This is a genomic window from Halosimplex halophilum (assembly GCF_004698125.1).
Lineage (GTDB): Archaea > Halobacteriota > Halobacteria > Halobacteriales > Haloarculaceae > Halosimplex > Halosimplex halophilum.
In genome coordinates this window covers 108,731-166,401 of sequence record NZ_SRHV01000006.1, presented here as the reverse complement: position 1 = coordinate 166,401, position 57,671 = coordinate 108,731, and the positions used below count along the sequence as shown (strand labels likewise).

At 70.1% G+C, this 57,671-nt stretch carries 43 protein-coding genes (2 of these 43 running past the window's edge); 25 read left to right on the top strand and 18 right to left on the bottom strand.

What is annotated here, in order from left to right; translation table 11 throughout:
* Positions 1-942, top strand: the 3' portion of a protein-coding gene (locus tag E3328_RS21025) for a mannonate dehydratase (RefSeq protein WP_135366615.1). It extends 105 nt beyond the left edge of the window; only the last 942 of its 1,047 coding nucleotides appear in the window; the start codon falls outside the window, past its left edge; its stop codon occupies positions 940-942.
* A 21-nt stretch (positions 943-963) separates the two neighbouring features.
* Here the strand turns inward: E3328_RS21025 and E3328_RS21020 are convergent, their stop codons facing one another.
* The gene (locus tag E3328_RS21020; protein ID WP_135366614.1) at positions 964-2,292 is read right to left on the bottom strand and encodes a glycerate kinase type-2 family protein; all 1,329 of its coding nucleotides are present in this window, start codon (positions 2,290-2,292) and stop codon (positions 964-966) included.
* A gap of 109 nt (positions 2,293-2,401) precedes the next feature.
* On the opposite strand from E3328_RS21020, the gene E3328_RS21015 reads away from it, so the two are divergent.
* Genes E3328_RS21015 through E3328_RS21000 form a run of 4 tightly spaced genes read left to right on the top strand, consistent with a single transcriptional unit; the run spans position 2,402 to position 7,265 of the window.
* Positions 2,402-3,490 (top strand): alpha/beta hydrolase family protein, encoded by a 1,089-nt coding sequence (locus E3328_RS21015; RefSeq protein WP_135366613.1) that lies wholly within the window; start codon positions 2,402-2,404, stop codon positions 3,488-3,490.
* A 60-nt stretch (positions 3,491-3,550) separates the two neighbouring features.
* The gene (gene dgoD / locus E3328_RS21010) at positions 3,551-4,723 is read left to right on the top strand and encodes a galactonate dehydratase (protein WP_135366612.1); all 1,173 of its coding nucleotides are present in this window, start codon (positions 3,551-3,553) and stop codon (positions 4,721-4,723) included.
* A gap of 45 nt (positions 4,724-4,768) precedes the next feature.
* Positions 4,769-5,695: a pectinesterase family protein gene (locus tag E3328_RS21005; RefSeq protein ID WP_135366611.1), complete on the top strand. Its 927-nt coding sequence runs from the start codon at positions 4,769-4,771 to the stop codon at positions 5,693-5,695.
* Between the two features lie 37 nt (positions 5,696-5,732).
* Complete coding sequence (locus E3328_RS21000; protein WP_135366610.1) at positions 5,733-7,265, top strand: glycoside hydrolase family 28 protein; 1,533 nt, start codon at positions 5,733-5,735, stop codon at positions 7,263-7,265.
* A gap of 101 nt (positions 7,266-7,366) precedes the next feature.
* Here the strand turns inward: E3328_RS21000 and E3328_RS20995 are convergent, their stop codons facing one another.
* Complete coding sequence (locus E3328_RS20995) at positions 7,367-9,589, bottom strand: DUF1349 domain-containing protein (RefSeq protein ID WP_135366609.1); 2,223 nt, start codon at positions 9,587-9,589, stop codon at positions 7,367-7,369.
* Positions 9,590-10,369: 780 nt separating this feature from the next.
* Between E3328_RS20995 and E3328_RS20990 the strand changes: the two genes are divergently transcribed.
* Positions 10,370-11,416 (top strand): Gfo/Idh/MocA family protein, encoded by a 1,047-nt coding sequence (locus E3328_RS20990; protein ID WP_135366608.1) that lies wholly within the window; start codon positions 10,370-10,372, stop codon positions 11,414-11,416.
* A gap of 144 nt (positions 11,417-11,560) precedes the next feature.
* Positions 11,561-14,200 (top strand): DUF7282 domain-containing protein, encoded by a 2,640-nt coding sequence (locus E3328_RS20985; RefSeq protein WP_135366607.1) that lies wholly within the window; start codon positions 11,561-11,563, stop codon positions 14,198-14,200.
* A 211-nt stretch (positions 14,201-14,411) separates the two neighbouring features.
* Here the strand turns inward: E3328_RS20985 and E3328_RS20980 are convergent, their stop codons facing one another.
* Positions 14,412-15,848, bottom strand: a complete 1,437-nt coding sequence (locus tag E3328_RS20980; RefSeq protein WP_246023080.1) for a pectate lyase — start codon at positions 15,846-15,848, stop codon at positions 14,412-14,414.
* Between the two features lie 193 nt (positions 15,849-16,041).
* Here E3328_RS20980 and E3328_RS20975 point away from each other — a divergent pair, with 193 nt between their 5' ends.
* From E3328_RS20975 to E3328_RS20955, 5 genes are all read left to right on the top strand, one after another.
* Positions 16,042-17,973: an ABC transporter substrate-binding protein gene (locus E3328_RS20975; RefSeq protein ID WP_246023079.1), complete on the top strand. Its 1,932-nt coding sequence runs from the start codon at positions 16,042-16,044 to the stop codon at positions 17,971-17,973.
* Positions 17,974-18,103: 130 nt separating this feature from the next.
* On the top strand, positions 18,104-18,298 hold the full coding sequence (locus tag E3328_RS20970) for a hypothetical protein (RefSeq protein WP_135366606.1): 195 nt from the start codon (positions 18,104-18,106) through the stop codon (positions 18,296-18,298).
* Between the two features lie 192 nt (positions 18,299-18,490).
* Complete coding sequence (locus E3328_RS20965) at positions 18,491-19,495, top strand: ABC transporter permease (protein WP_209452256.1); 1,005 nt, start codon at positions 18,491-18,493, stop codon at positions 19,493-19,495.
* A 45-nt stretch (positions 19,496-19,540) separates the two neighbouring features.
* Complete coding sequence (locus E3328_RS20960) at positions 19,541-20,710, top strand: ABC transporter permease (protein ID WP_135366605.1); 1,170 nt, start codon at positions 19,541-19,543, stop codon at positions 20,708-20,710.
* A gap of 1 nt (position 20,711) precedes the next feature.
* The gene (locus tag E3328_RS20955; RefSeq protein ID WP_135366604.1) at positions 20,712-22,940 is read left to right on the top strand and encodes an ABC transporter ATP-binding protein; all 2,229 of its coding nucleotides are present in this window, start codon (positions 20,712-20,714) and stop codon (positions 22,938-22,940) included.
* Between the two features lie 81 nt (positions 22,941-23,021).
* On the opposite strand, the gene E3328_RS20950 is transcribed toward E3328_RS20955, so the two are convergent.
* Positions 23,022-23,897, bottom strand: a complete 876-nt coding sequence (locus E3328_RS20950; RefSeq protein ID WP_135366603.1) for a DUF4352 domain-containing protein — start codon at positions 23,895-23,897, stop codon at positions 23,022-23,024.
* An 84-nt stretch (positions 23,898-23,981) separates the two neighbouring features.
* Between E3328_RS20950 and E3328_RS20945 the strand changes: the two genes are divergently transcribed.
* The 3 genes from E3328_RS20945 to E3328_RS20935 all read left to right on the top strand — a co-directional run bounded on the left by E3328_RS20945 (position 23,982) and on the right by E3328_RS20935 (position 26,710).
* The gene (locus tag E3328_RS20945; RefSeq protein ID WP_135366602.1) at positions 23,982-25,115 is read left to right on the top strand and encodes an enolase C-terminal domain-like protein; all 1,134 of its coding nucleotides are present in this window, start codon (positions 23,982-23,984) and stop codon (positions 25,113-25,115) included.
* On the top strand, positions 25,112-26,197 hold the full coding sequence (locus E3328_RS20940; RefSeq protein WP_135366601.1) for a lactonase family protein: 1,086 nt from the start codon (positions 25,112-25,114) through the stop codon (positions 26,195-26,197). Before E3328_RS20945 ends, E3328_RS20940 begins: the two co-directional genes overlap by 4 nt.
* 78 nt (positions 26,198-26,275) lie before the next feature.
* The gene (locus tag E3328_RS20935; protein WP_135366600.1) at positions 26,276-26,710 is read left to right on the top strand and encodes a PPC domain-containing DNA-binding protein; all 435 of its coding nucleotides are present in this window, start codon (positions 26,276-26,278) and stop codon (positions 26,708-26,710) included.
* A gap of 18 nt (positions 26,711-26,728) precedes the next feature.
* On the opposite strand, the gene E3328_RS20930 is transcribed toward E3328_RS20935, so the two are convergent.
* From E3328_RS20930 to E3328_RS20920, 3 genes are all read right to left on the bottom strand, one after another.
* The gene (locus E3328_RS20930) at positions 26,729-26,992 is read right to left on the bottom strand and encodes a hypothetical protein (protein ID WP_135366599.1); all 264 of its coding nucleotides are present in this window, start codon (positions 26,990-26,992) and stop codon (positions 26,729-26,731) included.
* 454 nt (positions 26,993-27,446) lie between these two features.
* Positions 27,447-28,286 (bottom strand): NAD-dependent epimerase/dehydratase family protein, encoded by an 840-nt coding sequence (locus tag E3328_RS20925; protein WP_135366598.1) that lies wholly within the window; start codon positions 28,284-28,286, stop codon positions 27,447-27,449.
* A gap of 91 nt (positions 28,287-28,377) precedes the next feature.
* Positions 28,378-29,511, bottom strand: coding sequence for a mandelate racemase/muconate lactonizing enzyme family protein (locus tag E3328_RS20920; RefSeq protein ID WP_135366674.1), 1,134 nt, complete (start codon positions 29,509-29,511; stop codon positions 28,378-28,380).
* Positions 29,512-29,691: 180 nt separating this feature from the next.
* On the opposite strand from E3328_RS20920, the gene E3328_RS20915 reads away from it, so the two are divergent.
* Positions 29,692-30,624 (top strand): dihydrodipicolinate synthase family protein, encoded by a 933-nt coding sequence (locus E3328_RS20915; protein WP_135366597.1) that lies wholly within the window; start codon positions 29,692-29,694, stop codon positions 30,622-30,624.
* 63 nt (positions 30,625-30,687) lie between these two features.
* Positions 30,688-31,626 carry a dihydrodipicolinate synthase family protein gene (locus tag E3328_RS20910; protein WP_135366596.1) on the top strand — a complete coding sequence of 313 codons (939 nt, stop codon included), beginning with the start codon at positions 30,688-30,690 and terminating at the stop codon, positions 31,624-31,626.
* Positions 31,627-31,784: 158 nt separating this feature from the next.
* On the opposite strand, the gene E3328_RS20905 is transcribed toward E3328_RS20910, so the two are convergent.
* Positions 31,785-33,032 (bottom strand): mandelate racemase/muconate lactonizing enzyme family protein, encoded by a 1,248-nt coding sequence (locus tag E3328_RS20905; protein ID WP_135366595.1) that lies wholly within the window; start codon positions 33,030-33,032, stop codon positions 31,785-31,787.
* Between the two features lie 676 nt (positions 33,033-33,708).
* Here E3328_RS20905 and E3328_RS20900 point away from each other — a divergent pair.
* The 4 genes from E3328_RS20900 (at position 33,709) to E3328_RS20885 (ending at position 39,325) form a co-directional block, all read left to right on the top strand.
* Positions 33,709-34,023: a HalOD1 output domain-containing protein gene (locus E3328_RS20900; protein ID WP_135366594.1), complete on the top strand. Its 315-nt coding sequence runs from the start codon at positions 33,709-33,711 to the stop codon at positions 34,021-34,023.
* A 100-nt stretch (positions 34,024-34,123) separates the two neighbouring features.
* Positions 34,124-34,843 (top strand): ThuA domain-containing protein, encoded by a 720-nt coding sequence (locus E3328_RS20895; protein ID WP_135366593.1) that lies wholly within the window; start codon positions 34,124-34,126, stop codon positions 34,841-34,843.
* 191 nt (positions 34,844-35,034) lie between these two features.
* Positions 35,035-37,191: a hypothetical protein gene (locus tag E3328_RS22655; RefSeq protein ID WP_135366592.1), complete on the top strand. Its 2,157-nt coding sequence runs from the start codon at positions 35,035-35,037 to the stop codon at positions 37,189-37,191.
* Positions 37,192-37,375: 184 nt separating this feature from the next.
* Entirely contained in the window at positions 37,376-39,325 is a 1,950-nt protein-coding gene (locus E3328_RS20885) for a DUF8034 domain-containing protein (RefSeq protein ID WP_135366591.1), read from the top strand.
* Between the two features lie 18 nt (positions 39,326-39,343).
* Here the strand turns inward: E3328_RS20885 and E3328_RS20880 are convergent, their stop codons facing one another.
* From E3328_RS20880 to E3328_RS20870, 3 genes are all read right to left on the bottom strand, one after another.
* Positions 39,344-40,117 (bottom strand): IclR family transcriptional regulator, encoded by a 774-nt coding sequence (locus E3328_RS20880; protein ID WP_135366590.1) that lies wholly within the window; start codon positions 40,115-40,117, stop codon positions 39,344-39,346.
* 56 nt (positions 40,118-40,173) lie between these two features.
* On the bottom strand, positions 40,174-41,202 hold the full coding sequence (locus E3328_RS20875) for an SGNH/GDSL hydrolase family protein (RefSeq protein ID WP_135366589.1): 1,029 nt from the start codon (positions 41,200-41,202) through the stop codon (positions 40,174-40,176).
* 117 nt (positions 41,203-41,319) lie between these two features.
* Positions 41,320-42,744 carry a family 4 glycosyl hydrolase gene (locus E3328_RS20870; RefSeq protein WP_135366588.1) on the bottom strand — a complete coding sequence of 475 codons (1,425 nt, stop codon included), beginning with the start codon at positions 42,742-42,744 and terminating at the stop codon, positions 41,320-41,322.
* 144 nt (positions 42,745-42,888) lie between these two features.
* Here E3328_RS20870 and E3328_RS20865 point away from each other — a divergent pair, with 144 nt between their 5' ends.
* Positions 42,889-43,704 (top strand): hypothetical protein, encoded by an 816-nt coding sequence (locus E3328_RS20865; RefSeq protein ID WP_135366587.1) that lies wholly within the window; start codon positions 42,889-42,891, stop codon positions 43,702-43,704.
* A 535-nt stretch (positions 43,705-44,239) separates the two neighbouring features.
* On the opposite strand, the gene E3328_RS20860 is transcribed toward E3328_RS20865, so the two are convergent.
* Positions 44,240-45,457, bottom strand: coding sequence for an MFS transporter (locus E3328_RS20860; RefSeq protein WP_135366586.1), 1,218 nt, complete (start codon positions 45,455-45,457; stop codon positions 44,240-44,242).
* A 301-nt stretch (positions 45,458-45,758) separates the two neighbouring features.
* Between E3328_RS20860 and E3328_RS20855 the strand changes: the two genes are divergently transcribed.
* Positions 45,759-47,918, top strand: a complete 2,160-nt coding sequence (locus tag E3328_RS20855) for a dipeptide ABC transporter ATP-binding protein (protein ID WP_135366585.1) — start codon at positions 45,759-45,761, stop codon at positions 47,916-47,918.
* 50 nt (positions 47,919-47,968) lie between these two features.
* On the opposite strand, the gene E3328_RS20850 is transcribed toward E3328_RS20855, so the two are convergent.
* Complete coding sequence (locus tag E3328_RS20850) at positions 47,969-48,784, bottom strand: class I SAM-dependent methyltransferase (protein WP_135366584.1); 816 nt, start codon at positions 48,782-48,784, stop codon at positions 47,969-47,971.
* Between the two features lie 91 nt (positions 48,785-48,875).
* On the opposite strand from E3328_RS20850, the gene E3328_RS20845 reads away from it, so the two are divergent.
* On the top strand, positions 48,876-49,730 hold the full coding sequence (locus tag E3328_RS20845; protein ID WP_135366583.1) for an HpcH/HpaI aldolase/citrate lyase family protein: 855 nt from the start codon (positions 48,876-48,878) through the stop codon (positions 49,728-49,730).
* A 44-nt stretch (positions 49,731-49,774) separates the two neighbouring features.
* Here the strand turns inward: E3328_RS20845 and E3328_RS20840 are convergent, their stop codons facing one another.
* Together E3328_RS20840 and E3328_RS20835 are read right to left on the bottom strand one after the other, a co-directional pair.
* On the bottom strand, positions 49,775-50,536 hold the full coding sequence (locus E3328_RS20840; RefSeq protein WP_135366582.1) for an MBL fold metallo-hydrolase: 762 nt from the start codon (positions 50,534-50,536) through the stop codon (positions 49,775-49,777).
* A gap of 2 nt (positions 50,537-50,538) precedes the next feature.
* Positions 50,539-51,345 carry an oxygen-binding di-iron domain-containing protein gene (locus E3328_RS20835; protein WP_135366581.1) on the bottom strand — a complete coding sequence of 269 codons (807 nt, stop codon included), beginning with the start codon at positions 51,343-51,345 and terminating at the stop codon, positions 50,539-50,541.
* Between the two features lie 129 nt (positions 51,346-51,474).
* On the opposite strand from E3328_RS20835, the gene E3328_RS20830 reads away from it, so the two are divergent.
* Positions 51,475-53,676 (top strand): acetate--CoA ligase family protein, encoded by a 2,202-nt coding sequence (locus tag E3328_RS20830; protein ID WP_135366580.1) that lies wholly within the window; start codon positions 51,475-51,477, stop codon positions 53,674-53,676.
* A 79-nt stretch (positions 53,677-53,755) separates the two neighbouring features.
* Here the strand turns inward: E3328_RS20830 and E3328_RS20825 are convergent, their stop codons facing one another.
* The 3 genes in view from E3328_RS20825 to E3328_RS20815 are tightly spaced (each overlapping or abutting the next) and all read right to left on the bottom strand, a layout consistent with a single transcriptional unit that may run on beyond the window.
* Positions 53,756-55,858, bottom strand: a complete 2,103-nt coding sequence (locus E3328_RS20825; RefSeq protein WP_135366579.1) for a dipeptide ABC transporter ATP-binding protein — start codon at positions 55,856-55,858, stop codon at positions 53,756-53,758.
* Positions 55,855-56,775: an ABC transporter permease gene (locus tag E3328_RS20820; protein ID WP_135366578.1), complete on the bottom strand. Its 921-nt coding sequence runs from the start codon at positions 56,773-56,775 to the stop codon at positions 55,855-55,857. Before E3328_RS20820 ends, E3328_RS20825 begins: the two co-directional genes overlap by 4 nt.
* Positions 56,775-57,671, bottom strand: the 3' portion of a protein-coding gene (locus tag E3328_RS20815) for an ABC transporter permease (protein WP_135366577.1). It continues 87 nt past the right edge of the window; the window shows 897 of its 984 coding nt (coding positions 88-984); its start codon lies beyond the right edge, outside the window — the gene reads right to left on this strand; its stop codon occupies positions 56,775-56,777. The genes E3328_RS20820 and E3328_RS20815 overlap by 1 nt, the downstream gene beginning before the upstream one ends.

Genomic DNA, 57,671 nt, shown 5'->3' with positions numbered 1-57,671 from the left:
GACCACGCCGACACCGAGGAGGAACCCGACGAGTTCAACGACCGCGAGGCAGCCCAGACCATCGCGGTCGGGCCCGATTCCATTCCGTCGGTCGCCGAGCTCGACGCCGCCCGCGAGCGAGTCGAGGACGCGGGCCTGCGCCTGACCGGGATCCAGTCGCTGCCGTACTCGCTGTACGGCGACATCATGTTCGACCGCGAGGGGAGCGACGAGGCGCTCGATTCGATCACGACGCTGGTCCGTAACCTCGGCGAGGCCGACATCCCGATCCTGGGCTACCAGTGGAACCCCCGCGGCGTCGTGCCGATGCGGACAGAGCCCGTCGAGCTGCGGGGCGGCGCGACCGGGACCGCCTTCGACCTCGACGAGATCGACGACCCGGACGGCCTCGCGCCTGGCATCGACCGCGAGTACACCGAGGCGGAGTTCTGGGACAACTACGAGCGCTTTCTCGAAACCGTCCTCCCGGTCGCCGAGGAGGCCGGCGTCGACCTGGCGCTGCACCCGGTCGACCCGCCCGTGCTGGAGTCGCTCGGCGGCATCCCTCGACTCTTTCGCAACGTCGAGAACTTCGAGAAGGCGATGGAGCTGGTCCCGAGCGACAACCACGGCCTCAAGCTCTGCCTGGGGTGTTTCTCGCAGATGGGCGAGGACGTACCCGAGGTCATCCGCCGGTTCGGCGAGCGCGACGACATCGTGTTCGTCCACTTCCGCGACGTGGTCGGCTCCGTCCCGCGGTTCCACGAGACGTTCGTCGACGAGGGCAACTTCGAGACCGCCGAGGCCGTCCGCGCGCTCGTCGACGTGGGTTTCGACGGCGTCCTCATCCCCGACCACGTCCCCGAGATGGTCGACGACACCGACTGGCGCCACCGCGCCCGCGGGTTCACCGTCGGCTACCTGCGCGGCGTCGTCGACACCGTCGCCAGCGAAGGCCGATAGACGGTGGTTCTCACTCGGAGGTCACGACGACCGCTCGCCGACCACCACGGCGACCACGTCGTTGACGTTCGTCCCGGTCGGGCCGGTCTCGATGGTCGCGCCGACCTGGGCGAGGTAGGTCCCGGCGTCGTTGACGGAGAGGTGTTCCCGAGCGCGCTCGCGGTCGCCGTCGCCGACCGTGGAGCCGTCGACGACCGCGCCGGCGGCTTCGGAACTCCCGTCCTCGCCGTCGGTGTCGACCGCCGCGAGGACGGCGTCCTCCCGTTCGAGCGCCGCCGAGAGCGCGAGTTCCTGGTTCGGCCCGCCGCTCCCGCCGTCGCCGGTGATCGAGACCGTACACTCCCCGCCGGCCAGCAGGACCGCCGGCGGCTCGACGGGGGTGCCCGTCGCGCCCGCCTCCGCCCCTATCGACACGAGGGATTTCCCGACCTCGCTCGCCTCGCCGCGCAGCCGCGAGGTGAGCACCAGCGGCTCGTACCCCGCAGCCTCGGCGGCCTCGGCCGCGCCCTCCAGCGCGGTCATGTTGTCGGCGATCAGGTGGTGGGTGACCCGGTCGAACGCCGGGTCGGACGGTCCCGGGGTCTCCCCCCCGGTCTCCGCCTGCAGGTATTCGCGGACGGCCTCGGGGGCGGTCACGTCGTACCGGTCGAGGACGCCGAGCGCGTCGTCGAACGTCGTCTCGTCGGGGACGGTGGGACCGCTGCCGATCGTCGACAGGTCGTTGCCGACCACGTCCGAGAGCACGAGCCCGCAGACGGTCGCCGGCGCCGCCTCGCGGGCGAGCCGACCGCCCTTGACTGCCGAGAGGTGTTTGCGGACGGCGTTGATCCCGCCGATCGGGACGCCGCTCGACAGCAGCGCCTCCGTCGTCTCCTGCAGGTCCGCGACCGTCAGCGACCCCGCCGGCGCGGCCAGCAGCGCGCTCGCCCCGCCGGTCAGCACGAACAGGACGAGCGTCCCCTCGTCGGCGGCCCGGACGGTCTCGATCAGGTCGGTCGTCGCCTCGACGCCCCGCTCGCTCGGATACGGGTGGTCCCCGACCGCCGCGCGGACGCGCTCGGTCTCGACCGGGTGTTTCGTGACGACGACGCCGTCGGTGATCCTGTCGCCCAGGACCGATTCGAGCGCGCGAGCGACGCCACCGGCCGCCTTCCCGGCGCCGACGACGACCACGTCGTCGTACTCGTCCAGATCGTAGCTCGACCCCCCGACCGTGAGCGTCCCCCCGTCGAGCCCGACCGCCGACCGCGTCGCGGTCTCCGGGGCGGCCGCGTCGATCGCCGCCTCGATGCAGTCCAGCGCCGTCTCGCGGTCGGGCCCGGTGGCGATCCGGTCCCTGTTCGAGATCATGCCCGTACCCTCGACCGGGGCGCCCAAAACATCTTCTACCGCCGATCCCGTCCGAGCCCTCGCGCCACCGATCGGGTTTATCTCCCCTCGCCGGCCATCGAGAGGTATCATGGACGAGAGCGAGGACGAGGACGGCGACGGGCACCTCTATCCCGAGGGGTGGACCGAGCGGCTGTTCCGGGACCACGAGCGCCGCCACGCGTACGACGGCGAGACCGGCGACGCGTTCCGGGCCTGGCAGTCCGAGTTCCGGGCGGACCTGCGGTCGGTCCTCGGGCTTCCGACGATCGAGGCGGCCGGCGTCCCGCCGCTCTCGCCGGAACGCGTCGAGCGGGTGGACGGTGAGTCGCACGCGGACGGCGGGACACACCGGCGCGAGGAGTGGCGGCTGCGGACCGAGTCGAACTTCCGACTCCCCGTCTCGGTGCTCCTCCCCCACGACAGCGACCCCCCGTATCCCGTGGCGATCACTCTTCATGGACACGGCGAGGGCGGCCGCGCCGTCGCCACCGGCCGGCCGGGGACGGCCGAACAGCGCCGACAGGTCCGCGAGGAGGAGCGCGACATGGCCGTCCAAGCCGTCGAACGGGGGTACGCCGCGATCGCGCCGACGACCCGCGGACTCGGCGACCTCGCCAACCGCGAGGACGAGGAACTGGGGTATCGCACCTGTCACACCCTGCAACTGCACGCGCAGCTGTTCGGGCGGTCGCTGGCCGGCGACCGCGTCTGGGACGTGACCCGCCTCCTCGACTTCGTGGAGTCCCGGGACCGCTTCGACGAGGACCGCGTCGTGCTGACGGGCCACTCCGGCGGCGGCGCGACCGCGCTGTTCGCGGCGGCCGTCGACGAGCGCGTCGACGCGGCGGCGGTGTCGTCGTACTTCTGTTCGTTCGAGGCGTCCATCGCCTCGATCGACCACTGCGAGTGCAACTACGTCCCCGGCCTCGTCGGCCTCGGCGAACAGTGGGATATCGCCGGCCTCGTCGCGCCTCGCCCGTTCGTCGCGGTCAACGGCGTCGACGACCACATCTTTCCGATCGAGGGCGCCCGCCGGGCGTTCGATCGGCTGGAATCGATCTACGGGGCGGCCGACGCGTCGGACCGCTGTGCCCTCTACGAGGGTCAGGGAGGCCATCGCTACTACGTCGAGGGGGTCTGGCCGTTCGTCGAGGGCGTCGGTCGAGACGCGGGGTGAGCATCGGAGCCGCGGAACCGTGACATAGATTCATGGGTCTGTGCCGTGGAGAGGGGGACGATGCGGATCACCGACTACCAACTCTACGAGGTGCCGCCGCGCTGGCAACTGTTGAAACTGGAGACGAGGGACGGGCGCGTCGGCTGGGGCGAACCGTACACCAAGTGGCACTACGAGGGGACGGCGCCCTCCGCGACGCCGGCCGCGGTCGACCAGATGATGGAGAAGTACGTCCTCGGGGCGGACCCGGCCCCCATCGAGGACCGCTGGCAGGCGATGTACCGGAGCAGCTTCTACCGCGGCGGGCCGATCCACATGAGCGCCATCGCCGGTATCGACCAGGCGCTGTGGGACCTCAAGGGCAAGGAGTTCGGCGCGCCGGTGTACGAACTCCTCGGCGGCCCGGCCCGGGAGCGCGTCCGCGCCTATCAGCACGTTCGGGCCCACCGCGACGACGTCGAGGACCCCGCGGCGGCCGCCGCTCGGGCGGCCGAACGGGAGGTCGCCGCCGGGTTCCGGGCGCTGAAGCTCGTCCCCACGGGCGGGCTCGAACCCATCGACACGCCGGCCAGCGTCGAGGCCGCCGCCGACATCGTGGGCGCCGTGCGCGAGGCCGTGGGCCCCGACGTGGATGTCGCCGTGGACTTCCACGGCCGCGCGTCGAAGGCGATGGCGCGCCAGCTCGCCGCGGCGCTGGAGCCCCACGACCCGATGTTCGTCGAGGAGCCCGTCACGCCCGACCACGACCACGCCCTGCCCCGGATCGCCGAGTCGACGCGGCTGCCCATCGCGACCGGCGAGCGCCTCTACACCCGCTCGGACTTCCGGCCGCTGCTGGAGGCCGACGCCGTCGACGTTGTCCAGCCCGACGTGTCCAACGCCGGCGGCATCACCGAGACGAAGAAGATCGCCGACATGGCCGAGACCTACGACGTGTCCGTCGCGCCCCACTGCCCGATGGGGCCGGTCTGTACGGCCGCCTCGCTCCAGGTCGACGCCGCCGTCCCCAACGCCCTGGTCCAGGAGCAGATCCTCCACTCGACCGACGGCGCCTTCCGCTACGTCGACAACCCCGGGATCTTCGACGTACGGGAGGGGTTCATCGACGTGCCGGAGGGTCCGGGCCTGGGCGTCGAGATCGACGAGGCGACCGTGGCCGAGTTCGACGGCCGGGACCTGTCCTTTTCCCGCCCGCTCGGCCGCCGCGCCGACGGGAGCGTCGGCGAGCGCTGACCTGCGCAACTACTTTGGCGTGGCGACCGTCTGAGCGGGTACGTCATGCCCGACCACGACTACGACTTCGTCGTCGCCAGCGACGGGAACGGGACGTTCGAGACGGTACAGGCCGCGGTCGACGCCGTCCCGGACTTCCGGGACGCCGAGACGCGGATACTCGTCCGGGCGGGGCGCTACGAGGAGAAACTCGTCGTCCCGACCTCGAAGACGAACGTGACGCTCGTCGGCGAGGGCCCCGAGGAGACGGTCCTCACGCACGACGACTACAACGGCAAGGAGAACCGGTTCGGCGAGCCGATGGGGACGACCGAGTCGTCGAGCTGTTTCCTGTTCGGCGACGACTTCACCGCCCGCGACCTCGCGTTCGAGAACAGCGCGGGACGGGTCGGGCAGGCGGTCGCGACCCGCGTCGACGGCGACCGCGCCGTCTTCGAGAACTGTCGGTTCCTCGGCAATCAGGACACGCTCTACGTCCACGGCGAAGACAGCCGGCAGTACTACCGCGACTGCTACGTCGAGGGGACGGTCGACTTCGTCTTCGGCTGGGCGACGGCCGTCTTCGACGGCTGCGAGGTCGTCTGCAAGGGCGAGAGCGGCTACGTCACCGCCGCCTCGACGCCCGCCGCCGACGACTTCGGCCTCGTCTTCCGCGACTGCGACGTGTGCGGCGACGACGACGCCGAGTCGTTCTACCTCGGCCGCCCGTGGCGCCCTCACGCCCGGACGGTCTTCCTGCACTCGTATCTCGGCCCCCACGTCGAACCCGCCGGCTGGCACAACTGGGACGACCCCGACAAGGAGGAGACGGCGTTCTACGCCGAGTACGGCAACGACGGGCCGGGGTACCGGCCGGACGACCGGGTCGCGTGGTCCCACCAGCTGTCCGGGAGCGAAGCCGACGAGTACACGCTCGCGACCGTCTTCGGCGACTGGGACCCCGGGGAGCGGCTCGCGTCCGCCGGAGAGTGAGGGAAGATTTATAGCTGGCCTCGGTGATCGTGAGAGTATGACAGACAGCGACGGGACACGCGACGTGAGAGACTTCGGTGCGTCCGGCACCGGCGACGAGCGGGACACGGCCGCCCTGCAGTCCGCGCTCGACGACTGCGCCGACGCGGGCGGGACCGTCGTCGTCCCGCCCGGCGAGTACCTGACCGGACCGCTGACCGTCGGGGGCGACACGACCCTCGAACTGCAGGCGGGCGCGACGCTGCGGTTCGTCCGCGACCACGAGGCGTTCCCCGCCCGGGAGGGCCGCTGGGAGGGGTGGGAACAGACCGGCTTTCACCCCTGTCTGCTCGTCGAGGCGGCCGAGAACGTCGAGATCACCGGCCGCGGCACCGTCGACGGCCAGGGCGACTACTGGTGGCAGTTCTACGGCGTCGACGACGACGAGCTGCCGGAGTCGCTCGCGGCCCGTCTCGACGAGTTCCACGCGGCCAACGACAAGGCCGACGACGTGAGCAGCTTCACGCTCCGGCCGCCCCTGTTCCAGATCGACCGCTCGAAGAACGTCTCCGTCTCGGGGGTCACGCTCCGGAACTCGCCGTTCTGGAACACCCACGTCGTCTACTCGGACAACGTCACGTTCCACGACGTGAACATCGAGAATCCCCACGATGCCCCGAACGGCGACGGGATGGACATCGACTCCTCGCGGTACGTCCGGGTCAGCGACTGCTACCTCAACGCCGGCGACGACGCCATCTGCATCAAGTCAGGCAAGGACGAGGAGGGCCGAGAAGTGGGTCGGCCCGCCTCACAGATCACCGTGACGAACTGCACGGTCGAGGCGGGCCACGGCGGCGTCGTCATCGGCTCGGAGATGTCCGGCGACGTGCGCGACGTGACCGTCAGCAACTGCACGTTCACCGACACCGACCGCGGCATCCGCATCAAGACCCAGCGCGGCCGGGGCGGCGTCGTCGAGGACCTGCGCTTCGACACCATCGTCATGCGGCGGGTCGCCTGCCCCTTTACCATCAACGGCTACTACTTCATGGACATCGACAGCGACCCGATCCCCGTCGACGAGTCGACGCCGATGGTCCGCAACGTCGCCTACTCGAACATCACCGCCCGGAACGTCGAGACGGCGGGCTTCTTCGCCGGCCTCCCCGAGCAGCGCTTCGAGAACGTCTCCTTCTCGAACGTCGAGATCGACGCGACTCGCCCGCTGGACTCGACGGACCTCTCGCCGGCGATGGCCGACGGCTTCGACCAGCGCCACGGCCTGTTCTGCAAGTCCATCGAGGACATCTCCTTCTCGAACGTCCGGATCCGGACGGCCGAGGCGCCGGCGCTCGCCTTCGAGGAGACCGGGCGCGTCTCCATCGACGGCCTCCACGTCGACCCCGACCAGGAGACGCCCGTCGTCGAACTCCGCGACGTGGACGAGACGCTCGTGAGCGGCTGCGAGTGGGCCGGCGAGGGACCGTTCCTGCGAGTCCGCGGCGACGACGCCGGCCGACTCTCCCTCGCGGGCAACCACGGCGACCTGGCCGAGGGCGTCGAACGGCCCGACGGCGACTGGGTCTGAACTGTCGCCCTTTTTCGGCCCGCTCCACGGTGAGCGGTGGCTATGGCGCTGATACGGGGGAGAAAGGCAGAGGAACCGGGCGGAGAGAGACGGACGGAGCGTTAGGGCTCGACGGCGACGGCCTGCTCGCGCAGCCAGGCCTTCAGGCCGGTCGTCGGGGCGTCGAGCGAGCGGGTGTTCTCCTCGAGCTCGGGGTAGCCGCCCACGTCGTCCTGGTGGTCGATGACGCCGCCCTCGCCGTTGCGGACGGCCTCGACGATCCGCTGGTCGGTCTCGGTGCGGTCGGCCGGCCGGGCGCCGGCGTTGTCGAGGTTGTGCGAGCGCACCTCCGAGGAGGAGACGGCTTCGAGCGCCTCCGGCCACAGCGGTTCGGAGTCCAGCTGCGAGATGCCCTCGCCGATCATCGGCACGTCGGCGTCGTCGCGCTGGACGTTGTCCTCGGCGTAGACGCTGCCCTCGCCGAAGACGTTGGGCTGCTCGGTCTGGGGGTCCTCGAAGACGTTGCCGACGATGCTGTGGTTCGTCTCGGGGTCGGCCCACATGCCGTCGCTGTAGTGGTGGACGAAGTTGTTGACGACGACCGTCTCGGTGCCCTGCTTGAGGCGGGGGTTGCGGTCGGTGCCGAGCGCGTAGACGTTGCCCGCGAGGGTCACGTTCTTCGCGCGGTCGCCGATGATGGAGTTGTAGCCGTGCTCGCCCTTGACGTGGGTGGCGTCGTTGAGCGGCTCGGCGATCAGGCAGTTGGTCATCGTCGAGTCGCTCGTGTCGTAGCCGACGTTGATGTTCTCGTCGACGCCCCAGGTGCCCGTACAGTGGTCGACGACGTTGCCGCTCGTGTCGTCGGCCACCTCGATGGCGTCGGGCTGCCAGCCCTCGTCCTGGCCGGCGGTGCCGGGCCGGACCCGGAGGTGCTGGACGACGCAGTCGTCCCCGTAGACCCAGAGCCCGCCGCGGATCAGGGTGACGCCCGGCGAGGGCGCGGTCTGGCCGGCGATCCAGCACTTGTCGTTGCGGACGTTGAGGTTCTCCGCGCCGAGGTCGATCGTGCCGCTGGTCTCGAAGACGACGACGCGCGGCCCGGGGACGCTCGTCGCGGCGGCCAGCGACTCGCGGGTGGGTTCGTCGACGACCACGAGCGGGGTGTCGTCGTCGACCCAGTCGGCCAGGTCGGCGAAGCCGTCCGACGGGTCGAAGTTCGAACTGCTGGCCGGCCCCTCCTCGGAGCTGCCGTCGGAGCCGCTGGGCGTCGAGAACAGCTGACTGACGGTGCCGAACTCGTTGTCGCCGGTCGCGGCTATCGCGCGGAACCGGTAGTACCGCCGCGGCGTGAGCTCCGACACCCCGATCTCGAACTCGCCGGTCCCGGACAGCGAGGTGGACCCGGTCTCGGACCACTCCTCGGCGGTCGCCTCGCGGTACTCGAAGCGCACGTCGACGCTGTCGGCGCCGCCCATGCTCTCCAGGGTCCCCCGAAGCGTCGCTTCCGTCGGCGCGGTGTCGGCGCCGAGGTCGGAGACGACGGCGGCCTGGGCCACGGAGACGCTACCCGAGACGATGGGGGCGCCCAGGTCCTGGTTGTCCGTCGGTTCGACGCCCGAGAGGTTACGGAACTTCGCGGTCGTCGCGTTGGCGTTGTCGTGGCTCGTCGCCGCGAGCCCGAGGACGACCGTGTCGGGCAGCTCGATCTGGTCGGCGGTGAGTTCGACCATCAGCGTCCACTCCTCGCCGTCCTCGGAGCCGAACGCGCGGAGCGTGTCGCCGACGCGCTGGAGCCGCTGCCAGTTGGCGTTCTCCATGATGCCCCCCTCGATGCGGCTGAGCGGCGCGCCCTGTTCGGAGGTCGTGCTCGTCGTCGAGGCGCCGTCCTCCGGGCGCCACTGCGGCGAGATCCCGAACCCGGGGCGCTTGCGGACCATCACGTTCCGCGACGTGGGATCGAGCGACGCCCGGGCCATCAGCCCGGCCTTCGCGTGGGGGTTGGTGTTCTCCAGCGAGCTCACCTGCACTCGCGCGTCGAAGTCGCCGCTGACCTCGGCGTAGTAGATGTGCCCCAGGTCCGTCGTGTTCCAGATGTCCGCCCCGCCGGCCTCCATCGTGATGATCGTCGGTCCCTCGCCCCCACCACCGCCGCCCGTGTCGGTCGCGGTGTCTGTCTCCGTCGGTTCCGCCGTCGGCGTCGGCGTCCCGTCCTCGTCCGGTGTCGGCTCCGCGTCGTCGCCGGGCGTCGCCGTCTCGTCCCCGCCGGACAGCGCGGAACAGCCCGCGAGCCCGGCGATCGAGCCGGCCCCCAGCGTACGGATAAAGGTTCGTCTATCAGGGTTCATGGCGTCTGTCCTAACCCGTTCGAATCCACATGCTTAATATTTTTGGACCGTTGCCCCCGGTCTCGTGCCGGATCCGCCCCGCCTGTCGCCCGCGTCGTCGCCAGCCGCGACCGATCGATGATCGCGGAAACCTCCGGTATCCCCGCATCTACGTGGCTGTCGGGCGACTTCCGGGACACGTTCCCGCCTGGAGAACGGCTTCCGGCGCCATCGGCAGGGTCGTTCGTCCCTCGCGATCCGCCGAGCGGGGAATACGGGTGTGTCCGGGCTATTTCGCGACGTTTCGTCAGAGCTCGTCCGATCTCGGCCCGTTCCCGGTGTGAGAACGAGTCTCGGACTGCCGGAGTCGATCCCGCGGTCGTCGAGGGGTGTTCCCGCCGGGCTCCGTCGGCGATCGCCGACCGGACGACAGGTACGACCGGGGCGAAAATGCTCGATCCACTGGACTGATTACAACCATAATACTGTAATCCAAACCACGGCGCGGCGGCGGCCCCCTTCCAGTAATAACTCTGTAATCTCAGCTGTCTCCCGGGAGCGCAACCAGGCGGGCCTCACGGCGAGCGAGACTGCGTTCGGGAGGGGAGAATCCAGACACATATCGCTGGAGAACGGTCGTATGGCTGGATATCGGTGTTCGAACTCGGCGATCTACGTCTCTGTCCGTTCGCCCCTGGGGGATGGTGAACCGGGCGAGGGCCGGCCACGGACCGGGTTCCCGGTACTCCGCGTCGGCGAGGGGAAACAGTTAATGGCGGATCCGGTCAACTGCGACCCGTTATGGACGACCGATCGGAGACGCTATCCGTGGGACTCGCGGGCGTCGGGAGTCTCGGCATCAGGCTCGGGCGGCAGTTCGAGGAACTGGACGGGAGCGAACTGGTCGCGCTCGCGGACGTGGACGAGGACAGCCTGGCGGAGGCCGGCGCGGAGCTGTCCGTCCCGGCCTCGTCGCAGTACCTCGACTACGGGGCGATGCTCGACGAGGAACCGCTCGACGCGGTCGGGATCGCCACGCCGAACGGCCTGCACTATCGCCAGGCCACCGCGGCGCTCGACCGCGACCTGCACGTGCTCTGCGAGAAGCCGCTGGCCACGAGCGTCGAGGACGCCTACGACCTCTGGTCGCGGGCGGAAGCGAGCGACCGCACGTTCATGGTCGGCTACCAGCGGCACTTCAACCCGGCCTACGACCTCGCGCGCGAGCGGTGGGCGCTGGGCGACCGCGAACCCCGGTTCATCACCGGCGAGATCACCCACGACTGGCAGTCCTACTACGAGACCATGGAGGACTGGCGGATGGACCCCGAGCTTTCCGGCGGCGGTCACCTCCTCAACGTCGGCACGCACGTCGTCGACGCCATCCTCTGGACGACGGGCCTGACGCCCACGCACGTCAACGCCTACGTCGACTTCCATGACGACGACCAGATATTCGACAAACAGTCCTCGACGATCATCGAGTTCGAAGAGGGCGCGATGGCGAACGTCTCGGACACGGGCGTCGTCGCCCGGACGCGCGAGCACGTCCACATCTGGGACGAGGAGGGCGCCGTCTACCTCGAAGGCCGGGAGTGGGACGACCGGACGGGCACGACCATCGACGCCGACGGCACGGAACACGACCCCTACTCAGGCTACGACCGCCGGCTGAGCAAGGGCCGGGCGTTCCTCGACGCCGTCGAGACCGGCGAGGCGCCGCCCGCGACGGCGCTCGACGGGCTGAAGGCCGTCGTCGTCACGATGGCCGCCTACGAGTCCGGCCGCCGGAACGAGCGGCTCGCCATCGGCGAGGAGTTCCCCTTCCTCGACGGCGTCTTCGAGTGACTGGCCAGTAGTCGTCGACTCGCCTCGCGGTCGTCGACCCGGCCGGATTCCTGCCAGCGACCGGCCATGACCCGGCCGAAAGATCACGAAGATATTTATGGTGGTGCGTCAACGATGCGCACGTAGATCCACAGTGGTTCAGACATGACAGCACGACATACGACGTTCACAGCCGTCTTTCTCGCGACCGTGATGGTCCTGTCGGTGATCGCAGGGACCGCAGCCGTCGCGGGCGCACAGGGTACAGCCGACGCGTCGGGGGCCGTGGACTCGGAGGTCCGCGCGGCCGCGACGCTGGACAACGGGAGCGCGAAGGCGCTGACGATCTCGTGGTTCCGGGACCCGGGTGAGGCCAACGGGCCGTACCCGGTCCCGCCGAACGAGTACGACGGCAACGAGTCGGAGGGCATCGAGATGTTCACCAACGCCGAGGGCGACCGCGAGCTCATCGTCGACAACTCGACCGTGCGCAACCCCAACGGCAAGTGGGACATGCTCGCGCTCCACGTCGAGACAGACGGGCTCGAAGCCCTGGACCCGCCCGCCTCGGGCGGCGACAAGGGGCTGGTCACCGAGGCGTTCGTCAACAACGACAGCTGGGACCTGACCGTCGAGCAGGTCGGCGGCGAGAAGTCCCTCGACATCGCGGCGAACCAGAAGGACTACGCCGAGCCGGAGCTCAGCCAGCCGACCGAGGCCGACATCCCGCCGGTGATGGTCTTCGCCGACACCGAGGAGGTCGAGGGTGACATCACCCGGGGCGACGAGCCCGACACCGGCCTCTACGTCTGGGTCGACCCCAACCGCGCGAAACTCGACGCCGGCGGCGAGAACGCCAGCTTCGAGCCCGGCGAGGAGTACGAGGCCACCTTCGAGATCGAGGGCCAGACCGAGACGGTCTCCTTCGAGATGGTCCAGGGCGGCGCGACGATGAACGACAGCTACGCCCCGGCCAACTCCTTCAACCAGGGCGTCACCGCGAACACGACGCTGATGACGGGGTCGAGCGCCGAGATGGTCATGGTCCCCGACAACGAGACGCGGGACAACCAGACCGCGTCGATCGAGACCGAGGGCAACATCAACCTCCAGGAGGACGACAGGGGGACGATCCCCTACGGGTTCCTGACCGGGCAGTTCGACTTCAGCGGGATGGCCGGCGAGTCGTTCGACGTGCACCTCTACGCGCCGGGGTACACCAACGAGACGATGACGAGCGACTTCCGCGACCAGGCCGTCCTGCTGGAGGACGAGTACCGCATCGAGATGGCGAGCGGGTCGGGGACGGTCCGCGACGTGCTCCAGCCCGACTACACGATCGAGAACGCGACCATCCGGGACTCGAAGACGATGACGATCGCGTACACGAACCCGGACCACGACACGCCGGAGGGGATCGGCACCCAGATCGGCGACGGCCACGCCTCCGGCGACTCGACGATCGCCTACAACACGAACGTCAACAACTCCTACTACGACGAGATGTGGCTCCACTACGAGACGAGCACGGAGATCTTCGAGGCCATCGACCTCTCGCCGGGTCGTGACTCCGTCGAGAAGTTCCGGAACTCGCCGCTCTCGCTGAACGTCACCCAGACCAACGCCGAGGACGGCACGCCGCTGCGGCTCGACCTCTCGGAGAACTCCTCGGGGGTCTACGTGGTGCCCGACAACGGCTCCTCGGACCCGCGCATCTACAACTCCAGCGAGGAGACGGGCCTGTTCTTCTCGTTCAAGCTCAACGAGATGGCCTTCTTCGAGGACGGCGAACGGACCCAGCCCGACGTGGGTGACGAGTTCGAGGCGACGCTGACCATCGACACCGAACAGGGCGAGAAGACCGAGACGACGCGGTTCCGCATCGTCGAGGGCGAGGCCGTCGCGGTCACGCCCGGCGACGAGATCCGCCTCCAGCAGTCCGAGGAGGCCGAGGTCCAGTTCAACTCGACGCTGGCCCGCGGCACGGCGATGGGCGTCCGGCTGGTCGCCACCGCGGACAACGGTACCGTCATCATGGACGAGCGCACGGGCGAGCTGGGTCTGAGCGGCCTCGGCCCGCAGATCTGCTGTGACGGGCCCTCGACGGCGCCGTGGGGGACCATCTCCGCGACCTTCGACACGAGCGACCTGCCCGTGGGCACGGAGGTCACCGCCTACGCGTCGGTCGTCGCGGACCTCCCCGACGCCTACGAGACGCCGCTCGTCGTCCGGGAGATCGACGGCGAGATCCGCGGTCAGCCGACCGGCAGCGTCTCGCTGGCCGACCAGTCCGGGTCGGGCGAGACGGTCACCGTCGACAGCGTCGAGCTGAGCGACGGCGGCTTCGTCTCCGTCCACACCGGCAGCCCGCAGGGGCCGACCATCGGCGAGACGGGCTACCTCGACGCCGGCACCCACGAGGGGCTCGACGTCGACCTCTCCGAGCCGGTCGACGAGGACACGACGCTGTACGTCCTCGTCCATCAGGACACCAACTACAACGAGGAGTTCGACTTCCCGGCCGAGGACGGCGCTTACCAGACCGAGGCCGGCGAGCCGGTCTCGGGCAGCCTCGACTACGCGGTCGAGTCGACGGCGACGCCGACCGCGACCCCGTCGCCCACCGCGACCGCGACGGCGACGGCGACGCCGACCGCGACGCCCACCGACGCGCCCGCGGACGGCGGTGACGGCGACGACCCGACGCCGACCGACACCGCGAGCGGCGACGGCCCCGGCTTCGGGCTCGCCGCCGCGCTCGTGGCGCTGCTCGCCGCGGCCCTGCTCGCGCGCCGCCGCGACTGACTCCCGCGACTCGATTTTTTTCGGACGCGCCACCGGCGACCAGTCGAAACGGTCTCCGGTGCGCGCGGTGTTCAGTACCCGTCGACGGGACCTGTCGATCCGCGTTCGGACTGTCGGAACCCCGCTCGCGCTCCGGGTTCGGCGTTTTACAGAATGAAACTACGGCGGTCGGCACGTCCGGCGGCGTCCGGACTCCCGCCGAGGGCGGCGGTCAGACGGACTCGACGGCGACGGTGAACTCGCGGAGCCACTCGCCGAGCCCCTCGTCGGGGACCGAGAGTTCGCGCGTGGTCGCCTCCAGTTCGGGGTAGCCGCCCACGTCGTCCTGGCTGTCGATGGGCGAGCCGGTCCGGTCGCGCACGTCCGCGACGATCCGCCGGTCGTGGTCGGTGCGGTCGGCGGGCCGCGCGCCGACGCCCGCGAGGACGCCCTCGTAGGCCTCGCCCGCCCGACGGGTCGTGATACCGTCCGGCCACACGGGGCGTTCCGAGAGTGACTCGATGGGCGCTCCCTGGTCGACAACGGGCATCGACGGGTCGGTCTCGTTGTAGGCGACGTACGCGCGGACGGGGCCGTCGGCGTCGGTGAACGTCGCGCCGACGACCGGTTCGGACTCGTCGGTGATGGCGCCCGCGCGGTAGTAGTTGCCGACGATGGAGGCGGTCGTCTCGTCGGGCACGCCGCCGCCGAGGTTCGTCCCGCGGTCGAAGTCGTACATCACGTTGTTGACGACCGCGGTGCTCGTCCCGCCTTTCAGCCGCGGGTGGCGGCCGACGTTGTGGGCCCACAGGTTGCCGGCCAGCGTAACGTTGTCGCTGTTGTTCATCACGAGCGAGCCCATGGAGTGGTCGCCCTTCGGGTGGATGGAGTCGACGAGACACTCCGCGACGAGGTTGTTGGTGATCGTCACGTCGGGGGCGTCCGGCGAGTTCGTGGAGAGGCCCTCGTCGGTCCCCCAGCTCGCGGTGCAGTGGTCGATCACCACGTTCGACCCGCCGGCGTTGCCGATGGCGTCGACGGGGCCGGAGAGTTCGTCGCCGGGGCGCGCCCGGAGGTGCTGGAGGATCACGTTGTCCGCCTCGACGTGGAGGCCGCCGCGGACGAGCGTGATCCCGGGGGAGGGCGCGGTCTGTCCGGCGACGAAGGCGTTGGGCCGCGAGACGGTCAGCGACTCCCCCGCCAGGTCGACCACGCCGCCGACCTCGAAGACGACGACCCGCGCGCCCTCGCGGTTCAGCGCCCAGCGCAGCGACCCCTCGCCCGACGCGTCGAGGTTCGTGACCGTCACGACCTCGGGCATCGCGCCCGAGAGCCACGACGCGTCCGCGAAGCCGTCCGTCGGGGCGACGTGCGAACTCGGGGAGCCGTCGAGCACCGACGCGTCGAACCCCGACGGGACCGCCGTCCCCGTCGTCGTCTCGGTCCGCGCCGTCGTCGGCGTCGCGGTCGGTTCGGGCGTCGCCGTCTCGCCGTCCGCGGGCGCGTCGGTGGACGCCGCGGGCCGGTCGGTCGAATCCCCGCCGAGCGCGTTGCAGCCGGCGGCGCCGGCCGCCGCGCCGGCGCCGACGAGCGCGAGGAGTCGACGCCGCGTCACGGGTGTACTGCGGCTCCGATCACTGCTCCTGTCGGTACCGCGCTCCTCGGACATACCCCACTCGATGGGAGCGTACCCGTTAAAGTTGCCGGAGGCGCGCGCGGCCGCCGGGCCCGACTCGAACCGTCCGTTCCGACCCCGCCACCGCCGGTCGGCGGCCCCCCGAACGGATATTTCGGGCCGGGAACACGCGAAATGAACCTTCAAGATAGTTAATTATATATATGGCGATGTGCAAGGTCGGTGCATGCCAGACTTTGACAACTGGCGGGCAGAAGCGAGTACGAGACGCAACTTCCTCCGCGCCGGCGCGGCCGGGAGCGTCCTCATGCTCGCCGGGTGCTCGGGTAACGGCGACAGTACACCGACCTCCGGCGACGGCGGGGACGGTGGCGACGGTGGCGACGGTGGCGACGGCGGGGACGGCGGCGATGGCGGGGACGGCGGCGACGGGATGTCCGGCGTCAACGACGCCCGGTTCCGCCTGTTCGACCACGCCAACACCGCGCCGCCGGAGCGGCACCTGAACCCGTGGAACCCGGCCCAGTCCGGCGCCTGGTGGCCGGGCGCGGCGATCATGGACCGCCCGGCGGCCTACAGCCCGTCGGCCGACGAGATCATCCCCATCATGATCGACGACTGGGAGATGACCGACGACACGACGCTGGAGGCCACCTTCCGCGACGACTACACGTGGCACAACGGCGACCAGTTCGTCGCCCAGGACTACGTGATGGAGCAGCAGATCGAGCTGGAGATCCTCAAGGCCCAGGCCGAGGACGGCGAGAACGCCCACGTCGCGATGGAGAGCATCGAGGCGGTCGACGACCAGCTCGTCCGCGTCAACCTCCACACGCCGTACGCGCCGAAGTTCGCGATGCAGAACACCATCGCGGACTACCACGGCAACCTCGCGCGCGGCGTCTTCACCAAACACGACGACGACCAGTGGAGCGACTGGCACGACCGCCTGCGCAACAGCTCGGGCGACGACAAGACGGCGGTCATCGAGGAGATCACGACGGCGAGCTACCCGGAGATCACGGACTCCGAGCAGGCTATCGGGCACGGCCCCTTCCAGATCGCCGACGTGGGCGACAACATCATCGTCTGCGAGCTCTACGAGGACCACCCCAACGCCGAGAACATCAACTTCCGGGAGTTCGCCATGCGGAACTTCCCGAACACCAACCAGCCGGTCCAGCCGTACGCGAGCAACCAGATCGACGCGACGGCCGGCGGCTTCCCGGTGCAGGACGACCTCAAGGGTCAGCTGCCCGACACGCACTCGCTGTACCGCGAGGCGCGGTCGGCCAACAGCCTGTTCACGTTCAACTGCGGCGCCAACAACGACTACGACACGCCGGTCAACGACCGGAACGTCCGGAAGGCGATCTGCCACGTCTTCAACCGGCAGGGCGTCGACCAGCTGCTCCAGGGCGTCAAGCGCCGCTTCGAGTGGCCGCCCTGCCGCGTCCCGGGCCGCATCCTCGAGATCGGCGACCACGAGGCCACCGAGTGGGTCCAGGACTTCGAGATGTACGGCCAGAACGACACCGAGCGCGCGGCCGAGTACCTCCGGCGCTCGGACTTCGAGCGGGACAGCAACGGTAACTGGTTCACCCCGGACGGCGAGCGCTTCGAGCTGAACTTCCTCAACGCCACCGAGCGCGTCGACTTCCAGGTGCTCCAGCAGAACCTCGAGGAGTTCGGCATCACCGTCTCCCAGGAGTCCGTCGACACGGCGACGTTCGACGAGCGCCGACAGAACGGCGAGTACGAGATGATCCCCGACGGCTCCTCGGCCAACGGCATCACTGCGATGTGGGCGCCGGGCCTGGTCGTCGACTGGCTCTCCAGTCTCGCGCAGTTCTCGATGGAGCAGACCATCCCGATGCCCATCGGCGACCCCGAGGGGTCGTCCGGGACCAAGGACATCAACGTCGCCGACCACATCCAGAGCTGGCAGACCACCGGCGACTCCCAGTACCACAAGGAGCTGATGTGGTGGTGGAACCAGCACGTCCCGGAGCACGAGAACATGTACGAGCCCGACGCGGGCGCGTTCAACACGGCGAACTGGTCGCTCAACGCCGACCCCCAGATCACCGAGGGGATCGACGACGCGCTGTTCATCGCGACGAAGGTCGGCGACGGCATCGAGTACACCGGGAACTGATCCCCGGCCCGCGGCCCCGGTTCACCCACCTTTCCTGTCTGCGCCCTTCCGGCGCGCGTTTCAACTCGGCCCCGCCGAGCGCGCCCACCGCGAGCGAACGCTTATGTGGGCTCGTGTCCAGCCTGGAGGTATGGGACTGCTGCGCTCCGCCGCGAGGGTCATACTCGGTGTCGACATCCTCTTTCTCCTCCTGCTGGCCTTCTCGTTCTACTACCTCGAACCCGGCACGGGACCGTACGTCACCGCACAGCTGACGCTGGTCCCCGTCGTGCTCTCGTTCGTCCTCGCCGCCGTCGTCATCCGGACGGGTTGGGAGCCGTTCTGACCCGCGAGCGGTGACCTGGCGGCGCCGACCGGCGGTGGAGTGTCGGACGAGCCGTCGAGTGGAGGGCCGGGACGAGCCGTCGGATGGCCGTCGTGTTCGACCCGTCGAGACGGGTTCGAGTCGGCCGACGCCGCGTACGCGGAGGGATACATTCAAGAGGTTCGGAATCACTACCGTATGAGTAGTAGGAACATGGTAAACATAGACTGGCGTCTGCGCAGAATCGGGCAGACAGTGTTCACGTCGTGGGCCGTGATCACGCTCTCGTTCGTGATCGTTCGGATGATGCCGGGGAACCCGATGGGGGCGATGATCCAGCAGCTCGAACGCAGGGGACTGGACCCGGCCCGGGCGCGGGAGCTGGTGGAACTCCGGCTGAGCGTCGACCCGACGAAACCGATCCCGGCGGCGTACGTCGAGTACATGATCAACATGGCCCAGGGGAACCTCGGCCAGTCGGTGTACTACCAGGACTCGGTCGTCGACATCATCGCACAGGCGTTGCCCTGGACGCTGTTCGTGCTGAGCTGGGCGACGTTCATCAGCTTCTTCATCGGCATCTCCGTCGGCGCCCTGATGGCGTACTGGGAGGGTGGGAAACTGGACGTGGGGCTGACCTCGTGGGCGATCCTCATGGGGTCGATCCCCTTCTACGTCCTCGCGATCATGTTGCTCATCTTCATGGCCTACCGCTGGGGGTGGTTCCCGACCGGTGGCCGCCGACCGACGGGGCTCGAACCGGGGCTGACCTGGCCGTACATCTCGGGGGTGGTCAGGCACGCGGCGCTGCCGATACTGTCGATGATCGTCGCCTCAGGGATCGCCTCGCTGGGGATGCGTGGCAACGCCATCCGCGTGCTCGGCGAGGACTACCTGCGCGTCGCCCGCCTGCGCGGGCTCTCGGACGTGACCATCTCGACGCAGTACGTCGCCCGCAACGCCATCCTGCCGATGTACACGACGCTGCTGATCAGCATCGGCGAGATGTTCGGCGGGTCGGTCATCCTCGAACAGGTGTTCCAGTACCGGGGGATCGGCTGGTACATGCTGTCGGCGACCTACCAGCGGGACTACCCGCTGATGATGGGCGGGTTCGTCGTCATCACGCTCGCGGTCGTCATCGCCCTGCTGCTGGCCGACCTCACCTACGGCTACCTCGACCCGCGGGCGAAGGGACAGGAAAGTGAGAGCTACTGATACGATGCAGCTACGACAACTACACACCACGGGAGGGACCGACCGATGACCGACGACAACCGCCCGGACCGCACCGACCACGCCGAGGCGCTGGAGTCGATCCCCTCGGGCGACGAGGGGAGCGACGCGCCCGAGCGAACGGCCTCCGGGTCCGCGGCGGGCGCCGCCGGGGACGCGGACGGGACCGTCCGCCCGGACGGCGGGAGCGTCGGCGTCGAATCGCCGTTCGAGGTCGTCTCCTCGGTCGAGGAGACGCGCCTCGACAAGTTACGGAAGTTCTACGACTCGTACATCCGGGCGCCCTTCTTCATCGTCTGGACGGACTGGCGCGCCAGGATCGGCTTCACGATCGTCTTCACGTACCTGCTGATGGGGATCGTCGGCCCGTACGTCATCGAACCGACCGAGGTCGGCGAGGCGGGCGCGCTCGCCAAGCCGTTCGAGAACTGGGACTACCCGCTCGGGACCGACCAGATGGGGCGGGACCTGCTCTCGCAGGTGGTGTTCTCGACGACGGAGATCCTGAAGATGGTCTTCGCGGGCGCGCTGGCGACCGTCGGCGTCGGGACGATGGTCGGCGCTATCGCCGGCTACAAGGGCGGCTGGGTCGACACCGTCCTCTCGTCGATCACGGACATCTTCATCAACCTGCCCGGGTTCCCCACGGTGATGGTGCTCGCGCTGCTGTTGCCGATCGGGAGCAACCCGTACATGGTGGGGCTCCTGCTCTCCATCGCCGCGTGGGGCGGGCTCGCGCGGGCGATCCGGTCGCAGATGCTGACGCTGCGCTCGGAGTCGTTCGTCGAGGCCTCGCGGGCGATGGGCATCCCCTCGCGGGACATCATCTTCAAGGAGATCGTCCCGCACCTGATGCCGTTCGTCGTCATCAACCTGACCAACGCCGCCCGCCGGGTGATCTTCTCGGCCGTCGGGCTGTACTACCTCGGGATCCTCCCGTTCGAGAACCTCAACTGGGGGATCACGCTCAACCAGGCCTACCAGTCGGGCGCCCACTACCGGCCGGGCGCGCTCCACTGGTTCCTGGTGCCGATGATCGCCATCATCGTCTTCTCGATCGGCCTGATCCTCCTCGGGCAGTCGCTGGACCGGGTGTTCAACCCGCGGGTCCGCGCCCGCCACGAGAAGCGCTCCGGCGAGACGGCGGCCGACGGCGAGAGCGACGAGGAACTGACCAGCAAGGTCGGAGGTGTCTGACATGACCGTATCCGAGACCGACTACGAACGGACGGTGGCGCACAGCGACCCGATCCTGCAGATGCGGGATACGACGGTGTCGTTCGACATGGAGCGCGGCGAGTCGCGCGTCCTCGACAGCGTCGACATGGACATCGAGCGCAACGAGGTGCTCGGCGTCGTCGGCGAGTCGGGGTCGGGCAAGTCGATGTTCGCCTCGGCGCTGCTCGACGCCGTCGTCGACCCCGGCCTCCTCCGGGGCGACATCACCTACAACCCCGGCGACGGCGAGTCGCTCGACGTGCTCGAACTGAGCAAGCAGGAACGCAAGGCCTACCGCTGGGAGGAGGTGTCGATGGTGTTCCAGGGCGCGATGTCGTCGTTCAACCCCGTCCGGGACATCGAGACCCACTTCGTCGAGACGCTGGAGGCCCACGACTACGACGTGCCGGAGGGCATGGACCGGGCCCGCCAGCTGCTCTCGGACCTGTATCTCGACCCCGAACGCATCCTGAACTCCTACCCCCACGAGCTGTCGGGCGGGATGAAACAGCGCGCGCTGATCGCGCTGAGCCTGATCCTCGAACCCGAGGTGCTCGTGATGGACGAGCCGACGGCGGCGCTGGACCTGCTCATGCAGCGGTCGATCATCTCGCTGCTGGAGAACCTCAAGGAGCGGTACGACCTCACCATCGTCTTCATCACGCACGACCTGCCGCTGGTGGCCGACATCGCCGACCGCGTCGGCGTGCTCTATGCCTTCGAGTTCGTCGAACTCGGCCCGACCGAGGAGATCCTGGAGGACGCGGCTCACCCCTACACGCGGAAACTCCTGAAGTCGACGCCGAACCTTGAGTCGCCGATCGAGAACATGCGGCCGGTCGAGGGGTCGGCGCCGGATCCGGTAAACGTCCCCGAGGGCTGTTCGTTCCACCCGCGCTGTCCGCTCGCCGACGACCAGTGTATCGAACAGGATCCCGGCCCGTACGACGCCGGCGACGGCCGGTTCGTCCACTGTCACCACTGGGAGCACGCCGCCGAGGAGATCCCGATGGACGAGTTCACCGACCCCGACGCCGGCGCGCCGAGCCGCGCGGCCCGGGAGACGGTCGACCGCGGCGGCGAGGACCCGGTGCTGTCGCTCGACGACGTCGAGGTCCACTTCGACCAGGAGTCGGGCATGCTCGACTTCTTCGACGACGCGCCGCCGGTCAAGGCGGTCGACGGCATCGACCTCGACATCTACGAGAACGACGTGGTCGTGCTGGTCGGCGAGTCCGGCTGCGGGAAGACGACGCTGGGCAAGACCGCCGTCGGCCTCCAGCGGCCGACCGGCGGCAGCGTCGAGTACCGCGGCCACGACATCTGGGACGTGCGCGACGGCGACGGCGACGGGTCGATCGCCTGGAGCGAGATCCGCCGCTCGCTGCAGATCGTCCACCAGGACCCCGGCAGCGCGCTGAACCCCCACCGCCGCAACAACAAGATCCTGGAGGCGCCGCTGAAGCGCTGGCACGACGACCTCGACGGCAACGACCGCCGCCAGCGCGTCCTGAGCATGCTCGAACACGTCGGGATGACGCCGCCCGAGGACTACTACGAGCGCTACCCCCACCAGCTGTCGGGCGGGGAACAGCAGCGCGTCGCGCTCATCCGCGCGATGCTGATGAACCCCGAGGTCATCCTCGCCGACGAGCCCGTCTCGGCGCTCGACGTGAGCCTCCGCGTCGAGATGATGGACCTGCTCATCGAGCTGCAGAACATGTTCGACACGTCGTACCTGTTCATCAGCCACGACCTCTCGAACGCCCGCTACATCGCCGAGCGGACCGGCGGGCGCATCGGCGTGCTCTACCTCGGCGAACTGGTCGAGATCGGGCCGCCCGAGCAGGTCATCAACAACCCCCAGCACCCCTACACGCAGGCGCTGCGCTGGGCGACGCCGGAGCTCGACCCCGAGGAGGAGCGGGCCGAGGAGTCGCCGATCCGCGAGATCGACATCCCGGACCCGACGAACCCGCCCAGCGGCTGCCGCTACCACACCCGCTGCCCGGAGGCCCGCGAGGTCTGCGCCGAGCAGACCCCCGGCTCGTACGCGGCCGAGGACGGGAGCGACCTCCACCGCGGGGCCTGCTTCCGGATGGTCGACGACCACGAGTACTGGTCGAGCGAGTCGATCGTCGACGAGGACGAGACGGGCTTCGACGCCGGCGCCGACGACGCCGCCGGCACCGCCCCCTCGGACGACTGACGACGTTCGTCCCTCCATCGAATGCCGTTTCTACCGCGAGCATCGGCGATCAGCCGACACGCTCCGGCGACCGCGACGCGCTCAGTCGGTGAGCGACCAGCGCACCGTCACCCGGCCGTCGTCGAGCGCCTCGCTGTACTCGACTCTGAGGTCGCTCCGGTCGGCGTCCAGGGGCACGTCGGTCGGGAGGTCGCCCTCGCTGACCGCGCCGGCGGCGAGGTCGCCGCCGCGGTAGCGGTCGCGGTTGTCGCCGGCGTAGTGGTGTGAGAACTCCTGCTCCCCGCGGAAGAGGGCGATGTCGGAGATCAGCGGCGCCCGCGCCGTCTCGTCGGCGGTGTTCTCCGCCCGGAGCGTCCCGACGGCCCACTTCTCGCCGTCGGTCGGCGCGAGGGTCGTCTCCCCGTCCTCGCCCTCGTAGGTGTACGCCTCGGCGAACTCGGCGGCCTCGACCGAGAGGGCGACGCCGTTCGGGAGCGTGTGCGCCTCGCCGAGCGATAGCTCCCGGGCGACGAAGCGGGTCCGCGCGACGGGGTCGGCCTCGGCCAGCCGGTACGAGGCCGGTTCGACGTGGTCGTTCGGCGGGAGGTCGACGGTCTCGGTGACCGACTCGCCGGCTGGGACGGCCGCCGACACCGTCCTCCCGGTGGTCGCCCAGGCGCCGGTCCCGATCCGCGCCTCGACGGGTGCGGAGAACTGTCCCTCACGTCCGCCGGCGTTCTCCAGCGTCACCGAGAGCGTCCCGTTCGTTCCGATCTCGATCCCGGAGGGGGCCGACACGTCGGTCACCTGGACCGAGGGGGGCGCGGCTGTCGGCGTCTCGGTCGGTGTGTCGGTTGGCGATTCCGCGGGTGTGTCGGTCGCCGTCCCGGCCCCGTCGGTGGGCGTCCCGGAACTGCCGGCCTGTCCGCACCCGGCCGTGACTGCCGCTGCTGTCGCGAGAAAGGCGCGCCGGTCCATACCCGTGGGTCACGGTGTCACACAAAGGGTCTTTCGGTGGGTCGACGGAATCGTTAACACACGGCGGGGAGAACCACCGTGCAGATGGAGATCAGCGATATCGAGACGGTCGCGTTCACCTGCGAGTCCGCGAAGGCGCGCGACGGGAAGGGCCACGCCCATCCCGGCCCGCCGGTCGAGCGGGTCCGGCGGATCACCCGGGTCGCCGTCGACGGCGGGCCGGACGGCTACTGCCTCGGCGGCGACCCGGCGACCAACGAGTTCGCGAGCGACGCGCTGGCCGGCGAGGACCCCCGCGAGCGCGAGCGGATCCGCCGGCGGCTCCGCCGCTCCGGGCGACTCAGGCGGAGCACGCTCTCCGAGACGACGGTGTCGCGGGTCGACTGCGCGCTGTGGGACGCCGCGGGGAAGCACTACGGCGAACCGGTGTACCGGCTGCTGGGCGGCCACCGCGAGCGGGTCCCCGCCTACGCGAGCACGATGGTCGGCGACGACGACCCCGACGGGCTGGGGACCCCCGAGGCCTACGCCGACTTCGCGGAGACGCTCGTCGACCGCGGGTACCCCGCGGTGAAACTCCACACCTGGATGCCGCCGTACGACGCCGACCCCGAGCGGGTTATCGCCGCCTGCCGCGCCGTCCGCGAGCGCGTCGGTCCCGGGGTCGAACTGATGCTCGACTCCCATCACTTCTACACGCGGACCGAGGCCAGGCGCATCGGCGACGCGCTCGCCGACCTGGCGTTCGCGTGGTTCGAGGAGCCGATGGACGAGCACTCGGTCGGGTCCTACGAGTGGCTGACCGACGAGGTCGACGTGCCCGTGGTCGGCCCCGAGACGGCCGAGGGCGGCGCCCAGACCCGCGCGGAGTGGCTCCGGCGCGACGCCGCGGACATCGGCCGGGTCGGAGTCCACGACGTGGGCGGGCTCACGCCGGCGCTGAAGGCGGTTCACGCCTACGAGGCGTTCGGCGTCGAGTGCGAGCTCCACGGCGGGAACCTGCCGAACCTGCACCTGCTCGCCGCGATGGCCGAGTGCGGCGAGTACTACGAGCGCGGGCTGCTGCACCCCGACTACGACTACGACGGCGCCCGGCCGTTCCTCGCGACGCCGCTGGACCAGCTGGACGACGACGGGTGCGTCCGCGTCCCGCAGTCGCCGGGGCTGGGCTACGACTTCGACTGGGACTTCGTCGAAGCAAATCGGGTGGAGCCATGAGCGCCGCCGACGGACCCGACCGCGACGACCCGCCCGACACCGCCCACCTCGCGCTCGTCTGCTCGACGGCTGGCGACGGCGACTCGGGCGTCTACGCGTACGGCTACGACGCCGAGTCGGGGACCCTCTCCGCGCTGGCGACCACGCCCGTCGAACACCCGATGTACCTCGCCGTTCACCCCCAGGAGGACCGCGTGTACGTCGCCGACCGGACCGACGGCGGGACGGTGACGGCGTTCGCCGCCGACCGGACCGACGGGTCGCTCGACCGCCGCGCCGACCGGTCGAGCGAGGGCGTCGGCCCCTGCTACGTGAGCGTCGACCCGGCGGGCCGCTACGCCTTCGTCGCCAACTACGGGGGCGGAACTGCGGCGATGTACCCCCTCGACGACGCTGGCGACCTCGGCCCGGCCTGTGACGTGGTTCACCACGAGGGGAGCGGGCCGGTCGCCGACCGCCAGGCCGAGCCGCACCCCCACTCGGCCGTGCCGGGGCCCGACGGCCGGTACCTCTACGTGCCCGACCTGGGGACCGACGAGGTGGCGGTCTACCGGATCGACGCCGACGACGACCGGCTCCGCCCGGCCGAGCCGGCGGCCGTGGCCCTGCCGCCCGGCACGGGACCGCGCCACCTCGCGTTCGACGACGCCGGCGAGTACGGCTACCTGGTCGGCGAACTCGACTCCACGGTCGCCGCGCTCTCGCGTGACGCGGCGACCGGCGCGCTGGAACCCGTCGCGAGCGCGAGCACGCTTCCGGAGACGGCCGGAGGGGCCGAGAACTCGCCGGCCGACGTGCACGTCCACCCGGCCGGGTGGGTGTACGTCTCGAATCGCGGTCACCGGAGCATCGCCGTCTTCGAGGCGACCGGTGGGGACCTCCGACCGCTCGACCGCGCGGCGACGGGCGGCGCGAACCCGCGGGACTTCGCCGTCGCGCCCGACGGGCGCCACCTCCTCGTCGAGAACCGGGACGGCCACGAGGTCGTCACCTTCGCGGTCGGGGCGGACGGCCGGCTGGCCGAGCGGGCCCGCTGCGACGTGCCCAAGCCGACCTGTCTCGGGTTCCTGGCCCGGGAGTGAGGCCGAGCCCGCGAGCGTCCCGGTCGGGACCGCCGGGAGGGGCAGTTTTATTCGCGGGCGCGCCGACCTAGCGAGCGCATGGAATCGTTCGAATCCGACGACGGACACGTAGTCGTCCGTCTGGACCGCGGCGACATGGCGCTGGAATCGATCGAGGCGGCCTGCGAGGCCCACGACGTGGACACCGGCGCGGTGGTGTCGGGGATCGGCACGTTCAGCAACCTCAACATCCACTACGTCGACCGGACCGACCTGCCCGACGAGCAGGCCGCCCGAAACGTCGACCTCGAACTCGAAGGGTCGTGGGAGGTCACGAATATCGGCGGCGCTATCGCCGACGGGGAACCGCATCTCCACGTGACGGCGTTCAACGGGGAGCGGACCGTCGGCGGCCACCTGGAGGAGGGCTGCGAGGTGAACGTCCTCGGGGAGTTCACGATCCGGAAGTTCGAGGGGCTGTCGCTGACGCGGGAACCCGGCCAGCACAACGTCTCGCAGTTGACCGAGCGGTAGCCGCCTCGATCCCCTTCCTCACCGCCGGCGCCACCAGATGAGGACGCGACCCGCGACGCCGAGGACCACGAGCGCCGTCCCCCACACCAGGAAGATGACCGCCCAGACGGCGGAGATCCCGCGTTCGAGGAACCCGACCCGGATGGCCATCTCCAGCAGGACGGAGAGGGCGAAGAGTATGGCACCCAGCGTCGCTACCTTCGCCAGTACCGACTCTCTGAGTTCGGTCACCGCTCGCCGGCCGAGCCCGCTCGCGCCGCTCGGGTTGGTACGTGTCGCCATTACGCGTACGTCCGGCACACTGGTATATATCGGTTTGGGTTACCGCGGCGCCAAAAGGTAACTATTTCTGATATTTAAGTAAAGGTTTTTGTATCGAGGTTTCGAAGGCGGAAGCGTCCCGTTCCCCACCGGGACGACGCACTGTCAGACAACCGATACCCACCCACTCCGCACGGATTCACTCGCGGACCCCCCACGTTCGCGATGCCGCCGGTCGCGGACCGGAACCACTGTCAGGATCCGACCGTCGGTCGACCGACGGCGCCGCGCCCGCACGCGTCCCTCGCTGGCGCGGTGCGCGGCGCCGGACCGGTTGCGGGTGTACCACCCACCCGCGTTCTCGCGAGGCGCTACCCGCTCCCCGGCAGCCGCGCTGTCCGCGAAACGGTCCGTCGAAAATCCGTCGCGTAGCGACCGGTCCGTAGCACAGTCGGTCCGTCGAACGGTGGCCGCGTCAGGCGGGCGGCCCGTCCCACTCGTCGCCGTCGTCCTGCGGGTTGTAGTCGATGCGCGACCGGGCGTGTTCGAGGTCGAACCAGCGGCGCTGGTTGTCGCTGACGCCGTAGAAGGTCCCGAACTCGACGGTCTCGTCGTCGAGGCAGCACTCGACCTCGTGGGCGAAGTCCCGGCGGGACTGCCAGGTGCACTTCATCCGCGCGACGGCCCGCTCGTACTCCGGGCTCCCGCGCTCCCAGTCGCCGTCGTCGACGCCGGACTCGGCGTTGCCGTAGGGGTGGTCGTACTCTGGCATGTTGACCGTGCCGACGCGGAGGTTGTACACCCGCTTGGGGTACTCGAACGCCTCGACGTAGTAGCGGGCCAGGTCCTCGCCGAAGCTCTTGGAGGCGCCGTAGTACGAATCGGGGCGGACCGGATCGGTGTGGTCGACGACGAGGCTGTAGTCGCGTTCGTACAACTCGGGGGCGTGCTCGGTCTCGTAGAGCCCCACGACGTGGTTCGTCGAGAGGAAGACGAACGTTTCCAGCTCCTCCTCCCGGGCGGCCTCCAGGGCGTTGTACGTCCCGACGATGTTGGGCTCGAACACGTCGGTCCAGTCGCCGCTCGGGCTCGGGTAGGCGGCCATGTGGACCATCGCGTCGCGGCCCTCGGCGGCCTCGCGGAGTTTCCCCTTCTCCGTGACGTTGCCGACGATCGTGTCGTACCCGCCGTAGGGGTGGTCGTCGGGCCGGTCGGAGCGGTTGTAGTAGGTGAACTCGTAGCGGTCGTCGCCGTCCAGGTGGTCGATCAGCGCGGTCCCGCACCGACCGTACGCACCGGTGACTAACACGTCCATACCACATCCCGGACGCGTCCGCCTATCAAAATATCGGTCCCGGAGCGCTTCTCGCTCCACGCCGGCGACAGTCCTCCGACCCGCTAGAAACTCAGTCCGCGCGGTAGCGTTCGACGGCGTCCTCGTCGACGGAGACGCCGAGGCCGGGCTCCTGGGGGACGGCGAGGGTCCCGCCGCTCGGGTCGAGCGGGGTTTCGAGGATGTCCTCGCGCAGCGGGTTGGGGCTGCGGTCGAACTCGACCATCATCGGGTCGGGGACGTTGCGGGTGTGGGGGTAATCGGAGACGCTGGCGGCGAACTGCACCGCCGCGGCCAGCCCGACCGCGCTGTTCCAGATGTGCGGGCGCACCCCGACGTTCTCGGTCGACGCGAGGTCGGCGATCCGGCGGGCCTCCGAGAGGCCGCCGCAGCGCGCCAGGTTCGGCTGGACCACGTCGACGAGCCGGTCGTCGATCAGCCGCTTGAACTCGAAGCGACCGTAGTGGGCCTCCCCGGCCGCAAGCGGTACGTCCGTCCGCTCGCGCAGCTCGCGGTAGCCCGAGCGGTTCTCCGGCGGGACCGGCTCCTCGACCCAGGTGAGGTCGTACTCCGCGATCTTCCGGATCGACCGGATCGCCTGGTCGGGCCGGTAGTTGCCGTTCATGTCGACCATCAGGCGGGCGTCGTCGCCGAGGACCTCCCGGGCCGTGCGGACCCGCTGCTCGTCGGTCTCGGGGTCGGCGCCGATCTTGATCTTCGCCGCCTCGAACCCCTCGTCGACGGCCTCGCGCATCGGCTCCGCGATCGGTCTGTCGCGCTCGGTGTAGTACATCGTCGAGGCGTAGGGGAGCAGCTCCTCGCGCTCGCGGCCGCCGAGCAGGCGGTGGACGGGGCGGCCGAGGGCCTTCCCGCGGATGTCCCAGCAGGCCACGTCGACGGCGCTGACGACGCTCTGGGCGAAGACGCTCCCGCCGAAGTGGTACGGGTCGGTGTACGACCGGGTCGCGAGCGACTCCGAGTCGAAGGGGTCCATCCCGACGACATCGTCGCGGAACAGTTCGTCGACGACCGACCGGACGATAGCCCCGGGCGCGAACGCCTCGCCCCAGCCGACGGTGCCGTCGCCGGTCTCCAGCCGGAGCAGCGTTGTCGCCCGGTCGTGGCCGAACCCGCGCGCGTCGCCGAGTCCCTCGCCGTCCGGGAGCGTGTGCGAGAGCCCCACGACTTCCAGGTCAGTGACCTCCATGTCCATGTGCCACAGCGATACCGCGCGGCGCATATAGCTTGCGGGCCGCGGGGCGGGAGCCCCGTCGCCCGCCGGGTGGCCGGGACACCCCACGCCGACACCGACGTACCGACGGCCCCGCGGCTCCCACGCGGCGGGAGCCCGGTGAACGTTTATTATCGCGGTCGTCCAACGGGTCGTATGGACGCCACGAGACTGCGGAGTAGCTTCGAGACTGTCGCGTTCACCACCGCCGTCCCGTTCGACCGCGCGGGCGGCGCAGTCGACCACGAGGCGCTCGCCGACAACCTCTCGGGGATGTACGAGGCCGGCGCGCGGCTGTTCGTCCCCTGCGGGAACACCGGCGAGTACTACGCCCTGACCGACGAGGAGCGCGTCGCGGTCGTCGAGACGCACGTCGAGGCGACCGGCGACGAGGCCACCGTGGTCGGCGGCGCGGCCGGCAACGTCCGCGAGGTGCTCGACCTCGCGGCGGACTACGAGGCGGCCGGCGCGGACGCGCTGATGGTGATGCACCCAGACCACACCTACGTCCACGAGCGCGGGCTGGCGGAGTACTACCACGCCATCTGCGACGGGACGGATCTGGGCGTCGTCATCTACAAGCGCGGTCCCGAGGTCACCCGGAACGTCCTGATCGAGCTGTCGGAGCGCGACGAGGTGGTCGCGGTCAAGTTCGCCGTCGCCGACGTCAAGGAGTTCGCCCAGACCGTCCAGGACGCCGACGGCGCGGTCACCTGGATCAACGGCATCGCCGAGCGCTACGCCATCCCGTTCGCCGTCGAGGGCGCCTCGGGGTACACCACCGGCGTCGGGAACTTCGTCCCGCGGGTGACGCTGGCGCTGTTCGAGGCCATCGAGAAGGAGCAGTACGACCGCGCCCGGCGGATCCAGCAGGCGCTGCGCCCGCTCGAAGACCTCCGGGAGGAGCCCGGCGAGGGCAGCTCGGTCCCGAACGGCAACAACGTCCCCGTGATCAAGGCGGGCCTCGACCTCGCCGGCTACGAGGGCGGGGCGGTCAGGCGGCCGCTGGTCGAGCTGAGCGAGCGCGACCGCGAGCGACTCGAATCCCACTACGAACGGCTGGAGACCTGGACGCCGTCCCGTCCCTGATCGGCCGCTTGCGGGCTCGTCGTAGCCGATGGGTTTATCTAACAGGACATGGATCTTGGGATCATGCGTATGTCTGACGACCAGATACGGGAGCGTCTCAGAGGGGTTGCCGTCGGTCTTCTGACCCCGTTCGACGACTCCTCGGAAATCGACTACGACGAACTCGCGGAGAACGCGGGAGCGCTCTACGACGAGGGGATACGGACGTTTCTCGCCACTGCGAACATCAGCGAGTATCACTCCCTCTCCCAGGACGAGCGCGTCGACATCGCGAAGGCGAGCGTCGAGGCGCTGCCCGAGGACGCCTGCGTCCTGGCCGGCGTCGGCGGGAGCACCGCGGACGCGACGGAGCTGATCCGGGCCTACGACCGCCACGGGGTCGACGCGATGATGGTCATGCCCCCGGACCACACCTACCTCCACGAGCAGGGCCTGATCGAGTACTACGAGGCGCTCGACGCCGCGAGCGACCGCCCGCTGGTCCCGTACGTCCGCGGGTTCGACCCGTCGGTCGACTACCTCGCCGACCTGACCCGCGTCGACGGCGTCGTCGGCGTCAAGTACGCGCTGGAGGACGCCGTGAAACTCGGCGCGGGGATCGCGGCGGGCGCCGACGACGTGGTCTGGGTCGACGGCCTCGCCGAACCGTACGCGGTCGCGTTCTGGGCCGAGGGCGTCGAGGGGTTCTCCGCCGGGGTCAGCAACTTCCGCCCGGAGGTCGGCCTCGCGCTGTTCGACGCCCTGCAGGCCGAAGACTGGGAACGGGCCCGCGAGCTACGCAACATCTGTCTCCCCTACCAGCGGTTCCGCGACGAGACCGGGCAGCAAAACACCATCCCCGGCGCCTCCAGCGTCGCCGCGGTCAAGGAGGGCCTGGAACTCGCCGGCCTCAACGGCGGCGACGTGCGCGAGCCCATCCGACCGCTGACGCCCGACCAGGAGGAGCGGGCCGCCGAACTCTACGACCGGCTCGACGACGACATCAACCGACTCATCGAGTAGCGCCGGCACGGACCCGGCCGCACAGCACCGCCGCTCCTCGTTCTCTCTCTCCACGCATCCCTCAGGCGGGACAGTCCTCGTGCAGTTCTCCGACGTAGTTCTCTGACGTAGTTCTCCGCCGGGTCACGACCGCCGAACTCGGCCGCCCGGCGTCGTCGCTACTCGTCGTCGTAGTGGAACTCGGTCCACGGCCCGTCGACGAACGGGTACTCCTCGACGACGTCGAGGTCGACCTCGATACCCAGGCCGGGACCCTCGGGCACCGAGAGGACGCCGTCGTCGATGTCGGGCTGGCCCTCGATCAGGTCGAACGCGAGGTCGAAGGGGTACATCCCGGGGTCGCCGTCCACGTCGGCCAGCGCGGGGTCGTCCTCGAAGACGGGATACTCCAGCAGCCGGGTGTCCGGGGCGGCGGCGACGAGGTGGGCGTTGGCGGCGAGGCCGATCCACGTCCCGAAGTTGTGCGGGACGAACTCGACGTCGTCACGACCGGCGCAGAACTCGACGGCGGCCCGACAGCCGGTGAACCCCTCGTGGTGGCGCACGTCGCCCTGGAGGAACGAGACGGCGCCGGTCTCCCCGAGTTCGACGAGGCCCTCGGGCGTCTCCTCGCTCTCGCCGCCGGCCAGCGGCGCGCCCGTCTCGGCCAGTTCCACGTACCCCTCGTGGTCGTCCGGTTCGACCGGCTCCTCGACCCAGCAGGCGCCGCGCTCGCCGGCGTGGGCGATCAGGTCGCGCACCGTCTCCCGTCCGTACGCTTCGCCGAGTTTCCACCACGTGTGCACGTCGAGCATGAACTCGGTCTCGGTCAGCCGGTCGGCGAGCAACTCGACCGTCCGGCGGTCGCCGTCGGGACCGATCCCGGGGCGGTACTTGTAGCCGAAGAAGCCCAGATCCTCGATGAGCTCCGCCTGGTCGGCGAAGCCCTCCGGTTCCATGTACATCCCGGCGCTGGCGTAGAGGGGGAGTTCGAGCGTCGGGTCGGTGCCGTACTCCTCAGCGAGCAGCTCGTAGACCGGGACGCCGTGTTCCTTCCCGCGGAGGTCCCACAGCGCCACGTCGACCGCCGAGATGGCCTCGGTCACGTCGCCCGCCGGGACCGACCCCTCGCGGATCAGATCGTGGGCCTCGGGGATCGCCTCGATCCGCTCGCCTTCGAGCGCGTCGGCGACCGGTCCCGTCACGATGTCGGCGAAGGTGCCCTGCGAGTCGCCCTCGAAGTACTCCGTCATCGCGGAGCTGCTCGCGCCGGCGGTCGCGAACCCCTGTCGGCCGTCGGCCGTCTCGACGACGACGAGGACCACGTCCCGCTTCAGCAGCCGGCGGGTCCCGCCGTGGAACCGCCGGTCCTGCGGCGGGTCGATCGGTGACGAGAGCGCGTAGCTGTCGACGCTGGCGATGTCCATACACGTCCACTCTCGCGTCGCCGCTTAAATCATGTGAGACCGGCGCCGTCCCCCTGCGTTCCGTAGTGGGGAACGAAAATCGGTGATTTACCGAAACTTTCCTGACACGACTGTCGGAACGCCCGCCTCGGAATCCGGAATGATCCGGATAAAGCACCAATACCGGCCGAGAATACCGGAACTGGGGATTCGGATGTCGTTCTCTCCTGGGGAACGATATGTGCCGATACCGGCTGCGGGAAACTGGTTTCGGCCGTTCCCGGTGCCGCTGGATCGGACCGTCGGGAGCCCCGTCGCGGCGAACGCCGGCCGCTTTCGGGCACGTACGGCCGGTTCGCGGTCGCTGGAGTCGTCGCCCTCGCCGACGAGGGCGGTCGCCGGCCGTTCGGTAGGTGCGAATTCGGCCTTCGAAGCGCCGAGGGTCGACTTTTCGACGGAAATTCGCGTCCATCGGAACGCCGACAGGAACGGCTCGCGCGGCTGAACGCCGGTGAAGGGCGGATAGATTACATCAGTAGTGATGTAAGGGTTCGTGAGGCGGGAACCAGAGGCGCGCGGAAGCGGGCATCGGCGGTCGCCCGGGGTCGTCCGAACGCGAGTCGGTGGCATCTAACCGTGGGTGAGTGCGACGGAACGGCAAACACCGATTTACGCGGTGCGGTGGTGGGGACTGGTGATGGGCACCGAACCAGCCACGCCAGTAATCTCGATCCTCGAAGCCGTCGCGGCCGCCGACCGAACCGAAGCGCTCGACCTGCCGCCGCTGTCCGCGGCGGTGGACCCGGAGGCGCTCAACGCCCTGCTCGACCCCAGCGGGAACGCGAGCGCCCCGAAGCGCGTGACCTTCGACTACGCCGGTCGGACAGTCACCGTCCGCCGGGACGGCGGTGTCGTCGTGGACCCGCCGCGAGCGTCGGCCGTCGACCGCCCGTCCGACACCGACGCCGCTCGGCAGGCGGGCGTGCGGGCGGACGAACCACTGGTCGAGTGACAGGTGGGACCGGTCGAACGAGAGGGGGAGCGCGTGACACGGGTCGACCCCGGCGGCGTCGTGTCGAAAGGACTTATTCCGACCGCTGCGAGGGGCCGGTATGACGCTACAGGTCACCGTCTGGAACGAGAACGTCCACGAGCGCGAGGAGCCGGCGGTCGCCGAGCGGTACCCGGACGGCATCCACGGGGCCGTCGCCGACGCGCTCTCCGAGCGCGGCTTCGAGACGCGCACGGCCACGCTCGACGAACCCGAACACGGGCTCCCCGAGACCGTGCTCGCGGAGACGGACGTGCTGGTCTGGTGGTCCCACTGCGCCAACGACGAGCTGAGCGACGAGGTCGCGGACCGCGTGGTCGACCGCGTCCACGAGGGCATGGGCTTCGTCCCGCTGCACTCCGGGAAGAACTCCAAGCCATTTAAACGGCTGATGGGGACCACGTGTAACATCAAGTACCGCCACGGCGGCGAGACCGAGCGGGTCTGGGTCGCCGACCCCGGCCATCCCATCGCCGACGGCCTCCCCGAGTCGTTCGAGATCCCCGCGACGGAGATGTACGGCGAGCCCTACGACGTGCCCGAACCCGACCGGACGGTGTTCATCTCGTGGTTCGAGGGCGGCGAGGTGTTCCGGTCGGGGCTGTGCTACCGGCGCGGTCGCGGCCGGATCTTCGCGTTCCGTCCCGGTCACGAGGAGTACCCGATCCTCTACCAGGACGAGGTCCAGCGGGTCATCGCCAACGCCGTCGGGTGGGCGGCGCCCACCGAGGGCAGCGACGCCGTCTGGGGCGAGGTCGAACCCGCGAACCGCGAGGACTGAGCTCCCGACCGTCGCCTGGACTCTCGACCCCGACCGACCCTCGGACGCGACCGCGGGTCAGTTCCCGACGCTAGATATCGACGACCAATCAGACGTAAACCATTTTAACTTCGGTTGTAACGAACACGTATCTAGCATATACTAGAAAATGTTTATCCAACGTCCATTTGTGCGGTCTGTTGTGGTACACGATGACAGACCACGATAGACGCACGTTCCTCCGGGCCCTCGGGCTCGGGACGACAGGCGCACTGGCGTCGACCTGCGCGGCCGGCAGCGTCGCGGGGGCGACGACGATAACGGTCGAGGGCGCGGGCTACGACATCTGGTCGGCGACCGACGAGTTCCACTACTACTACACGGAGGTCGAGGGCGACTTCGACGTGACCGTCCGGGTCGACAGCCTGGCGGACACCGACGACTGGGCGCGCGCGGGCCTGATGGTCAGGCAGACGCTGAACGACGACGCCGAGCACGCGATGATCCGGAAGACGCCCGGCCACGAGACCTCCGTCCAGTGGCGGTCGGACGACGGCGTGGACGCACAGAGCACCACGTCGGGCGGGACCGACGAGGCGGAGGTCGCCGGCGGGACGCTGGCGGCGGACTGGCAGCGGCTCGTCCGGTCGGGCGAGACCATCGAGGCCTACGGGTCGACCGACGGGAGCGACTGGACGCTCATCGCCGACATCTCGCCGGGGGAGATCGACTTCGCCGGGAGCGCCTACGTCGGGCTGGCCGTCTGTAGCCACGACCAGGGGACGCTGACGACCGCGCAGTTCTCGAACCTCGCCGGGCTCTCCCCCGACAGCAACGGGGACATCGGCGACGTGGAGGTCGCGGGCAGCGTCGCCACGGATTCGGGAGACGGCGGCACCGGCGGCGACACCGACCCGGTCGTCTCGACGGGCTCGGCGTCCGAGGTCGACACGTCGTCGGCGACGCTCGCGGGGAGCGTGGACGACCTGGGCGGCGCCGCGTCGGCCGAGGCGGCCTTCGAGTACCGCGAGTCGGGCGGCGACTGGACGGCGACGCCCGGACAGTCGCTGTCGTCGCCGGGGAGCTACAGCGAGCCCGTCTCAGGGCTCGCGGGCGGGACGGACTACGAGTTCCGCGCGACCGCCGCTGCCAGCGACGGCGACACCGCGACCGGGTCGACGAACACCTTCACGACCGGGAGCGACGACGGCGGGGACACCACCCCGTCCGGGGAGGGGTCGTACGTCCACTACGAGGACGGCTTCGCCGACGCCTCGTGGTTCGACGACGGCGTCACCGTCCACCGGGTGACGGAGGCGACCCGGAGCGCGCTCGAAGACGCCGTGCAGGCGAGCGGCCCGCGGCTGGTCGTCTTCGAGACCAGCGGGACGATCGACCTCGGCGGGGACCCGCTCGAAGTGACGAACGACCGCTGCTGGATCGCCGGCCAGACGGCGCCCTCGCCGGGGATCACGCTCACGCAGGGGCTGTTCCAGGTCAGCGCGAACGACTGCGTCGTCCAGCACGTCCGCTCGCGGGTCGGGCCCGGTGACAGCGGGTCGATTCAGGGCAACGACTCGATCAACAGCGCCGACGGGACGACGAACAACATCTTCGACCACTGCACGGCGTCGTGGGGCGTCGACGAGTGCATGTCCGTCGGCTACGACACGACCGACACGACCCTCTCGAACTGCCTGGTCTACGAGGGGCTGTACGACCCCTACGGCGACGGCTCGGACCACAACTACGCGACGCTGGTCGGCGACGGCGCCGACAACGTCGCGCTGCTGGGCAACGTCTGGGCGAAGACGCGCGGCCGCGTCCCGCGACTGAAGTCCGGCACGCGCAGCGCCGTCGCCAACAACGTGATGTACTTCTTCAACGAGGCGACGAACATGGACGACGACACGGAGGCGTCCATCGTCGGCAACGTCTACGCCCCGCAGGACCTCGGCGACACCGTCATCGAGGGCGGCAACGCCTACCTCGCGGACAACGTGACCGACCCCGAGTCGACGCCGCTGACCGGCGGCACCTCGGAGCTGTCCTCGCGGCCGCTGTGGCCGAGCGGGTTCTCCGCGATGCCCGCGGGCGACGTGGAGAGCCACAACCTGAGCTACGCCGGCGCCCGCCCGGCGGACCGGACGAGCAACGACTCGCGGATCGTCTCGGAGATCGAGAACCGCGCCGGCGACCCGTACACCGACTCGCCGTACGACTACTGGATCGCCGACCACGAGGAGGTCGGCGGCTACCCGCAACTGCCCGAGAACACCCGCTCGCTGTCGGTGCCGGACAGCGGCCTGCGCGAGTGGGTCGACCAGTGGGCGCTGGCGGTCGAGGACCCGGACGCCAGTCCGCCCTGAGCGACCGGGGGACCCCTCCCGCCGTGCGGGCGGCGGTCGCGTCGACGCCGGGCGCTCGACTATCGATCGACGGAACCGGTTGCCCGACCGGCCCGGTCGCCGGACCGGACGGGCTCCCGGACCGAACCCGGTCGCCCGTGCCCCCACCCAAACGTTCAATTGCGTGTGTCCCGCTGTGTGGGGTATGTACGAGCTAGCGGCGCGTCGCTCGGTCGCCCAGCCGCCCGAGTGGGCGACGCGCCAGCGGGCGCTGTTCGACTGCTTCGAGCGCGCGGTCGACGACTTCGTCGACGACTACCTCGACGAGAACGGGGAACCGTACTGGCCGCCCGACGACCACGTCGGCGTCGACGGCTACGACGACGTGATCGAGGGCTTCTACAACTGGCCGCTCGTCTACGCGATGGGCGGCGACGAGTCGCTGCTGACCCGCGCCCGCGACGCCTACGAGGGGGCGCTGGCCCGCTTCGAGCGGACGGACACGCCCCACGGCCACCCGATGGTCGTCGACGAGTTCGAGCAGTGTCGGGACTGGTTCCACCTCGGCGAGGGCAACCTCTTCACCTACAACATGGGGCTGGCCGCGCCCGGCGACGACCTCGTCGTCGAGCGCGCGACCCGCTTCGCCGACATGTACCTCGCCGACAGCGACCTGGACAACTACGACGCCGAGCAACGGCTCGTCCGCGCGCCGATGAACGGCAGCGCAGGCCCGGAGTACAGCGACCTCTCGGCGTTCGGCGCGCAGTCGACGTTCGGCGGCTACGGCGCCGACTACCGCTGGGCGAGCCACGGCCTCCCCTGGCGGGACCTGGAGTTCGACAACGCGACCGAACTGCTGGACCCGGACAACGAAGGGCGGCTGTTCGAGGTCTACGAGGAGCGCTGTTCGAAGGGGGACGTCCCCCTCAATCTCGCCATCTCCAGCCTGATGACCAACGCCTACCTCCACACCGGCGACGACGACTACCGGGAGTGGGTCACGGAGTACCTGGAGGCCTGGCGCGACCGCGTCGACCGCAACGACGGGATCATCCCCGACAACGTCGGCCTCTCCGACGAGATCGGCGAGTACACCGACGGGAAGTGGTGGGGCGGCATGTACGGCTGGTCGTGGGGCGGCTGGCACTACGTCGGCGTCGGCACCACGACCGCCGCCGAGAACGCCACGCTCCTGACGGGCGACCGCGACCACCTCGACTTCCACCGCCGGCAGCTCGACCACCTCGTCGACGAGGGGATCGAGCGGGGCGACACGCTCTACATCCCCCACAAGTACGGCGGCGAGGGCGACTACCACTACAACGGCTCGGGCCTGCGCGAGGACGACGGGGAGATCCTGTGGCGCGACGGCTGGTACGAGTTCAAGCCCCACCGCGACGACCCGTACCTGTTCCACCTCTGGTACATGTCGCTGGACGAGGCCGACCGCGAGCGGGTCGAACGGCTCCGGGACTGGGGTTCCCGCGAGTGGAAGCAGGTCGACGTGCGCCCCTCGTCGAAACACGGCGCCGGCAACGAGTGGCCCTGGCTCGCCTACCTGGAGGGGGAGTTCCCCGAGTTCCCCGAGCGGGTGCTGGAGGCGAACCGCACGCACGCCCAGGAGCTACTCGACGGGATGCGCGAGGAGGGCCGCGAGCCCGACACGCTGAACGAGGACTACCTGCGGGACCGCAACCCCGTCTTCCACCGCGGCCTGCTCAACCTCACGATGGGCGCGCCACAGCCCGTCTACTACGGCGGGCTGGTGATGGCGCAGGTCCGCCACTTCGACCCGGGCCGCGAGCGCCCCGGGCTCCCGGCGGGCGTCGCCGCGCTCGTCGAACGGATCGACTCGGAGGGGATCGACCTGACGCTCGTCAACACCGGGCCCCGGGACCAGGAAGTGGTCACGCAGGCCGGCGCGTACGGCGAACACGAGTTCACCGCCGTCGAAGTGGACGGCGAGGCACCCGACGCAGGGACGGGAGCAGAGGGCGGCGCGGACACCGAGGGCGACGCGGATCCGGGGACCGGTGCGGGAGCGGACGCGCTCCGGGTCGCGCTGCCGAGCGGGACGCGCGTCTCGGTCTCGGCGGCGATGGACCGGTTCGTCGACGACCCGACGTACGCCGCCCCGTGGGACCGGGCGTAGAGACGGCCGAACGGCGGTCTACGCGAACTTCGTGTTGAGTTCGATGACGTTGGCGGCCCGTTGCACCTGGTCGGAGAGTTCGTCGTGGATGCGGTCGACGGTGAACCGGCTGGACGGGCCGGTGATGCTCACGGCGCCCAGGACGGTCTCCTCGTTTTTGACCGGCGCGGCGACGCAGCGCAGCCCCTCGAAGTTCTCCTCGTCGTCGATGCCGTAGCCGCGCTCGCGGATCTCCGCGAGCTCCTCGTACAGCTCCTCGGCGCTCGTGACGGTCGTCGGCGTCAGCTCCTCGTAGCTCTGGGCCTGGACGATCTCCTCGGTGCGCTCCTCGGGGAGGTAGGCGAGGATCGTCTTGCCGAGCGACGTGGAGTACATCGGCTGCTGGGTGCCGACCCGCGAGGCCGTCTCGACCCCGCGCTCGCCGGTCGTCTTGTAGAGGTACGAGACCTTGCCGTGTTCCTCGATCCCGAACTGGGCGATCTCGCCGGTCTCCTCGGCGAGCGTGTCCACCTCGCTCTTGATGACGTCGTAGTTCCCGACCTGGTCGCGGACGTGGGTCGCCATGTCGAGGATGCGGAGGCTCAGCCGGTAGCCGTCGCCCTCGCGGACGAGGATCTCGCGGTCCTCGAGCGTCCGCAGGTGGCTGTGGATCGTGCTCTTGGAGTGGTCGAGCTCGTCGGCCAGCTCCGTCACCCCCGCACCGCCCTTCTCCTGGAGGACGTCGATGATATTGAACGCTATCTCCACCGACCGGATCGTGCGTCCGGGCCCGTTCCGCGCGGCGTTTGCCATACGTTCCCATATGGAGGACGACTACTTAAGGTGTTCGGCTCTGGGGAACCGTTCGCTCAGTTCGCAAGCAGGGGTCGGAGTTCGGCCGCGAGGCGTTCGGCCATCGTCGTCATCGCGCCGTCGCCGGGGTGGACCAGGTCCGTCGTGAGCCCGTCGATGCTCGGGAGCAACTCGGGCCCCTCCAGCAGGTGGACGTTGTCGTGTGGCGACTCGGCGACGACCTCGCGGAGCTCCGCGCGGAAGCGCTCGACCGTCTCGGCCTCCTCGTGGCCCTCGACCACGTCCCGGGAGCAGCGGAAGATCGTGATGCACGCGACCGGCTTGCCCGGGTGGGCGCTCGCGACGGTGTCGACGAGGTTCGCCGCGCGCTCGCGGAACTCTTCCGGGGAGAACGTGCCGACCATGTTGACCGAGACCGAGAGCGTCGCCACGTCCCAGTCGTCGCGCTCGGCGATGTGGTCGGCGATGGCCTCGTCGCAGTAGGCCGTCCCGCAGGAGCCGAGGTTGACCAGGTCGGCGCCGAGTCGCCGCGCTGTCCGGTTCACGTACGTCAGGTGCTCGCCCAGCGGCGCCTCCCCTTCGGTGATCGACGTGCCGTAGGCGAGATACCGGCGGTCGGGCAGCTCGTCGTCGTTCGGCGGCCGATATTCGCCGCTGGCCCCGTGGTACAGCGTGTAGCCGCCGCGGTGCTCACCGGGGAGACAGACCCGACAGACCCGCGGGTCGAGGGCGAGGTCTTCGGTCGCGGACGGTTTCAGCCGCGTCAGTTTCTCGGGCGTCTCCACCTCGATCGTCGTGGGTTCCGTCCCGATCTCGAACTCGTCGTAGCCCTGGATCGGGCCCCAGAACACGCGGACGGTCCCGCTGTCGGCGCTCCCGCCGGACTCCATCGAGAGGGTCAGCTCGACCGGCCCGTCGGGGACGAACCGGAGTTCGACGCCCGCGGGGTGGCGCATCCGCGACTGGGCCCCCTCGTTGAGGTCGGTCCTGACCGACTCGGGGACGCGCTGGATCAGCCGCCCGCCGTCGTCGTCCGGGGGCCGGAGCTCTCCGACGTTGTGGAACTGCATGCCGTCGACCTGCATACGTCGACCCCGCGGCGCGTCGCCATCAATGTACTGACCGCGGCGCGTGCGGCCGGGAACGACCGGGGACCGGCCGGACCGACAATCGGGCCAGCGCCGACGACCGGGACGGCCGGATCAGGAGAGCACGTCGGCGCCCGCGATGTCGTAGGCGTCGAGGTACTCCCGTTCGGCCTCGACGAGGTCCGCGAACAGTGCCTCGATCTCGGCGGGGTCCAGCGTGACGAGCGGCTCGTTGCGGAACGCCCGGAACGCCAGGTCCAGGTCGCCGGCGAAGCCGGCCTCGATCAGCGTCTCCTGGTTGGTGACGTGGGTCTCGACGAGGCTGCGGACCTGGTCGGGGAGCGGTCCGGCCGTCAGCGGCGTCACCGAGTCCTCGGTGAACAGAACGTTCGTCTCGACGACGCATCCCTCCCGGAGGTCGGGGATCTGCCCGCGGTTCGGGACGTTGACGTTGGACTTGACGGCCTCGCCGCCCAGCAGCGCGGCCATCAGGTCGACCATCTCCTCGTTCGGCGCGGCCACGTCGATGGGCTCGTCGCCGGACAGCAGCGCCTCGCGCTCGCGCTCGGCCTCGGGCCAGGACTCGACGCGGTACTCGCTGGGCGTGAGCCTGATCCCCCAGCGGTGGATGTCCTCGGGCGCCTCGACGGGGTCGAGATACCACGGGACGAACTCCGCGAGGTGCCGGTCCCCCGCGGCCGGCAGGATCCCGTACCGGCGGTAGAGGTCGAAGGTGACCTCGTGGTTGGTCGCGAAGACGCTCTGGTCGGCTACCTCGGGGTCCCCGGGCTCGTATTCGGGCGGGTCCCGCGCCGCGAGTTCGGCGTCGACGGCCTCGAAGAGGTCCGTCCCCCGCAGGCGCGCCTCGTCGATCCAGGTGAAGTGGTTGATGCCCTTGACCGTCACGTCCACCTCGTCGTAGGTCGCGCCCTCGACCCCGAGGTGTCGCTCGGCGAGGTCGGTCAGCCAGTCCTGGACGTGGTACACCTCGTGGCAGACCCCGACGGCGTTGATGTCGGGGTACTCCTCGTAGAGCGTGCGCGTGCAGACGGTCATCGGGTTGGTGAAGTTGAACACCCACGCGTCGGGACACTGCTCGCGGACGGCCGCGGCGATCTCCCGGTACTGCGGGATCGACCGCAGGGCACGGAAGGTGCCGCCCGGCCCGACGGTGTCGCCGACCGTCTGGTAGATGCCGTACTCCTGGGGGACGTCCAGGTCGTGTGCGAACGTCTCCGCGGGCGGGTCCTGGGTCGAACAGACGACGAAGTCGGCACCGTCGAGCGCCGCCTCCAGCGTCTCGACGGCCTCGTAGGTCCAGTCGCCGACCGCCTCGTCCTGGGCCTGGACCTTCCGGCCGAGCGCGGCGTTCGTCGCGGCGCTCTCGTAGTCGAGGTCGTAGAGCCGGACCTCGCCGGCGAACGCCTCGGTCAGCGCGAGCGCGTGCATCAGCTTCTCCGCCCAGTCGCGGCTCCCGCCGCCGACGAAGCCGATCACCACGTCGTCGGCACCGGTGACTCGTCCGTCGAGATCGTGCATATCCCCGGATGCGAGGGCGGGGGCATAAGCGCGCCCCTTCCGGATCCGCTCGCCTCCGGGCGCGGCCGACGAGCGACGTCGTCGACGGCGGGACCGCCGGGTCGACCGCCCGTGCTTTTACGGGTGCGGTCCTAACGGTCGCCGATGCGGTATCGTGCGCTGGGTATCGTCGTCCTCGTCTGTCTCGCCGGCTGTAGCGGCCTCTTCGCCGGCCCGGAAGGGAGCGATCGCGAGACGCTGACGCCGGCGCCCGTCCCGACCGCGACTCAGGCGACGGCGACCGAGACGCGAGCGCTCCCGCCGGGCGTCGGGGGCGACGGCGACCTGCGGCTGGACGCGCTGGTGGCCGCCCACCGGGAGGCGCTGACCGACCGGTCGTACGTCTGGCGCGAGCGGCGGGCGACGACCCGGGCGAACGCCACTGCGACCGAACCCCGTCCCGTCCGCGCCGCCCGCGTCGCCGCCGAGGACTGCTATCGTTTCTGGGCGGAGTCGTACACGGTCGACCTGGGGATGGAGACGCGGGTCGCGTACAACTACACGGAGTACGTGAGCGGCGGCGTCGGGCACGTGCGACTGGAGAACTTCCGGACGGACGCCTGGGAGTACTACCGCCTCCCGGCTCCGCCGGCGGGACAGCGGGTGGGGGCCGCGACCGGGCGGGCGATCCGTCGATACCTCCGGCTTCCTGCGGGGAACGTCACCGTCTCCGCGGGCCGCGTCGACGGCGAGCGGCGCTACCTCGTCGCCGGCGAGGGTGCTGGGCCGCCCCGCGTCGACGACGCACGCGACTACTCGGTCGCCGCTGTCGTCGACGGCGACGGACTCGTCCGCTCGCTGTCCGTCGGGTACCGCGCGGCCGGATTCGAGGACGCCAGACGCGTTCGATACGAGTTCACGCTCGAACGGTTCGGCAACGTGACCGTCGATCCGCCCCGGTGGTACGACGGGACCTGCTGACCGTCTCGGAACCCGACTGTCGTCTCCCTCCGACGGGAGCTCGATATTATATATTATATCAGAGGAGTTGCGAGAAGTATAAAAAATGTATTATTTCTCTCGCTCGTTCGGTTCCACGGTCGCGAGTCGTCTCTAGAACTCCCATTTCAGGGTATTTTGCCGTCGATCGCCGTATCTATAGGATCGACGGGGACGAGAGTCCACGTTCCCTCAGTTCCGTCGTCGAGTACGTCCCACACTGGCGATAGAAGCACCATATCACGGCTACTCGACGGGTACTCGGTCCAAGACCGGAGATCCAGCGAGCGTCGCGGTCGAAGACTCGTGTTCGAATTGGAACGCATACATATATGATTTCAAGGATAGATTCTAAATTTAGGTGAACCGGGAATAGAGGAACGGTGACGACTTCGCCGTCGACTCGGTCGGGCACCTGTCGGGACGGGACTGGGCAGGCCGACAGATCGAGGTGGGGGAGCCGGTTCCCGGAGGCGGGCCGGCGCACACTGGGTTTCCGGTGAACGACTCACTCGTCTCACTCGACAGCCCAGAGGAGGCCGGTGAGCGCGGTCGCCGCGGCGAACGCGGCGGCGAGCAGCCAGAACGCGGGCTGGAACCCGGCCGTCTCGGAGAGGTAGCCGACCAGGGCGGGCGAGGCGGCGCCGGCGACCATCAGGAGCGTCCGCACGGCGCCGAGGCTCCCGCCGGCGACGGAGTCGGGGATCACGGCCATCAGGTAGGCGCCCCGGACCGGCCGGTAGCCGTGGGCGCCGAGGCCGAGGCAGACGACGGCCGCGCCCAGGGCGAGGGCGCCCTCACCGGTGAGGAGGACGACGCCACCCAGCCCGGCCGTCGCGAGCGCGAGCGTCAGCGCCAGCACCGGGAGCGCCCCCGTCCGGTCGCTGACCTCGCCGGTCACCAGCTGGACGAGACTCACGACGAACAGGCCGCTGTAGAGCGCGTTGGCCGTCGTCGACGCGAGCCCCGCCTCGCGGGTGAGATACAGCGGGAGGAAGGCGACGACGGCGTTGTGCGCGAACGAGAACAGGATCGTCACGAGGACGAACACGCTGAAGCGCCACTCCCGGAACAGCGCGGCGTACTCGCGCAGCGGGACGGTCGGGTCGTCGCCCGTCCGGCCGGCGTCGACCGCCGAGAGCCGCGCGGGGACGCGGACGACGAACGCGGCGGTGAGCGCCAGGCCGACGAGCGCGGCGGCCAGGAACGTCGTCCGCCAGCCGGCGCCGACCACTCCGGCGGTGCCCGCGAAGACGACGACCGCCGCGGGGGCGAGCACGCCGCCGAACGTCCCGAAGGTGTCGAACACGCCGAGCGCGCGACCCGTCCGCGCGGGGTAGACCCGCGAGAGCAGCCGGACGCCGACGGGTTTGAGCGCGCCCGTCCCGGCGCCGACGACCAGCATGGCGCCGATCAGGACCCAGAGCGGGGCGTCGACGGCCAGCGCGAGCGCGCCCAGCGCCGCCAGCGCCGCCCCGCCGCCGAGCACGACGACCGAGCTCAGGCGGTCTGCGAGCAGCCCCGACGGGAACTGCAGCAGTGCGTAGACAAGTAACAGCCCGCTGTAGGCCGTGCCGAGGTCCGCCGTCGAGACCGCATAGATGCCGGCGAGTCGCTCGAACAGCGGCGGGAACGCGTACCTGACGAACTTGCCGAGGAACCACAGCGCCGAGGTGAGCACGAGCGCGTCGAAGCGGCCGAGCCGGCCGACCCGCTCCCGAAACGTCCCGCTCACGCCCGATCACCGTCCGCTCGGACGGCCCTCGTTCGCCGGTTCGAGACGGTCTCCGTCCGCCACACTGCGACGACCGTCCGGCGACCGGAACCGCCCGCCGAAACGCCACTCTCGCCGGTCGAAACCGGTCGTCCGACTGTCGTGTCCGGGATCGGTGGGATCCGAGGATTCATAACGGTAATCCGTTATAGTTTCTGGACAGGATGGTCGGACTCGACGATGGCTGCACGAGGCAGTCGGACTGGTCGCATTCTGAACAGGTAGTGGGTCGGGTCGGGGCGGCGAGCGGCAGGTGGTCGCGGTGACGCTGCTCGACGTCGAGGACCTGGTGGTGCGGTACGACACGCGCGACGGCCCGATCCACAGCGTCAACGGCGTCTCCTTCGCGATCGAGGACGGCGTCAACTACGCGCTGTCCGGGGAGTCGGCCTCGGGCAAGTCCACGACGGCGAAGGCGATCCTCGGGCTCCTCGACGACCACGCCGAGATCGTCTCCGGCGAGATCGAGTTCGAGGGCCGCGACCTGCGGGCGATGACGCCCTCCGAGCGCCAGGACCTGCTGTGGGAGGAGATCGCCTTCATCCCGCAGACGGCCATCGACGCGCTCGACCCGGTGATGACCGTCGGCGCGCAGATCCGCCAGGCGATCCAGACCCACCGCGAGGTGTCCGACCGCAACGCCTGCCGACGCGCACACGAACTGTTCGAGACCGTCGGGCTCGACCCCGACCGGATCGACGAGTACCCACACGAGTTCTCCGGGGGGATGCGCCAGCGGGTCGTCATCGCGATGGCGCTCGCCCTCGATCCGAAGCTGATCATCGCCGACGAGCCGACCACCGGGCTGGACGTGATCGTCCAAGACAAGATCATCGACAACATCCTCCAGATCCAGGAGGAGACGGACAGCTCGCTGCTGCTCATCACCCACGACCTGAGCGTCATCGCGGAGACCTGCGACGAGATGTCCGTGCTGTACGGCGGGACGGTGATGGAGCAGGGCCGCGTCGACAACGTCCTCCTGAACCCGTCGAACCCGTACACGATGGGGCTGCGCAACGCCTACCCCGCGCTGGACGACGACGGGCGGGAACTCGTCTCGGTCCCAGGGAAGCCGCCGACGCTGGACGAGGAACCGACCGGCTGTATCTTCGAGCCGCGGTGCCCGTTCGCCGACGAGGAGTGCGCCACCAGTAGGCCCGACCTCCGCGACGTGCCCTACCGGAACCAGCGGGTCGCCTGCCACCACGCCGAGCGAGCGACGCGGATGCGGGCGGAGGCGGCGGACGCCTCGACGTGGGGCGGGGCCGCCGACGGCACCCGCTCCGAGGGCGGGGAGGTCCTCCTCGAGGTCGACGGGCTGCGCAAGTGGTACGAACGGCAGACCTCGCTGCTGGGCCGGCTCCCGATCGACGGCGGGTCGCCGTCGGTGACGGGGTTCGCCAACAGCCTCCGGGAGGTCTACGAGCGCCGCGGCGAGGTGCTCCGGGAGGTCCTCGGCGACGGCCAGTCCCACGTCCGCGCGGTCGACGGCGTCTCGCTGGAAGTCGCCCGCGGCGAGATCCTCGGCGTCGTCGGCGAGTCCGGCTGCGGCAAGTCCACGCTCGGCCAGACGCTCGCGCTGCTGGAGGAACCGACCGCCGGCGGGTTCACCTTCGACGGCCGCTCCCACGAGCACTACCGGGACGGGAACCTCCAGTCGTTCCGCCAGAAGCTCCAGATCGTCTTCCAGAACCCCTACGAGTCGCTGAACCCGCGGCTGACGGTCAAACAGCTCGTCAAGGAGCCGCTGACGATCCACGGCTATCGCACGGGCGAGCGCGACGAGGCCGTCGTCGAGACCCTCGAACAGGTCGGGCTGGCGCCCGCCGAACGCCACCTCGAGAAGTACCCCAACGAGCTGTCGGGCGGCCAGCGCCAGCGGGTCGCTATCGCCCGCGCGCTGGTGATCGACCCCGACTTCCTCATCTGCGACGAGCCCGCGTCGATGCTCGACGTGTCCCTGCAGGCGGAGGTGCTCAACCTCCTGCGCGGGCTGGCCAACACCGAGGGGATCGGCGTCCTCTACATCTCCCACGATCTGGCGAGCCTCACGCAGATCGCCGACCGGCTGGCGATCATGTACCTCGGGCGGTTCGTCGAGCGGGGGGAGACCGAGCGGATCGTGTCCGACCCGAAACACCCCTACACGGAGGCGCTGCTCGCGGCCGTCCCGGAGACGGACCCGCGGGGGAGCCGCGAGCGGGTCACCCTCGAGGGCGACCCCGGCGACCCCGAGGGACCGGTCACCGGCTGCCGGTTCGCGCCGCGCTGTCCGAAGGCGACCGAACGGTGTCACAGCGCCGAGCCGGAACTCGACGCCTGGGCCGGCGACGGCCACGCCGCGGCCTGCTTCCACCCCAGCGAGGACTCCGCGGTCCCCGAGCCCGCGCGGATCGACGCGCTCGTCGAGACCGACTGACCCGATCGCGCCCGCCGACCGGACCCGTCCGACCACCGGGAGCCCGCGAGTCACCGGGTCGCGCGTGCCAGCAGTTTCAGGTTGGCGAACGACTCGACCCCGTCGTCCGTCTCGACCACCTCGAAGGCCTCGGTCGCGCCGGCCGGCCGGTCGGCGAAGACCGTCTCGACCCGCCGGCGCCGCTCGGGCGAGGCGTCGACGTTCCCGAGCCACGCCTCGAACTCGAGCGTCCTGGTCACCACGAGCGATGTCTCGACGGTGAACCCGGCGGTTTCGAGCCACTCGACCCACTCCCCCACGCGGTGCGAGCGGACGTGCGTCGGGTCGCGGGTCCGCTCGACCCGGTTGAGAAAGTCGTCGAGCGCGTCGTCGTCGGGCGCGACGTTGTCCTCGAAGGCGAAGGTCCCGCCGGGTTCGAGGACGCGCGCGACCTCCCCGACGAACGCCCGGGGGTCGGGGAAGTGGTGGGCGGCGATCCGGCAGGTCGCGGCGTCGAACGCGTCGGCGTCGAACGGGAGCCGCTCGGCGTCCGCCACGACCCCCTCGACGGACGGGAACTCGGTCGTGGCGGTCGCAACCATCGCCGGCGCCGCGTCGGTCGCGACGACGCGGTCGACGCCCGCCGCCGCCAGCGCGCCCGCGGTGTGGCCCGCGCCCGTCGCCACGTCCAGCGCCCGGTCGGCCGACTCGCACCAGCCCGCCAGCCGATCGAGGTCGTCGCCGGCCCGGTGGACCGCGCTGTCGAGGTACGCCGCCGCGCTGTCGCCGAAGCTGTCGGCCGCCGACCGCTTGCGGTCGCTGCCGGTCTCGGGGCCCGCTTCGTCGTTCGTTCCACCGTCCGGATCGTTCGCCGTGTTGCCAGTCATTGGAACCGTCTCCGCTCGCTCGCGAACAGTTGCCGCGGCCGGGGGTGCGAGCGACCCCCGGTTTTTCCGCCCTCGAAGCCGTCGGTCCGGTATGGTTCGCCGATCGCTGCTCTACACCCCGGGCGACGACCGCGACATGCTGGAGACGGCCGTCGAGACCGACGCCGACGCGGTCATCTTCGACCTCGAAGACGCCGTCGCGCCCGACGCCAGAGATGACGCGCGCGAGACCGTGCGGGCGACGCTCGACGACCTCGACGACCCGGGTCCCGAACTGTGCGTCAGGATCAACCCCTACGACCGCTGCGGCCGCGACGACGTGGACGCGGTCGTCGGCGACACCGGGACGCCGCCCGACAGCATCGTCCTCCCGAAGGCCGAAGGGGCCGCCGACGTGGCGCAGTTGCGCGACCACCTCGTCGACCTCGGGGCGGACGACATCGACGTGATCCCGCTGGTGGAGACGGCCGCGGGCATCGTCGCGGTCGAGGAGACCGCCGCGGCCCCGGGCGTCGACGCCGTCGCCTACGGCGACCAGGACTACACCGCCGACGTGGGCGCGACCGTCACCGACGAGAAGACCGAGTCGCTGTACGCCCGCCAGCGGGTCGTCGCCGCGGCCGGCGCGGCGGGCGTCGGCGCTCTGGACACCGTCTACACCGACATCGAGGACCGCGAGGGGCTCCGGGAACAGACCCAGCGGGTCGTCGAGTTCGGCTTCGACGGCAAGCTCGCCATCCACCCCGACCAGGTGCCCGTGATCAACGAGGCGTTCACGCCCGACGCCGAGTCGATCGAGTGGGCCGAGCGCGTCGTCGAGGGCCAGCGGGCCGCCGAGACGGACGGGACCGGCGTGTTCACGGTCGACGGCCAGATGATCGACCCGCCGCTGGTCGAGCGAGCCGAGCGGATCCTCGACCGTGCCGACGCCGCGGACGCCCGGTGAGCGCCCCGGGCGGCACTGACCGCGTCCGAACCGCCGTCGATGCTTCATTCGACGGTGTAGTCGTCGGCGATGGCCGCCATCGCGTCGGCCAGGCGGTCGCGGTAGGTGTCGAGGTCGTCGCCCTCGATGGGGTTGCCGTGGATCGGCGCCACCGCCCGCACGTCGTACGCCTCGAAGATCCGGTCGAGCGCCGCCTCGACCTTGGCGGGGTCGACGTAGCGGAGCCACACGAGGTTGTCCTCGTGGTACGCGCGGATGGCCTCGGCGGGCGTCGCGTCCGGGAACTCCCCCGAGCGGTAGTCGCACTGGCCGGGGTCGTGGTAGTTGCCGAAGCCGTCGGCGGTGAACAGGACGCCGTCGGCGTGGTCGTAGATCCAGGTCGTGTGCGAGCGGTCGGCCAGCGGCGGGTCGATGAAGCTCAGCCGCCGCCCCTCGACCGTCATCGACCCGCCGATGTCGCACTTGCGGGCCTCGGGCAACCCCTGCTGGGCCGGCGAGGCCGACGACGCGACGAGTTCCACGTCCTCGGTGGCCCCGCCGAGGGGGCCGACGTTCGCCGCGTGGGGGTAGTCGGAATGGGAGAGGACGATGGCGTCCGGGCCCGCGCCGCCGGTCGCCGCGTCGACCGCTTCGGTGATCGCCTCGCGGTGGTAGAACGACCCCGAGTCGATCAGGACTGTGCCCCCCGGCGCGCGCAGGAGGTACAGCGAGACGTGCTCGTGGCGCCCCTCGTGGTCGTAACACTGGTTGACCCACTCGACGGAGTCGGTGACCGGAACCGTCGGGCCGGAACTGTTCCCCGACATGGTCACCCCAGGGTCCCGATCCGGCCGCGCTCGTCGACGGTCCGGGTCACCTCTTTCATCAGTTCCATGTAGTCGGTCGCGTCCTCCCGGATGACGAGCCCGTGGGCGGGCGCGACGATCTCCGGGTCGAACTTCTCGACGAGGTTGTCGATCTCGGCGTTGGTCCGCTCGACGTCGACGTACTGGTACCAGAACAGCACGCGGCCGTGGAACTCGACGAGCCGGTCGCGGTCGAACTCCCCGTCGAGTTCGTCGACGAACGACAGCGCCTCGTCCTCCCGGTGGACGAACCCCATCCAGTCGACGGGGAACAGCGTCTCAGTCTCCCGCTCGGTCATCCACACCGAGACCGGCGCGTCGAGGAACGTCGCCTCGTGGAACTCGACCGTCCGGTCGCCCAGGTCGAGTTCGTCGCCCTCCGTGACGTGGATGCCGTCGGCCAGGCGGTAGAGCTCGTGGTCGTTGCCGTAGCCGGGCGCGACGAGCGTCGCCTCCGGGTGTGCCTCCAGGATCGCGGCGGTGTTGCCCGCGTGTGGCACGTCCGGGTGCGAGACGACGAGGTAGTCCAGCCCGCGGTCCCCGACGAGGTCGTCGACCGCCTCCAGGACGTGCCCGGTGCTGGCCGGCGACAGCGTGTCGAACAGCAACGTCTCGTCGCCGCCGTCGACCAGGTACGCACACTGCGGGACGTATGCCGCCCGCCCCGGCTCGTACCACGACGGGTCGCGTTCGCCGAGGTCCCACGACGCGGTCCGGTCCGGCCCGGCTTCGTAGATCCAGTGGACGCCGGGCGCGATCTCGCGTGACATGCGCCGGCCTACGACGGATCCCCACAAAAGGCGCCGTGACGTTTCGCCGGCCCCCACTTAATGGCCGATGCACATCGAACCCCGACCGGGAGCACCTTCAGGCGGCTGTTCGCGGAAGGGAACGGTGGTATGACAGACAACGGAGCGAACGGCCCCGAGACGGGCCGCGGAAGCGCGGACGGCGCCGGCGCGCGCGGCGGCGCGGTCGCCGCGCCGGACCTGGACGCGCTGTTCGACCCCGGGTCGGTGGCGGTCGTCGGGGCGAGCCCCGATTCGTTCTACTCGGGCAACCTCGTCGAGAACCTCCTCGAGTACGGCTTCGACGGGACGCTGTACCCCGTCAATCCCGGCCGCGACGAGGTGTGGGGCCGGAAATGTTACGACGACATCGCGGACGTACCCGAGACGGTCGACCTCGCGGTCGTGAGCGTCCCGCGGGAGTACGTCGTCGACGTGGTCGGGACGGCCGGCGAACGGGGCGTCCCCGTCGCGCTGGTGCTGACCGCTGGCTTCGGCGAGGCCGACGACGAGGGGGCCGAACTGGAGGCGCAGCTCGCGGAGACGGCCGCCGAGGCGGGGATCCGGGTCGTCGGGCCGAACTGCATCGGCGTGATGGCCTCGCGGGGCGCGACGCTCACCTCGACGTGCTCCCGCGAGCCCGAGCCCGGCGGGATCGGGCTCGTGAGCCAGTCCGGCGCCCTCGCGTTCACGACCTTCTTCGAGCGGGCGGCCGACCGGGACCTGCACTTCAGCCACATCGTCTCGACGGGCAACGAGACGGACCTGTCGCTGACCGACTACGTGGCCTACCTCGCCGAGCAGCCGTCGGTCGAGGTAGTCTGCGCCTACGTCGAGGGGATCGACGACCCCGAGCGGTTCATGCGCGTCGCCGAGCGGGCCGTCCGGTCGGGGACGCCGGTGCTGACGGTGAAGATCGGCCAGTCCGACCTCGCCGAGGAAGCGACGCTCTCGCACACCGGTTCGCTGACCGGCAGCGACGACGCCTGGGCGGCCGCCTTCGACCAGACCGGCGTCGAGCGCGTCCCGGACATCCCCGACCTGCTCGCCCGCGCGAACGCCCACGCCGCCTACGACGCCCCCGACGGCGACCGCATCTGCGTCGCCTCGACCAGCGGCGGGCTCGCGAGCCTGCTCGCCGATATGGCCGCCGAGCGCGACCTCGCGCTCCCGGACATCGACGGCGAGACGGAGGAGGCGCTGCTGGACATCGAGGAACTACTGACCTACGGCGAGTTCCACAACCCCGCCGACATCCGGGGGTACGGCGCGGAAGTACTGCCCGAGATAGCCGACGCCGTCCTGGCCGACGACGCCTTCGACGCCTACGTCTTCGCGATCGGCCTCCCCGGCGTCGACGAGCGAGCCGAGACCATCGCCGCCGACCTCGAATCGGTCGTCGAGCGGGCCGACGACCCCGTCTACGTGCTCTGGACCGGCCGCAAGGAGCCCGACGATCCGACGGAAACGCCGCCGTACGCCCGACTTCGGGAGTCGGTCCCCGTCTACGAGGACCCCGGGCGCTGTCTGGACGCCGTCGCGTCGGCGACCGGCTTCGCCGCCGCCCGCGAGCGGCTGGCCGACCGGCCGCCGCGGGCCGCGCTCGCGGACGCCCGCGGGAGGACCGCCGACGAGCGGCCCGGGAGCGACCTCCCGACCGGCCGCGTGCTCACCTGGACCGAGGCCGAACCGCTGCTCTCGGCGTTCGACGTGCCGACCGTCGAGACGCGGGTTGCGACCGACGCCGACGCGGCCGCGGCCGCCGCGGTCGAACTGGACCGCCCGGTCGCGATGAAGGTCGACTCGCCGGCGCTCCCTCACCGCACGGACGCCGGGGCCGTCGAACTCGGCGTCGAATCGCCGGAGGCGGCGCGGGACGCCTATCGAGCCGTCCGGGCGGCCGCCCGCGAGCGCGTCGCCGACGACGACATCGCGGGCGTGCTCGTCCAGCCGATGGTCGCCGAGGGCGTCGAGTCGCTGGTCGGCGTTGCACCGGGCGACGTGTTCGACTCGCTGGTCACCGTCGGTCCCGGCGGCGTGCTGGTCGAGGCGCTCGACGAGAGCGCGACGCTCGTCCCGCCGTTCTCGCGGGCCGACGCCCGCCGAGCCGTCGAGGCGACCGCGCTCGCGGACCTGCTGACCGACCGCCGCGGGGGCGACCCCCTGCCGGTCGAACCGGTCGTCGACCTGCTCGTGAACGTCGGGGACCTGGCCGCCTCGGTCGACGCCGTGGCCGAACTCGACCTCAACCCCGTCGTCGTCACCGAGGACGGGCCGGTCGCCGTCGACGCGCTCGTCCGCACGAGCGACTGAACGGTACTTCTCTTCCGGTTCCGCGGATCGGGAACCGCCCGGCGAGTTCGCTCGAAAAAGTGACGGTCGAACCGGCTACCTACGGCGTCGCCTCGTCTTCGACTTCCTCACCCTCTGCCCGCTCGCGTTCGCGGGCGTATCGCTCCAGCAGCTCGTCCTCCACGTCCTCGACGGGGAAGAAGCAGGCCGCCTCGTGGCCGTCGTCGGCGAACGCCGAGCGGTCGGGGTCGGACCCCCGACACTCCTCGGTGGCCTTCGGACAGCGCGGCGCGAAGTTACACCCGCCCGGGAGGTCGACCGGGTTGGGCGGCTCGCCGGGCAGGAGGACCCGCTTTCGGTCCTCGGTCGGGTCGGCCTTCGGCGAGGCGGCCAGCAGCGACGCCGCGTAGGGGTGTTTCGGGTTCTCGACGACCTCGGCCGTGGGGCCGAGTTCGACGATCCGGCCGAGGTACATCACCGCCAGCCGGTCGGTGATCTGCGAGAGGCTCGCCAGGTCGTGGGAGATGTAGACGATGCCGATGTCGCGCTCGTCGGCCATCTCCCGCAGGATGTTGAGGATGTTGGCCTTCAGCGACACGTCGAGCATCGAGGCGGGCTCGTCGCAGATCAGCAGGTCGGGTTCGAGCACGAGCGCCTGCGCGATGGCGACCCGCTGGCGCTCGCCGCCCGACAGCTGGTCGGGGTGCTGGTCGAGGTACGCCTCCGGCGGGTTCAGCCCCACGTCAGCGACCGTCTCGCGGACGCGCCGCTCGGTCTCGTCGGGGGCGACCCCCTGGATCTTCAGCGGTTCGGAGACGGCCGCCCGCACGGTCTGGCGGGGGTTCAGCGAGTCGAACGGGTCCTGGAAGATGAACTGCACCTGCGAGCGGAACTCGGCGGTGTCCTCGTCGAGCAGCTCCTCGACGGACCGGCCCTCGAAGCGGATCTCGCCGCCGGTCCGGCTCTGCAGCGCCGAGACCACTTCGCCGAGCGTGGACTTGCCGCAGCCGGACTCGCCGGCGACGCCGACGATCTCCGACTCGTGGACGTTCAGGTCGACGCCGTTGACCGCCTTGACGTAGTCGGGGTCCTCGCCGAGCAGGTCGTCGAGGATCGGCTGGGACTGCTTGAAGTACTTCTCCAGGCCGTCGGTCTCCATGATCACGTCGCCCGTCTCCCGGGACTCCGAGTCGTCGGGCACGTCGATCCCCCACGTCTCGGGGTCTGCGGCCCGCTCCTGGAGGTCCTCGGCCTCGTCGGCGCGATAGCACGCAGACTGCTGGTCGCCGGCGTCGACCAGCGGCGGGTGGCCGTCCTCGCACTCCTCGGTGGCGAACGGACAGCGCTCGCGGAACACGCAGCCGGTCGGCTCGCCGACCAGATCGGGCAGCGACCCGGGGATCGAGATGGCCTGCTGGTCGAACTCGTCGACCTCGGGGAAGGCGTTTTTCAGCCCCATCGTGTAGGGGTTGCGCGGGTCGGCGAACACGTCGTCGGTGTCGCCCTGCTCCATCACCTTCCCGCCGTACAGCACCGACACCTCGTCGCAGGTCTCGGCGACGACGCCCACGTCGTGGGTGATCAGCAGGAGGGAACTGTCGACCTCCTCCTGGATCTCCATGAGCTTGTGGACGATCTTGTCCTGGACGATCACGTCCAGCCCGGTCGTCGGCTCGTCGGCGATGATGAGGTCGGGGTCGAGCGCGAGCGCCATCGCGATGGTGACCCGCTGGCGCATCCCCCCGGAGAACTCGTGTGGGTACTCGTCCGTCCGGGCGGGGTCGAGGCCGACGATCTCGAACACCTCGGCGACGCGCTCGTTCGCGGCGGCCGTCGAGGTGTCGCGGTGTTTCGTGATGGCCTGGCGGATCTGGGCGCCGACGGTCATCACGGGGTCCAGCGAGTCCATCGCGCTCTGGGGGATGTAGGCGATCTCCTCCCAGCGGAGTTCCTGCCACTCCGACTCCGACAGGTCGCGCAGTTCGCGGCCGTCGAAGCGGATGCTGCCCGAGCGGATCTCGCCGTTGTCGTCGAGCAGGCCGAGGACGGACTTGGCCAGCGTCGATTTGCCGCAGCCGGACTCGCCGACGAGGCCGTAGTTGTCCCCCTCCTCGATGGTGAACGAGACCTCGTTGACGGCGCGGACGTCGCTGCCGGGCATCCGATACGTGATCTTCACGTCGTCGACTTCGAGCAGACTCATTCTTGCTCACTCCGGAGTTCGGGGTTGACGATCTCCTCGAAGGCGCGGCCGACGAGGAAGACCGCGGTCGTGACGGCGGCGATGCCGATCGCGGGCGGGAGGACCCACCACCAGGCGACGCGCATCGCGCCCGAGCGGAACACCTGTTCGAGCATCCGGCCCCAGGAGGTCGTCGTCGGGTCGCCGAACCCGAGGAACGCCAGCGACGCGCCGGCGACGATCGACCACCCGACCGCGTAGGCCGTGTAGAGGAAGCCGATGCCGAGCACGTTCGGCGTCACGTGCAGGAACATCGTCCGCAGGTGGCCGGCGCCCCTCGCGCGGGCGGACTTGACGAAGGTGCGTTCCTTGACGGTCATGACCTCCGAGCGGATGACCCGCGCGGGCATCTTCCAGAGGAACAGCACCAGCACGGCCGTGATGAGCCAGACGTTCGGCGTCACGAACGACAGGATCACCAGCGACATCGGCAACAGCGGGAGCGCGAAGGTCAGGTCGGTCAGCCGCATCAGCAGCTCGTCGACGCGGCCGCCGAAGTAGCCGCTCGTGAGGCCGACGAGGAAGCCGAGCACGCCGGTCCCGACGCCGCCGAACAGCCCGATGATGAGCGTCGGCCGCGCGCCGGCGAGGAACTGGCTCAGCACGTCCTTCCCGAAGGAGGTCGTCCCGAGCGGCGCCTTCGGGCTGGGCGAGGAGAGGCGCATCATCGCCCCGCCGCGGCGGAGGGTGTCCTCGATCGGGTGGTGGGGCGCGAGCAGCGGCCCGAAGATCCCGATGAACACGAAGCCGGCCAGCGTCAGGAGGCCGACCTTCGCGCCGGTGTCCTGCCAGACGACCGCCAGCGTCCGGCGGGCGCGGTCGAACTCGTTTCGCAGCCTGTCCCTCGCGGTCTCGGTGTCGATGGAGTAGCCGGACATCAGACATCACCCGCCTCGACGGTGGGGTCGAGTTTGGCGTAGGCCACGTCCGCGGTGAGGTTCATCACGATGACCGCCAGCGCCATGATGAACACGGCGGCCTGAACGGTCGGGTAGTCCTGGTTGAGGATCGCCTGGACGAGCGCGCGGCCGATGCCCGGCCACGCGAAGACGACCTCCAGAGTGATCACCCCCTGGAACAGCATCCCCGTCCGCAGCGCGAAGTACGTCACCAGCGGCAACAGGGAGTTGCGGCCGGCGCGGGCGAGCTGTTCCATCTCCGAGAGCCCCTTCGCGCGGTGGAGCATGAGAAACTCCGAGCCCTTGCGCTCGACGACGGAGTTGCGCGCGAGCATCAGGAAGTCCCCGCTGTAGAACAGCACCGTCGCCGAGAAGGGGAGGATGTAGTGTCTCAGGAAGTCGACCGAGAGGTACGTCTGGGCGTACCCCTCGGGGTTTGCCATCGGGCTGCGCATCCCGAAGGCGGGCAGCCAGCCGAGGCCGTACGCGAAGACGATGAGCAGGAAGATGCCCGTCACGAAGACGGGGGTCGCGCGGAAGAACGTGGTGACGACGATCCCGGCCTGCTCGAACCGCGAGCCGCGAGTCCAGCCGGCGTACATCCCGGCGATCGAACTGATGACCGCCGTCACGACCAGCGCCGGCAACAGGAGCACGAGCGTATTCACCAGCGCCGGGACGATGATCTCGCCGACCGGCCGCTGCTGGGTCAGCGAGACGCCGAACTGCAGGGTGAACAGGTTCCGGACGTACTTGAGATACTGGACGTAGATCGGTTCGTCGAGCCCGTACATGGCCCGCAGCTCCGCGACCTGTTCCGGCGTCAGCGACCCCGAGGCGACCAGCCCGCTGAACGGGTCGCTGGGCAGCAGCCG

What these genes read in the sequence shown, in the direction of transcription:
- E3328_RS21020 (WP_135366614.1), bottom strand. Translation starts at nt 2,292, where the DNA reads ATGATCTCGAACAGGGACCGGATCGCCACCGGGCCCGACCGCGAGACG.
- E3328_RS21015 (WP_135366613.1), top strand. Translation starts at nt 2,402, where the DNA reads ATGGACGAGAGCGAGGACGAGGACGGCGACGGGCACCTCTATCCCGAG.
- dgoD (WP_135366612.1), top strand. Translation starts at nt 3,551, where the DNA reads ATGCGGATCACCGACTACCAACTCTACGAGGTGCCGCCGCGCTGGCAA.
- E3328_RS21005 (WP_135366611.1), top strand. Translation starts at nt 4,769, where the DNA reads ATGCCCGACCACGACTACGACTTCGTCGTCGCCAGCGACGGGAACGGG.
- E3328_RS21000 (WP_135366610.1), top strand. Translation starts at nt 5,733, where the DNA reads ATGACAGACAGCGACGGGACACGCGACGTGAGAGACTTCGGTGCGTCC.
- E3328_RS20995 (WP_135366609.1), bottom strand. Translation starts at nt 9,589, where the DNA reads ATGAACCCTGATAGACGAACCTTTATCCGTACGCTGGGGGCCGGCTCG.
- E3328_RS20990 (WP_135366608.1), top strand. Translation starts at nt 10,370, where the DNA reads ATGGACGACCGATCGGAGACGCTATCCGTGGGACTCGCGGGCGTCGGG.
- E3328_RS20985 (WP_135366607.1), top strand. Translation starts at nt 11,561, where the DNA reads ATGACAGCACGACATACGACGTTCACAGCCGTCTTTCTCGCGACCGTG.
- E3328_RS20980 (WP_246023080.1), bottom strand. Translation starts at nt 15,848, where the DNA reads ATGTCCGAGGAGCGCGGTACCGACAGGAGCAGTGATCGGAGCCGCAGT.
- E3328_RS20975 (WP_246023079.1), top strand. Translation starts at nt 16,042, where the DNA reads ATGCCAGACTTTGACAACTGGCGGGCAGAAGCGAGTACGAGACGCAAC.
- E3328_RS20970 (WP_135366606.1), top strand. Translation starts at nt 18,104, where the DNA reads ATGGGACTGCTGCGCTCCGCCGCGAGGGTCATACTCGGTGTCGACATC.
- E3328_RS20965 (WP_209452256.1), top strand. Translation starts at nt 18,491, where the DNA reads ATGGTAAACATAGACTGGCGTCTGCGCAGAATCGGGCAGACAGTGTTC.
- E3328_RS20960 (WP_135366605.1), top strand. Translation starts at nt 19,541, where the DNA reads ATGACCGACGACAACCGCCCGGACCGCACCGACCACGCCGAGGCGCTG.
- E3328_RS20955 (WP_135366604.1), top strand. Translation starts at nt 20,712, where the DNA reads ATGACCGTATCCGAGACCGACTACGAACGGACGGTGGCGCACAGCGAC.
- E3328_RS20950 (WP_135366603.1), bottom strand. Translation starts at nt 23,897, where the DNA reads ATGGACCGGCGCGCCTTTCTCGCGACAGCAGCGGCAGTCACGGCCGGG.
- E3328_RS20945 (WP_135366602.1), top strand. Translation starts at nt 23,982, where the DNA reads ATGGAGATCAGCGATATCGAGACGGTCGCGTTCACCTGCGAGTCCGCG.
- E3328_RS20940 (WP_135366601.1), top strand. Translation starts at nt 25,112, where the DNA reads ATGAGCGCCGCCGACGGACCCGACCGCGACGACCCGCCCGACACCGCC.
- E3328_RS20935 (WP_135366600.1), top strand. Translation starts at nt 26,276, where the DNA reads ATGGAATCGTTCGAATCCGACGACGGACACGTAGTCGTCCGTCTGGAC.
- E3328_RS20930 (WP_135366599.1), bottom strand. Translation starts at nt 26,992, where the DNA reads ATGGCGACACGTACCAACCCGAGCGGCGCGAGCGGGCTCGGCCGGCGA.
- E3328_RS20925 (WP_135366598.1), bottom strand. Translation starts at nt 28,286, where the DNA reads ATGGACGTGTTAGTCACCGGTGCGTACGGTCGGTGCGGGACCGCGCTG.
- E3328_RS20920 (WP_135366674.1), bottom strand. Translation starts at nt 29,511, where the DNA reads ATGGAGGTCACTGACCTGGAAGTCGTGGGGCTCTCGCACACGCTCCCG.
- E3328_RS20915 (WP_135366597.1), top strand. Translation starts at nt 29,692, where the DNA reads ATGGACGCCACGAGACTGCGGAGTAGCTTCGAGACTGTCGCGTTCACC.
- E3328_RS20910 (WP_135366596.1), top strand. Translation starts at nt 30,688, where the DNA reads ATGCGTATGTCTGACGACCAGATACGGGAGCGTCTCAGAGGGGTTGCC.
- E3328_RS20905 (WP_135366595.1), bottom strand. Translation starts at nt 33,032, where the DNA reads ATGGACATCGCCAGCGTCGACAGCTACGCGCTCTCGTCACCGATCGAC.
- E3328_RS20900 (WP_135366594.1), top strand. Translation starts at nt 33,709, where the DNA reads ATGGGCACCGAACCAGCCACGCCAGTAATCTCGATCCTCGAAGCCGTC.
- E3328_RS20895 (WP_135366593.1), top strand. Translation starts at nt 34,124, where the DNA reads ATGACGCTACAGGTCACCGTCTGGAACGAGAACGTCCACGAGCGCGAG.
- E3328_RS22655 (WP_135366592.1), top strand. Translation starts at nt 35,035, where the DNA reads ATGACAGACCACGATAGACGCACGTTCCTCCGGGCCCTCGGGCTCGGG.
- E3328_RS20885 (WP_135366591.1), top strand. Translation starts at nt 37,376, where the DNA reads ATGTACGAGCTAGCGGCGCGTCGCTCGGTCGCCCAGCCGCCCGAGTGG.
- E3328_RS20880 (WP_135366590.1), bottom strand. Translation starts at nt 40,117, where the DNA reads ATGGCAAACGCCGCGCGGAACGGGCCCGGACGCACGATCCGGTCGGTG.
- E3328_RS20875 (WP_135366589.1), bottom strand. Translation starts at nt 41,202, where the DNA reads ATGCAGGTCGACGGCATGCAGTTCCACAACGTCGGAGAGCTCCGGCCC.
- E3328_RS20870 (WP_135366588.1), bottom strand. Translation starts at nt 42,744, where the DNA reads ATGCACGATCTCGACGGACGAGTCACCGGTGCCGACGACGTGGTGATC.
- E3328_RS20865 (WP_135366587.1), top strand. Translation starts at nt 42,889, where the DNA reads ATGCGGTATCGTGCGCTGGGTATCGTCGTCCTCGTCTGTCTCGCCGGC.
- E3328_RS20850 (WP_135366584.1), bottom strand. Translation starts at nt 48,784, where the DNA reads ATGACTGGCAACACGGCGAACGATCCGGACGGTGGAACGAACGACGAA.
- E3328_RS20845 (WP_135366583.1), top strand. Translation starts at nt 48,876, where the DNA reads ATGGTTCGCCGATCGCTGCTCTACACCCCGGGCGACGACCGCGACATG.
- E3328_RS20840 (WP_135366582.1), bottom strand. Translation starts at nt 50,536, where the DNA reads ATGTCGGGGAACAGTTCCGGCCCGACGGTTCCGGTCACCGACTCCGTC.
- E3328_RS20835 (WP_135366581.1), bottom strand. Translation starts at nt 51,345, where the DNA reads ATGTCACGCGAGATCGCGCCCGGCGTCCACTGGATCTACGAAGCCGGG.
- E3328_RS20830 (WP_135366580.1), top strand. Translation starts at nt 51,475, where the DNA reads ATGACAGACAACGGAGCGAACGGCCCCGAGACGGGCCGCGGAAGCGCG.
- E3328_RS20825 (WP_135366579.1), bottom strand. Translation starts at nt 55,858, where the DNA reads ATGAGTCTGCTCGAAGTCGACGACGTGAAGATCACGTATCGGATGCCC.
- E3328_RS20820 (WP_135366578.1), bottom strand. Translation starts at nt 56,775, where the DNA reads ATGTCCGGCTACTCCATCGACACCGAGACCGCGAGGGACAGGCTGCGA.